Source organism: Paenibacillus sp. NPDC058898 (genome assembly GCF_049316025.1).
In the GTDB taxonomy this organism is placed as follows: Bacteria; Bacillota; Bacilli; order Paenibacillales; family Paenibacillaceae; genus Paenibacillus_AQ.
This window is the reverse complement of record NZ_JBMOSM010000024.1, coordinates 1-57,671: the sequence shown is the minus strand read 5'-3', so window position 1 is coordinate 57,671 and position 57,671 is coordinate 1. Positions and strand designations below refer to the sequence as shown.

Genomic DNA, 57,671 nt, shown 5'->3' with positions numbered 1-57,671 from the left:
GTACCAATGTCACGATCTTTGATTTGGGAGAAATTTTCTTCCGCCATGCTGGACCTCCTTCATTTTCCTATCAACCATGCCTTGATCTATGTGAAAAAAGCAGAATAGTGATCAGAAATCTAAAAACGCACTAACCTTTATTATATTACTTTCACAAACCGAGCACAATTAAACACGGGATGGATCAAGTGAAAGAATGATTCTTGCCCGGAAACCGGGATATACGCCCTGTCCTCCGTGCCCCTTTTCACATACAATGCATTGCACAGGACTTTTCGTATCATCACATCTTTATATTATACCACTGTTTGTCATACTTGTCCTATGTTTTCCGGGTATAAGCTCTCTTGCTGGAGACAACCCGATTCTTTCAAATCAACCGGATCGACACGAGTTTGTATTACGAGACAGGTCAAATCCTGTCACTCCCATCACACAGCTGGAAAGGATGAAGATGGTTGACTATCCAACGCGTTGCAAGCAAGTGGGCGAAAACGAAAATACTCTTAAAAAATAAAGGTCTAGCCTCTTATGTTCCCTCTACCCGCCAATATTCAATGGAGGCGCTTGGTGACATGCTGGGCACACATACGCTTGTGTATATCAAGCCTGACCAGGGGACCTACGGCATCGGCGTCATGTCAGTCGAGCAGCTCCAATCCCAAAACGCTGATGCCGACGAAACCCAGACTATTTCCTACAAACTTCGTTATGATCAGAAAACTGAAATATTTACCTCCCTGGAGAGTCTCGATAAAACACTGAGTGCTTTGTTTCAGGGAAAGGAGTATCTCATTCAGCAAGGCATCCATCTGCTTCGCCATAAAGGCCGCCCCTTTGATCTACGGGTACTAACTCAGAAGAGCCCTTCCGGTCAGTGGGTGAGCACAGGAATAATCGGGCGGGTGGCGGCCAAGAATAAAATCATTACCAACCACCATAGCGGTGGGACAATCCAGCACTATAAACCGCTGATGACCGAGCATATGACAGCAGAAGAGGCGGAGAACATCCGTAAGGAGCTGAACGTGCTTGGGGTGAATGTCGCGTCGCAGCTGCAGAAATCCTATCCCAAGCTAAAAGAAATCGGCCTTGATATAGCCATTGACGGTCGCTGGAACATCTGGATCTTAGAGGTTAATACCAAACCTGCACTGTTCCCGTTCAAGAAATTTTTCAAAGATCCGAGCATCTACAAACAAGTAAAAAAATATGCGACCGCTTATGGGCGTAACTTATCCAGCAAGAAAAAAGTCAAAAAGACCGGTTAGCATACGATATATTAATTAATCCCCCAAATTTGGTTATATGGCGAGTACACCAAATCCACATCCATCGTAAAAATAAAGGGGCAGCCCTGAGGCCTTCACAGACCTTGGGATGCCCCTTTTTGAATGAAAACCTTATACGTCCAAATTACGGACCGACTTCGCATGCTCCTGAATGAAATCCCGTCGCGGTTCAACGTTATCGCCCATCAGGGTATCAAACAATGTATCGGCCAAGATCGCATCTTCGATGGTCACCTGAAGCATGGTACGGCTCTCCGGATCCATCGTCGTCTCCCACAGCTGTCCGGCGTTCATCTCGCCGAGACCTTTGTAGCGCTGTACGTTAATTTTGACGTTCTCACCGAACTCCTTAATGATCTGGTCACGTTCTTTCTCACTGCCGGCATAGCGGATCACCTTATTGCGCTCGATCTTGAAGAGCGGCGGTTGGGCGATATAGATATAACCAGCTTCCACCAGCTTACGCATGTAACGGTAGAAGAACGTCAGCAGCAAGGTACGAATATGCGCACCGTCGACATCGGCATCAGTCATAATAATGATTTTGTGGTAACGGGCCTTGGACAGATCGAAATCTTCCGCAATCCCTGTGCCCAGCGCTGTAATGATCGCCCGGATCTCCGCATTGGAGAGGATACGGTCAAGCCGCGCCTTTTCCACGTTGAGAATTTTACCCCGAAGCGGCAAAATGGCTTGGAAATGTCGATCGCGTCCCTGCTTGGCGGATCCGCCGGCAGAGTCACCTTCGACGATGTACAGCTCACTGATGGAGGCATCCTTGGAAGAGCAGTCTGCCAGTTTACCTGGTAATGCGCTGACTTCAAGCGCACTCTTCCGGCGTGTCATCTCGCGGGCTTTACGCGCCGCTTCACGAGCACGTGATGCCTGAAGCGCCTTCTCCAAGATCCGGCGGGAAACCGATGGATTCTCCTGCAGGAACTCCTGCAGCTTCTCAGCGAACAAGGATTCCACAATACCGCGCACTTCACTGTTGCCGAGCTTGGTTTTGGTTTGTCCTTCGAACTGCGGTTCCGGTACTTTGACCGAGATGATTGCCGTCAATCCTTCACGCACATCGTCACCCGACAGGTTGTTGGTGTTATCTTTGATCAATCCCGTTTTGCGGGCATAGTCATTGATGATTCGAGTGAGCGCACTCTTAAAGCCGGATTCGTGCGTTCCGCCTTCGTGCGTGTTGATATTATTTGCAAAAGAGTAAATATTCTCGGTATAGCTATCGTTATACTGGAGCGACACTTCAACCTGAATATTATCCCGTGAACCCTCAACATAGATAGGGTCTTCGTGCAGCGCTTCCTTCTTCTCATTCAGGAACTTGACGTATTCAATGATTCCGCCCTCGTATTTAAAATAGTCGGAGGCACCTGTACGTTCGTCCGTCAGTGTAAGCGCAATGCCTTTGTTCAGGAACGCCAGCTCACGGATCCGTGTCAGCAGCGTGTTGTAATCATATTCCGTTGTTTCCGTGAAAATCTCCGAATCCGGCAGGAAGGTTACGGTTGTCCCGTGATCGTCGGAATCCCCGATGATCTTGATATCATATTGAGGTACGCCGCGATGATACTCCTGTTGGTAGATGTGCCCATCACGTTTGACCTGAACCACGACTTTCGAAGACAGTGCATTCACAACTGAGACACCAACACCATGCAGACCGCCGGATACTTTATATCCGCCGCCGCCAAACTTACCGCCGGCATGAAGGACGGTCATAACGACTTCCAGCGTCGACTTCTTCAGTTTGGCGTTCTCGCCGACCGGAATTCCGCGCCCGTTATCGACAACGGTAACACTGTTATCCTCATGGACAATGATTTCAATATGGTCGCATATTCCCGCCATTGCTTCGTCAATACTATTGTCCACAACTTCCCATACCAAATGATGCAAACCCTTGGCACTGGTGGACCCGATGTACATCCCCGGACGTTTACGAACGGCTTCTAATCCTTCCAGTACCTGAATCTGATTCTCATCATATGTCGGTTGATTCATAGACATGCCTTCACCTACTTCTACAGATTCTGTTATGCCTGAGCTACAAAATGATTGGCTCTCTTCTTAAGCGTTGCAGAGGAGATCGGAGAGTAATAGACGATCGATTTCGTCACCACAATGGATTTCGGATCTTCTTCGCCAATCATCTCCACGACTTTATGCTGCTGGGCATGCGTGACGAACTGCTTGGAGATTTTTGAGGATTTCTCGATCGAGATATCAAAAATTCCAACCAGCTCCGACGAACGGATAATCTTCTCTCCGCCCAAATGAATATACATATGGAATCACTCCTTAAGAGCCCACCTGTCCGTCATGGACATGAAAAATGCTGGCACCCTTCAATTTGTCGGTATTCAAACTCTCAATGCCCGTCGCCGTGATGAATGTCTGCACTTTGCTCTGGAATGTCTCGATCAATTGTGTCTGCCGGTACGGATCCAATTCAGAAAGCACATCATCCAGAAGCAGCACCGGATATTCACCGATCTCTTCCTGTATCAGCTCGATTTCAGCCAGTTTCAAAGATAGCGCCGTCGTCCGCTGCTGACCTTGAGATCCATACGTTTGGACTTCTTTGCCATTAATATAAAAAGCCAGATCATCTCGATGAGGACCTGCCAATGTCATACCACGCCGTATTTCTTGCTCTTTCATTTGTGATAATTTTATCATAAATGTCTCAAATAAGACAGCTTCATCTTCTTCCTCCGCGTCAGCAAAGGACGGAAGGTAGTGTAAAGAGAGCTCTTCCAGGCCGTTTGTAATTCCCTGATGGATGCTTTCAGCCCACTTTTGCAGCTTTTTTATAAATTGTTTCCTCTTCTTGACGATTTTAACACCATGTTCTGCCAATTGGCTGTTCCAAATGTCTAGCATCGCTTGTTCGGCGCTGCCCTTCCCCCATAATTGCTTCAGCAGATTGTTACGCTGCACGAGCACCTTCTGGTATTGCTGCAGATGAAACAAGTAGCTTGGTGCCACCTGGCCGATCTCCATGTCAAGAAACCGGCGGCGAACCCCCGGCGTGCCTTTGACAATCTCCAGATCCTCGGGAGCAAACATCACGACATTGAGCGAGCCGATGAAATCGCTAAGCTTCCGCTGCTCAAGTCCATTGATTTTTGCTTTCTTCCCCTGCTGGGATAAACTCAGCTCCAGCTTCAAAGCTCCGTACTTGCGGTCGATCTCGGCTGATATATGGGCACTGGATTGCTCGAATCCAATCAATTCGCGATCCTTGGAGGTACGGTGGCTCTTCGTTAAAGCAAGCACGAAGAGCGCCTCCATCAAATTCGTCTTTCCCTGAGCATTGCGTCCGATAATCAAATTAACGTCACCAAACGCCTCAAGCTGCAGCTTCTCGTAGTTTCGATAGTGCTGCAGGCTGACATTTTTGACAAACAAGCTTATCCTCTCCCTCGTCTTCCGCGCGTAGCGCCAAAGCGGCTGCGGGAGGCTGTCTATTGTGCTGCCACCTGAAACGTTCCGCAATCCTCCACCTTGACAATGTCGCCAGGTACCAGTTTGCGTCCGCGCCGCTCTTCCTTTTCGTCGTTGACCAGAACTGCTCCTTCCTGCAGCAGTGCCTTCGCCATCCCACCTGTGGATACGCAATCTGAAAGCTTCAAGAACTGATCCAGCTTGATATATTCACTGTGGATAAATATTTGTTTCATGACTTCGTCCTTTCATCCCTATCAACATGGGGATAACTTTAATTGGCCGTACGGTACGGCAGAATAATATATTGGCTCTTGCTGTCGTCGAGCGGTTTAAGAATGATCGGGCTCATAACTCCCATGAAAGCGATCATCAGCTGTTCACTTTCAACCACCTTGAGCACGTCCAGCATATATTTGGAGTTGAACGAGATGCGCAGCGGCTCCCCTTTGAAATCGACCAGATCCAATTCTTCACGCACTTTACCAAGCTCGGAAGAGCTGGAAGAGATCTCGATGCCGCCATGTTCCATCGTTTGCAGGAGAACAATGTTCGTTTTCTCCTCTTTGGAGAGCAGGTAAGCGCGGTCAATCGACTCGCTTAATTTTTTTGTGTCCAAAACGAGTTCTGTTTTATGCGATGTTGGAATAATTCTAGAAGTATCGGGATAAATGCCGTCCAGTATACGGGAATAGAACAGAACACGATCAATTTTAAATAATACCTGATTATCGGCTACAACGATATCAACCAGCGTATTTTGGTCCGGAATGATTTTGCTCAGCTCATTCAGCGTTTTACCCGCAATAACGACATTGTTGAACGAAATGTCCTGCGCATTGTCCAGCTGTGCGGAGCGAGTTGCCAATCTGTGACGGTCTGTAGCGGTAAATTTCAGCTCATTGTCGTTCAGACTCCATAATACCCCAGTCAAAATAGGCGTTGTTTCATGGGTGGAAATGGAGAATACCGTTTGCTTGATCATATTTTTCAGCAGATCTCCAGGCAAAGAAACGGTTTGGCTGTCTTCGATGTTAGGCAATACAGGGAATTCTTCCGGGTCCAAACCCACCATCTGAATTTCCGTAGCTCCCGAAGAGATAAAGGTGTGGAAGTTTTCTTTTACCTCCATTTGGATTTCTTGGGAAGGGAGTTTCTTGATGATTTCAACGAAAAATTTGGCTGGCAGCACAACACTACCAGGCTGTTCTACTTGGACAATGGTATGCTTCTCATCTTCCGCAGGAATAAACGATTGAATGGAAATATCAGTATCGCTAGCAGTTAGTGTGACACCCGAATAGGTGACATCCAGTTTAATGCCGCTGAGGATCGGAATTGTGGTTCGGCTGGAAATCGCCTTGGATACGTGTTGAATGGATTCGTTTAATACATTTTTTAATATGCTGATTTTCATCAATTTCACTCCTTACGGAAAAATGAGAGGGGTTTTTTCACTTGGCGAATGCCAAGAGGATTCCCCTCTTTATGGTTAAATTATTTATTAATTATTATTAGTAATAGTAATAGGGGCACTGAATATGTGGATAAGCCCCGGAAAAGGCATAAAATTAAGCCTATCCACATGTGTATAGATTGTGCATAGGCTTTGAACTTGTTCAGGTTGGATTTTTGATTTTCTCCGTAATATTATTGACCACTTTAAACAGCTCCTGGTCATTTTTCAGAGATTGGGTAATCTTCTCATGGGCATGTATGACAGTGGTATGATCCCGGCCTCCGAATGCTTCTCCGATCTTGGGAAGGGAATAGTCGGTTAATTCACGGGACAGGTACATGGCAATTTGCCGCGGAAACGCGACGGCTTTGGTCCGTTTGCGGGCTTTGAAGTCTTCCAGCCTCAGGTTGTAATATTCGCCGACCTTTTGCTGGATGTCCTGAATCGTAATCATTCGCGGCCGACTGGACGGAATAATATCCTTCAGGGCTTCGGCTGCCAGATGCGTGGTTACGTCCTGATTGGTTAGGGAGGAATAGGCAACGACACGGATCAGGGCACCTTCGAGCTCACGAATGTTCGTATCGATCTGATTGGCGATATACATCATGGCTTCGTTTGGAATATCCAGATTCTCGGCCTTCGCTTTCTTGCGAAGAATAGCGATCCGCGTCTCCAGATCCGGTGGTTGAATATCGGTGATCAATCCCCATTCGAACCGGGAACGGAGCCGTTCTTCCAGCGTCGGTATCTCCTTAGGCGGACGGTCACTGGATATGATAATCTGCTTCCGCTCTTCGTGCAGGGCGTTAAACGTGTGGAAAAATTCCTCCTGCGTCGATTCTTTGCCTGCCAAGAACTGAATATCGTCAATGAGCAGAATATCGACGCTACGGTACTTGTTGCGGAAGCTTTCAGCGCGGTTATCCCGAATGGAGTTGATGAACTCGTTGGTGAATTTCTCGGAGGAAATATATACGACTCTACTGCTGGGATTGTGCTCCAAAATATAGTGGCCGATCGCATGCATCAAGTGCGTTTTTCCAAGACCAACTCCACCATATAGGAATAATGGGTTATACGCCTTAGCCGGAGCTTCAGCAACAGCGAGCGAGGCAGCATGCGCGAACCGGTTGCCAGAACCGATGACAAAGGTATCAAACGTATACTTCGGATTCAGCATATGAGACTGAATTTCCTCCCCGGATATTTCAAGCGGCGGCGAGGGCTGCTGCGGCACAGGTTCGTGTCCTTTAGCCTCTTCAATGACAAAGCGGACATCCACCTGTTTGCCCACCACCTCCAGTACGGTTGCACTAACCAGCTTGGTGTATCGGCTCTCCAGCCATTCCACAGCAAACGTTGTCGGTGCTGAAATGACGACGGAGTGATCGTTAATGGTCAATGCCTTGGTCGCTTTAAACCAAGTGTCAAAACTCGGTTTACTCAGCTTGGTTTGTATGATCGATAATATTTCTTGCCATAATTCGGAAGTATGGCTTTCCAAAACTGTCACTCCTTTAAATCTTCCAAATGTGGCTAGAGCCATGTGTGGAATTGTCGAAAGAAAATGAATGATGTCTAATTATCCCCAGAACTAACTCCTGTGGAAACAAAAAAATATGGATAAATTGAAATTGTTCACAACTTTATCCACAGCCTGTTGATAATATTATAGCTTCATTCACATATTCACAACCAAAAGTAATATCATCATAGCAAAAGAAGGCCTTATTTTCAATGTATGTCGCTAATTTATCCACAAATTCAATACGTTGTGCATAATTTTTATTCACACCACTATATATTGTTTATAATTTGTTTAGCCTTCGACATCATTGGCCTCAAAACGCAAAAAATTATTCACAGGTTGTCCGATTCGCAAGCAGAATTTTCTTCTCTCACCATCTGTTCATAACTTATGGTTGAATGTTCTAGCAGCCAATCAATCGACCAAAGGTGAAAAATGGCTGTGGATAGTCTTCAAATGGAATCGCTAGATTTCCATTTGAGGGCTTTTTTTATAGAAAAATCTTGCTTAATCTGTACCCGTGAGCCTTTGAAAGGCCCCTTATTTAAGGTTTAAATCGCGATGGGTGTCGTATAACGGCAGTTTATTAGGGACTTAAGTTGGCAATAGGCAATCCTTTGGCTTTTGAAACCTTTTTTGTGAAGGGACCGTATGATTAGAAAAAATCGGAACGGGGAGTCAAGGATGCGGACGGAAGGGAAGGCCTTGAATTGGAGAAGAATAGGGTTATTACTCGCTCTGGCGGCCGCATTGGTTCTAATTACCGTGTGGGCCCAGGGCTATTATTCGAAGAAAGTGTTTCATATGGAAGGACTAAAGTACGCCAAATATGCCGATTCCGGAAGCGGGAGCATCGAATATAGGGCATCATTTGGCCGCGGTGAGCCAATTTATGTTCATACTTATGAAGAAGAGAAACGAGTTGAGATTGCGGGCGAGATATATGAAATCCGTGCATATGGCAAGGAATCGGACGATTCTGCGTCATATGAAGTGCTTTATCCCGGCGAAAAGGCCTACCGTGCGAAGCCGTTTGGAGATCGAAGCTTTCTTTCATACGACGAGAAGGGAGAAATGATCGTTCCAGGCATCAGGTTCAGCGATGGAACGGGGCAAGTCCACCGATCCGATCCGGAAGAGCCACGCTACTTCCCCTCAGAGCTTGTGAAGGCTTCCAACGAGCGATATCATGACCCTAACGGCAGCGTAGGATTCTTCATATTGGCGCTCGTGATGCTGATCTATGCCTGGTGCGGATTCCGTTATGAAGCCTTTCAACGCTTTATGTTTCATATGTCGCCCTCGAATTGGATGGTTGATAATCCGGAGCCCAGCGATTTCTACTTCTTTATGTGTAAGGCAGGGGGAATTTTCGGTATGGGATTCTCACTGTGGATATTTTTCACACAGGCATTATGACAAAAAAAGCCCGTTTTCGCCATGGATCGGATCCATCGAAAACGGGCTTTTACTTCAGATAAAGTATAAACTTCGAAACATGGCCTACCTGATATTGCAAGAAAAACAACATCTAATCGCGGTCTGTTTTCTCTAGAATGTACGTAGATAGACGTTTTCCTTACTAGTAAGCTTACGATTGCTCGAATCGGCGCTGAAATTGGCTAATGGCTTCATAATCTTCTTCCAGTTTCCGCGAAATGCGGATGAAGATTGGCAGCAGAGCCTTATAAACATCAGAACTTTCCTTCACAGGCTGGTGTTCATGGGTGCCGCCAACCATCGTCTCTACAATGTCGAGTGAATCCGCTCTTCCTGTAGCGTACAGACCAAGGACTACGGCGCCAAGGCATGAGCTCTCGTAGCTTTCCGGCACGATCACCTGCTGGTCAAAAATATCCGCCATCATCTGCCGCCAGATCGGTGAACGGGCGAAACCGCCGGTGGCATGGATTTTGGCCGGTCGGCCGATTTGTTCCTCCATCGCCAGCAGAACGGTATACATATTAAAGATCACGCCCTCCAGCACGGAGCGGATCATATGCTCTTTTTTATGATTCAGGGTTAAACCAAAGAACGATCCACGGGCATTGGGATCCCATAACGGCGCACGTTCTCCGGTCAGGTACGGGTGGAATAGCAGTCCGTTCGAGCCTGGCGGAATACGGTCCGCGATTTTGGTTAGTACATCATACGAATTGATGCCGAGCCGCTTGGCCGTTTCGACCTCGGAGGCGGCAAATTCATCGCGAACCCAGCGGAAAATCATGCCGCCGTTGTTAACCGCGCCGCCGATGACCCAGTGCTTCTCCGTTAATGCGTAGCAGAAAATACGACCCTTCGGATCAGTCATCGGTTTGTCGACAACCGTACGGATTGCACCGCTCGTACCGATGGTAGCGGCAACGACTCCCGGTTTAATGGCATTCACGCCGAGGTTCGACAGCACGCCGTCGGCAGCGCCAAGGACGAAGGGGGTAGAAGTGGAGAGCCCCATGGCTGCGGCATATTCGCTTTTCAGGCCTTCTATGATATGTGTCGTCGGTACTATCGTAGATAAATGGTCCTCCGTGATGCCAGCGAGCTCGAGCGCCTGCTGGTCCCATGCCAGTGCGTCGAGGTTCATCATTCCGGTACTGGAGGCAATGGAATGGTCTACAATATATTGGCCGAATAGTTTGAAATAAACATATTCTTTAATCGAAATGAATTTGGCTGTTTGATGAAAGATGGAAGGCAGCTCATGGCGCATCCACATCAGCTTGGTCACAGGCGACATCGGATGAATCGGAGTTCCGGTTCTAAGATACAGCTCCATCCCGCCGAGTTCTTTTTTGAGCTTTGCAGACCAGGCAGCACTGCGGTTGTCGGCCCAGGTAATGCAGCGAGTCAACGGGGTGCCTTGGCTATCTACGGCAATGACGCTGTGCATAGCCGCACTGAAAGATACGAACAGAACTTGAGCCGGATCAATCCCGCTCTGCGACATGACCCCTTGGACAGAGGAAATGACGGTCTGAAAGATTTGCTCCGGATCTTGTTCCGCCGTAGAGGGAGTAGGGGTGAGCAGCGGATATTCGCCGCCGGCTTTGGCTACAACCTCACCATTCTCCTTGAAAAGCACGGCTTTGGTGCTGGTTGTTCCGATATCGACACCGATCATATAGTTCTGAGTACTCAAGAGACATACCTTCTTTCTACGTAAGGGCACCCGGTTCGCTGTCAAAATATCAGCATTCCGGGAGCCCCCATGTGTCTTATTGCTTCATTATACAATTACATTGAGAACCAGAGCCAACACCAGTCCGGTCAGGGACAGAATTGTTTCCATCACGGTCCAGGATTTCAGCGTCTGGGCTACCGTCATGTTAAAGAATTCTTTTACCATCCAGAAGCCGGCATCGTTCACGTGAGACAGTACGATGGAGCCTGCCCCGGTAGCAAGCACCACAAGCTCTACGTTAGCCCCAGGCGTCATGGCAAGCACAGGAGCGACAATCCCAGCGGCAGTCGTCATGGCTACAGTGGCGGAACCGGTTGCAACTCGAATGAGTGCGGCTACAAGCCACGCGAATAGGATGATATTGATATTTGCACCGGTTGCAATTTCGGCAATGGCATTGCCGACGCCACTGTTGATCAGAACCTGCTTGAATGCACCGCCCGCACCGATGATCAGAATGATCGTAGCGATCGGAGCGAGACATTCGCTGGTGAAGCGGGACAGATCATGTTTATTAAAGCCGCGTGCGAATCCCAGCGAGAAGAAGGAGAAGACTGCAGCTATGAGCAGTGCAATGACTTCATGACCGATAAATTTGCAGAACACGGCTATAAAGCTGGTGGACTCCGGATCGATAATATCGGCTGCGGAACCGATAAGCATCAGAATGACCGGCAGCAAGATTGTAAACAAAGTGATGCCGAAGCCGGGTAATCCGCGTTCAGCTTTGCTTGAGAACTGCTCGGCAAGTTCCTCGGGTGGTTCGGTTCGGATCCGTTTGCCGATAAATTTGCCGAACACCGGACCGGCCAGTATCGCTGCAGGGATCCCGACCAGGAGCGAGTAGAGGATCGTCATGCCAAGGTTCGCATCATAAGCTTCAATAGCAATCATTGGAGCGGGATGCGGAGGTACCAAACCGTGAACGGTGGACAATCCGGCGAGAATCGGAATGCCGATGTGCAGCAGAGACATTTTCGTTTTGCGTGCAACCGTGAAGACAATAGGAATCAACAGGATAACGCCCACCTCGAAAAATACGGGAATACCGACGATAAAGCCGACAATCATCATGGACCAATGGACCCGCTTTTCGCCGAAGCGATCAACGAGGGTGGTCGCGATTTGCTCGGCGCCTCCGGATTCAGCCATCATTTTTCCGAGCATGGTACCAAGGGCGATAACGATGGCAATCGTTCCAAGCGTTCCCCCCAGGCCGCCTGTGATCGAGGTAATAACATCCGCAGGCTGCATGCCCGTTAATAGACCAAGGATTAGTGCGGAGATCAGTAGGGTCACGAAAGGGTTCCATTTATATTTGGAAATCAGCACGATCAGGAAGACGATCGTCAGCAGCGTCCAGATCATTAATGTAGCATTATGACTGAGACCGAATAGTGAATTCATATCTTGCTTCCTCCTATAGATTACCCATTTTGAATTGGGAAATGGTTCATATCGAGCTGTTCTGCGGTAGTATACCCAAAACAAAGCTGAATTCGATTGTATACTTGTCGACAACTTAGAGCGCATGCAGTGTTTCGTAAGACGGAGGAAGGGAGGATTAAGCTAACCCTCCGGAAAACTAAGATGAAGCGTTTGACGGGAATCATCGAAATAATGTTGAACCGCCGTTTGGATCCGTGCCGGATCCAGGGATTCCATCTCTGCAATAAGCTGAAGATGCTTGTCCATGACATACCGAATCTTGGTGCCTCCGCCACCGAACACCTGACGGGTCGTAATTAACATGACTGTGATCACGATAGGGCGAATGCTCTTCCACAGATGAAGAATCCGTTTATGGTTTGCTTCCGTAATGATCCGTTCATGAAAAGCCAAATCCTGATAGGAGAATTCAACCGGGTCCTCATGTTTCGCGGCAAGTTCCATCCGATCAACGATTTGTTTTAAATGTTGGATTAATTTCGGCTGGGGATTCGCAAATACTTTGCCTTGAACAAAGCTCTCAATAAGAAAACGGACATCGTATAATTCTTCTACTTCCTTAAGCGATAAGCCCATGACAACGGCGCCCATGCGCTCCAATTGTATCAATCCTTCGCTGGACAGCGTTTTCATTGCTTCCCGCACAGGAGATCGGCTGGTGCCGAATTCACCTGCAATCCGATTCTCGGACAGGATTTCTCCCCGCTTGATGGTACCGCTAATAATTTGTAATCTCAGTTCACTGGCGATGGCCTCTCCGAGAGAGGCTCCTTGAAGCCACGTTGAGGGAAATTTCATAGCATAATTCTCCAATCCGGTACTGATTCTAATTTTCTCTAGTGGTAATGATACCACATCGAAAGGAAAAGGGACCATAAAGAGACTATGACATGATGCCCTTAAGAAACAGCAGGTTATAGAAGAGAATTAATGCTATTCCGATTTTTCAACCGCATGGCCACCGAATTCATTACGCAGTGCTGCAACGACTTTGCCGTGGAACGTATCTTGGTCAAGGGAGCGATATCGCATGAACAGCGACATGGCAATGACTGGAGCGCTGGCTTGAACCTCAAGTGCCGTTTCAACGGTCCATCTTCCTTCACCGGATGATTTCATCACCCCTTTGATGCCATCCAGCTTCGGATCCTTGGAAAATGCGTTTTGCGTCAGCTCCATGAGCCAGCTCCGAATGACGGAACCATTGGACCATACCCGCGCGACATCCTCATAGTTGAAGTCGAACGCGCTTTTTTCCAACACTTCAAAGCCTTCCGCAATGGATTGCATCATGCCGTATTCGATTCCGTTATGGACCATTTTCAGAAAATGACCGCTGCCGCTTTCCCCGGCATACAAGTAACCGTTCTCAACAGCCATATCCTTAAATAGGGGTTCAATGCTGTTGAATACGTCGCGGTTGCCCCCAATCATAAAGCAGCCACCGTTATGAGCGCCTTCCATACCGCCGGAAGTGCCGGCATCAAAATAATAAATGCCTTGATCCGCCAGCCGCGCTGCACGGGCTTTGGAATCTTTATAATGTGAATTGCCACCGTCAATCAGAATATCACCGGACTCGAGGAGTGGGGTGAGGGAATCGATGACGGAATCCACGATATCTCCAGCTGGTACCATCATCCAAACGATGCGGGGTTTATCCAGTTTGGCAACAAGCAATTCAGTTGATGCTGCGGCCTCGGCACCACACTGGGCAGCTTGATCGACCAATTCCTTATTTAAGTCGTAAGCTACGACCTGATGCTGATGATGAATTAGATTCTGAACCAGATTGAGGCCCATTTTCCCCAGACCGATCATGCCTATTTTCATAAAACAAAGCAGCTCCTTCTTCGGTGTATACTTGTATACAACTTAAATTCAATTATTTATACTACTCTTTTATAGCGCCTGTGTAAATAAGGGACATTTTAGGGATGAAAGGCGTTATATGGATCGAAAAATGACATCCACAATCTATTTAAATAGGTTATCCCCATGTGGATAATTCAAAACTAGCAATAATGACTACTTGTGGAAAACTTAAGTGCTTGCTGAAGTTAACTAAGGTTTGACTTTTGGGCCTGAACGTGATTAAATGTATAAAGGCATTTTCTGTGAAGATGAGAACATTATCCGCTACCATTTAGCGGTCTGTTTACAAGAGATACGTCCATAGACGTCGGTTCAACAAATCGCGGTCTATTCTTCCGTGAAAGTGCGTCGATTGACGTTATGATCTTAAAATATGGGTACGACATATTCCTGTAAGGGGGTGCATTAATTCATGAGACCGACTTTCAAACCGAATGTAAGCAAACGTAAAAAGGTACACGGCTTCCGTAAAAGAATGAGCACGAAGAACGGACGCAAAGTATTGGCTAACCGCCGTCAAAAAGGCAGAAAAGTACTGAGCGCTTAATATTGTGCCACGAAGACCACCGAGGTGGTCTTTTTTTCGTAATATCTCCTGCAGTGTGAGGAGTTTCCTTTTGAAATCGGCAGGATATAGGCTATAGTGTGTCTTAAAGTATTCCAAGTGAGTGTTTATAGCGGTTTTGGCATGACTATACTATTATAATAGAAGAGATGCCAAAGAAACGTTTAATTCTTGAACTTGATTAACGGCAGGGCGGGAGAAACTTGTGCATAGAAAACTTCGTTTACGGAACCGCGCTGATTTCAGCCGGGTATATCGACACGGAAAGTCCTTCGCCAATCATCAATTTGTTGTATATTGGTCACGCAAAAAAGAGGTAGAGCAGTTTCGCGTTGGCGTTTCATGCAGCAAAAAGATCGGCAATGCGGTTGTCCGCAACCGGATGAGACGGCTGGTTAAAGAGATTGTCAGGCACCATCAGCATCAGATTATCGAGCATATTGACCTGATCTTTATCGTTCGAAAGGGAGCACTCGATAAGTCATATCAGGAGCTGGAAAAAAGCGTGCTTCATGTATTGAGGAAATCGTCCCTTCTGAAAGCGAAGAGGGGCTGAACCATGTGTTTATTTGTCCATATAAATATGTTATGATTTACCGTGGAATGGAATGGCGAAGAGAGGGGTTTTGAAGTGTCGTTCATGAAGACAAGACGAGGGAAATGGTTCCTCCTCACCGCTGTAATACTTGCAGTGGCCGTTATATCAGGTTGTGCGCCTGGTGGAGCTGACCAAACGCGTACCATTGAAGATTTGAAAAATGGAGGCTTTTGGCAGAGCAACGTTGTTTATTACTTTACATGGGCACTTGATACGTTTGCTACATGGTTTAACGGTGAATACGGATTGTCCGTACTCGTGATGGTGCTTATCGTCCGTACTTTGATTTTACCGCTGACTCTGAAACAGGTCAGAAGCTCGAAGGCAATGCAGGCCATTCAGCCTGAAATTCAGAAAATTCGCGAGAAATATAAAGATCAACCTGAAAAAGTTCAAATGGAAACGATGAAGCTCTTCCAGGAGAATAAGGTTAATCCGATGGCGGGATGTTTGCCGCTGATCGTACAAATGCCGATATTTATCGCACTCTATCATTCGATTTACTATAACAATCTCCTTCGTGATCACGAATTCCTGTGGCTGCAATTAGGTCAACCGGACAAGCTGTTTATTTTGCCGGTGCTTGCCGCTGTAACTACGTTTTTCCAAACGAAAATGATGATGAAGATGAACCCGTCTCAGCAAATGGGAATGATGCAGTTCATGCTGTTTGTTTATCCGATTCTGATCTTTGTAATGTCCTTCCAGTTCCCTTCGGCACTTCCGTTGTACTGGTTCTACAGTAACCTCTACACGATCGTGCAGAACTACTTCTTGTACCGCAACAATGACAAGGCTGCTATCGTGGCAAGCGTTGCCAGCGCAACCGACGGTCAGAAGAGCAATAAGAGCGGTAACAAGGGCGGGAAAAAGAGTGGCAGCAAAGGCGGGAAAAAAAGTTCGAAGGGAGCCAAGAAGTCGAGATGAGTAAAATCGTCGCAACAGGAAAAACCATTGAAGATGCTGTCGCACAAGGGCTGGCCCGATGGGGTGTAAGTCAAGACCGTGTATCGGTTCAAGTATTGAGTCAGCCATCAAGAGGATTCCTGGGCCTGTTCGGGGTCAAGGAAGCGAAAGTCGAACTAACGCTCCTGCCTGACGGTGCTGGCGGCGATTCATCTGTGAAGGAAGTACCACCTACGAACGCGCAAGCTGTTCCAGCCAAAGTGGTTCAGGTCTCTAATACCTCTGTAATGACGCAGGAACCTGCTGTCAGCATGGATACAGAGAGCCCTGACACAGCTTCGCTTGCAGGCAAGGATCCTTACCAGGAAGCCATCACCTTTCTGATTGAAACCGGACAAGCCATGGGGCTTGATATTTCGGTTGACGTCGAGAAGGGGAAAGACTTTACCACGCTTCAAATTTCCGGCGCCGGACTGGGACTGATGATCGGGCGAAGAGGTCAGACTCTGGATGCCCTTCAGTATCTGGCGAATATCGTAGCTAATCGTTACTCCGACAGTTATCTTCGCATCGTACTGGATGCTGAGAACTTCCGTGACCGTCGCAAGAAGACGCTGGAGGATCTGGCGGATCGGTTAGCGGGACGGGTTCTGAAGACCCGTAAAGAGATTGTGCTTGAGCCTATGCCTGCTGCTGAGCGGAAGGTGATTCACGCCAAACTCCAGTCGCATGGAGCCGTGAAGACGTACAGCAAGGGCGAAGAGCCGAACCGACGGGTTGTCATTACACCCAAGTCGTCCTAAATGAGTTGAAGAGTATATATAAACAATGACTCCTTAAGCTTCAAGAGGGAGTCATTGTTTTTTAAAAAGACCTATACAGGAAGACTCCATCAGGAGGTTTTCTTTAACGTTGATAGATGTAGCAGCCGAATTATATATGATATGGCTGTAATTCTGATGTTTTTTACGAAAGAAAGAGGTGAAGGAAACGATGTTTAGTGATACGATTGCAGCTATTTCAACAGCTGTCGGTGAAGGCGGCATTGCGATTATTCGCGTTAGCGGGCCGGATTCCGTTCAGGAAGTGGAGCGTATATTCAAAAGTAAAAACAAGTTAACGGAAGTGGACTCCCATACCGTTCATTACGGTCATATTGTAGATCCGAAAACGGGAGAAAACCTCGAAGAGGTGCTCGTGACGGTGATGCGTGCTCCTCGATCGTTCACGACCGAGGATGTCGTCGAGATCAGTGCCCATGGTGGGGTCATCTCCGTCAAGCGGGTGATGGATTTGTTGCTTCAATTAAACATCCGTTTGGCGGAACCCGGTGAATTTACGAAGCGGGCTTTCTTAAACGGGCGGATCGATCTATCCCAGGCGGAAGCCGTTATCGACCTGATTCGTTCGAAATCCGATCGCGCCTTTTCCGTTGCCCTCAAGCAGGTTGAAGGAACGTTATCCCGTAAGATTAACGAGCTTCGTCATACCTTGGTCGAAACGCTGGCCCATATTGAAGTGAATATCGATTATCCTGAGCATGACGTGGAGTCGCTTACTTCAGAATTCATTAAAGAGAAAAGCCAACTTGTCATGGGTGAAATTGATAAGCTGCTGAAGACTGCGCAAGAAGGGAAAATCCTACGTGAAGGGATTACGACAGCTATTATCGGTCGCCCTAATGTGGGCAAATCTTCGCTTCTAAACACGCTGGCCCAGGATAATCGGGCGATTGTCACGGATATACCGGGGACGACTCGCGATGTGATTGAGGAATTTGTGACCATTAACAATATTCCGTTGAAGCTGCTCGATACGGCGGGTATCCGGGAAACGATGGATGTGGTCGAGCAGATCGGCGTTGAACGATCCAAGCATGCGGTAAACGAAGCGGATCTCATTCTGCTCGTACTGAATGCCAGTGAACCGCTGCATCAGGACGAATTGGAATTGATGGAACAAATACGCGGTAGACAATGTATTGTCATTATGAATAAAATGGACTTACCGTCTAATCTCGATCTGGACATTCTGCATCGGTACTACCCCGATGAATTGATTGTTCCGATGTCGATGAAGGCACAAGAGGGAATTGACCGGTTGGAAGAGGCTATATCCAACTTGTTCTTCAGCGGCCAGATTGAAGGCGGAGATCTGACGTATGTAAGCAATGTGCGACATATCGCTTTGCTGAAGAAATCCAAGCAGTCGCTGCAGGATGCTTACGATGCGGCTGAACAGCTCATCCCGATTGATATGATCCAAATCGATGTGAGAATGGCTTGGGAGCAGTTAAGTGAGATATTGGGTGAAGCGGTTGGCGATTCGCTCATTGATCAGATTTTTTCACAGTTTTGCTTGGGTAAATAAGCTCCAAGGATTACTATATATAGTAGGAACAGCTCAGCAATTTCAGGGATATCCGAGGTGGATGCCCTTTGATTACGTATATAACACAATTAGAACAGGATGGTGAGCTATGAGCTATATGGGTGGCACTTATGACGTGATTGTAGTCGGTGCAGGACATGCCGGCTGCGAGGCTGCACTTGCATCTGCACGAATGGGTGCTGAAACGTTGATGGTTACCATCAACTTGGATATGGTTGCTTTTATGCCGTGTAACCCGTCCATTGGAGGGCCTGCCAAAGGCCATGTCGTGCGCGAAATCGACGCACTGGGCGGAGAAATGGGACGCAATATTGATAAAACTTTCATTCAAATGCGAATGTTGAATACAGGTAAAGGTCCGGCTGTCCATGCGCTGCGTGCTCAAGCCGATAAGTTTTCTTATCAGCATACCATGAAAGAGACGATGGAGAAGGAAGAGAAGCTTACCCTTCGTCAGGGTATGGTGGATCAGCTCATCGTAGAAGATGGTGTGTGCGTGGGGATCATAACGCAGACGGGTACGGAATATCGTGCGAAAGCCGTTGTGCTGACAACCGGTACGTATTTGCGCGGTAAAGTTATTATGGGTGAATTGATGTATGAGAGCGGTCCGAACAATCAACAGCCGTCGGTAAAACTTGCGCATAACCTGCGCGAGCTTGGATTTGACCTTGTTCGCTTCAAGACAGGTACACCCCCGCGGGTGCATAAGGATACGATTGATTTCTCCAAGACCGAAATTCAGCCTGGGGATGAGAAGCCTAAGTTCTTCTCTTATGAAACAAAGTCCTCCGACAATGAGCAGCTTTCTTGCTGGTTGACGTATACGTCGGTGGATACGCATCAGATCATCAATGACAACCTTCACCGCGCACCGATGTTCTCCGGCGTTATTGAAGGTACTGGGCCACGTTATTGCCCATCCATCGAGGACAAGATCGTTCGTTTTGCCGACAAACCGAAACATCAAATTTTCCTTGAGCCTGAAGGTAAAAATACGAAAGAATACTACGTGCAAGGGCTATCCACCAGCATGCCTGAGGATGTTCAGCTTGCGGTTCTTCGTTCCATCCCCGGAATGGAGAAGGTAGAAATGATGCGTAACGGATATGCTATCGAGTATGATGCAATGGTGCCAACACAGCTGTGGCCGTCTTTGGAAACGAAAAAACTGCCGGGTCTGTTCACAGCCGGACAGATCAATGGAACCTCGGGCTATGAAGAGGCAGCAGGACAAGGCATTATGGCGGGAATCAATGCAGCACGTAAAGTGCAGGGCAAAGAGCCAGTGATATTGGATCGTTCCCAGGGTTATATTGGAGTGCTGATCGATGATCTGGTGACTAAAGGGACAAATGAGCCTTATCGTTTGCTCACCTCCCGTGCAGAATATCGTCTGCTGCTTCGTCATGATAATGCCGATTTGCGTCTTACTGAAATCGGTCACGACATCGGCCTCATTTCGGAAGAGCGTTATGCTAAATTCATTCAGAAGAAGCAGTTGGTTGAGCAAGAGATCGAACGTCTTCGGCAAACGAAGGTGAAGCCGGTTGAAGTGAATGCGATGCTGGAAGCGGCCGATTCTGCACCGATTGTGGATGGAAGCAATATGCTGACGATCCTGCGTCGTCCGGAAATCACGTTTGCGATGATTGAGTCGCTCTCGCCGTCTCCTTACGAACTGGATGAGGAAATGAAGGAGCAAGTCGAAATTCAAATCAAATATGCGGGTTATATTGAGAAACAGCTGGGTCATGTGGAAAAGCTGCAGAAGATGGAGAAAAAACGCATTCCCGAAGATATCGTTTATGACGAAATCAACGGACTGGCCATGGAAGCTCGGCAGAAGCTGAACAAGATCCGTCCGATCTCCATCGGTCAGGCATCACGCATTGCAGGAGTAACGCCAGCGGATATTTCGATACTTCTCGTTTACCTGGAGCATTATAACCGGGTAACCGCAGCGAAAGGATAAGGAATGGACGACATTCAGAAGGCTTTTGTTGACCGGCTCGGTGAGCACGGGATTACGATCGATGAGATACAGCTTCACCAGTTCGAGATGTATTACGAGATACTGGTAGAGTGGAACGAGAAAATGAATTTAACCGGAATTACCGAACGGGAGCAAGTTTATACGAAGCATTTTTACGACTCGATTACGCTCGCTTTTTACGTGGATATGACTCAAATCGGCAATCTGGCGGATATCGGATCAGGCGCTGGCTTCCCAGGTATTCCTCTGAAAATATGTTTCCCGCATGTGAAACTGACGATTGTGGATTCGCTTAACAAACGAATTAACTTTCTGAAGCATGTTGTGGATACGATTGGCCTGAATGGGGTTGAACTGATTCACGGACGTGCGGAAGAGGTTGCTCGTAAGCAGGGGTACCGTGACGGGTTCGACCTGGTCACCGCAAGAGCGGTTGCTCGCATGGCTGTGTTGAACGAGTTCTGTCTACCTTTCACCAAGGTAGGGGGGCGTTTCGCCGCTATGAAGGGCAGTGACCCTACGGAAGAGGTGAAGGAGGCGGCTCGCAGCTTGAAGGAGCTGAGAGGGGCTTTGAACAAGGTTCATTCGTTCTCCTTACCCGTAGAGGAATCTGGCCGGCATATCGTGGTAATCGATAAAAAGGGAGCCACGCCTTCCAAGTACCCCCGCAAGGCGGGTACGGCCAGCAAGACGCCGATTGTGTAAGTATCTTGCAACTCCGATCTAAGGCACTATCAATGACTCCCTTGCAGAAGCAAGCTTGGCAAGGAGACAAGTAAACTAATCAAAGAGAAGGACTCTATGGAGTTCTTCTTTTTTTTAATTGGCTGTGTAAGATTTGTTGAGCGGGCAGATCGGTCGTTAATATCTTTTTCTATTCACATATGCAATACATAGAGACCGTTGTTTATTTTAGTTTCGTTGGTTAAGTCCATCAGTACGTTTATCTATTCTATAGATTGGGACGTGGGGTGAAATCACATAAGAAAATTCAACTCGGATCACCGAGTGGGAGGCAGTCTATACAGAAGCATCTTTAGGTTTTGATCATGCGCGCTCATCCTTTGCGCGGATTTATTAAACAGAGCCAAGGCTGACTTCTAAAGGGAGATTTTCAAGTTCAAGCTGAGTTTATAAATAAGAATGAAATCAACGCTGTGGATGCACCTGATAAATTTGCAATGTTTCACGTGAAACATTAGAAGTAAGTTGTCGGATATAAATAGATATCTCTTTGGAAGTGTTATTTCTTGTTTGTCGGATTATTTTGATATCAACTATGCTATCTAACTTGGATATTGAAGGATAGACCCACTAAGGAAAGGAAGTTTGAAGGTATCATAATCATGCGCCGGAGAACGCTAAGTGCGCAAAGGGAGCAGTGACGCACGATGTTACATAATTCGTTTTCATTCATCTACTAGCTTTTCAGATTCAGCTCGTCTTTGACTTGGATGATATTGGTCGTTGGAGAGATCTAATCTATTGGCAAATCCCACAATTATTCTGAATGCTAGGATCGTTAGAAAGGCTGCAGGATAGATAAAGGTGGCCTATTAACATGATATCGAGGCAAAAACTTTGGAACTGTGCACAAATCATGTATAAAGCAAGCGAGAAATGAAGGAAAAAAGGTGATATTGGAGAATAGAGTTATAGGACAAAAAGTGGTAGAATAGAATCGTAGTATCCATTTGGACAGAAGGGCCGGTTTGCCCGTTCTTTAATAGGATGAAAGAGTATAAATCCTGGTTTGGTCACTTTTCCATCCTTGCTTCGTGCAGTCAACAACCTTGATCGTTGTGGCTGCTGTTTTTTGGAAAGTGCCGTGCGATCCCAAGGGGATCATGGCCTTATGCGAAGTAGAAAACATATATACCACTTGTGAGATATCGATTGATAGTAAGCATCATGATAAAACCTCCTGTTATATCTCTCAAGAAGAAACCGCTTCATGCAGCGGTTTGGATCAGAGTAATACGTCTATGATCACCACAGGCGTCTTTTCTCTGATCAGCATGAAATCTGTTTTTGCAGGGAAATGCCTGGCACCACAGTGGATTCTAGCGCCAATGGATGGTGGAATCATCTGTGTATGGCTCCATATTGTGGTTGTCCAATCGTTTAACCGATTCCGGGATATTCGGAGGCTTATCCGTGCTATCATGAAATTAGGTGGTAATATACGGAATGAAAGAACAATTTTCGAGATTGTTTGGCTTAGCGGCAGAGCGTAACCAAGGGGATGAAGTGAAACAAATCCCGGTAAACGAGATTGTCAGCAGCCCATACCAGCCACGGACGATTTTTGATGATGAGAAGATTGATGAACTGCTCCAGACGATTAAAACTCATGGAGTCATTCAACCTATCGTTGTTCGCGTCCGTAATGGCATGTATGAGATCATTGCAGGGGAACGCCGCTGGCGTGCGGTTAAGAAGCTGGGTCTGGACACGATTCCGGCCATTGTTCGGGAGTTCAACGATTCACAGGCGGCATCGATTGCGTTAATCGAAAATTTGCAGCGTGAAGGACTGACATCCATTGAAGAGGCTGTTGCTTATCAGAAGCTGATTGATCTTCATCAACTGACACAAGAGAGCTTGGCACAGCGTTTAGGAAAAAGCCAGTCTACAATTGCAAACAAGATTCGCTTGCTGCAGCTGCCAGAAGCAGTCAAAGTGGCTTTGATGGAACGTAAAGTGACGGAACGCCATGCTCGTGCGCTGCTTTCTTTGGATAATGAAGAAACCCAGCTCAAGGTGCTGGATGAGATCATTACCAAGGAACTGAATGTGAAGCAGACGGAGGCACGAATCGCCTTTTATAAAGAAGTAACAACGATGAAGAAGTCTAAGCGTATATCTTATAGTAAGGATGTTCGCCTGGCTTTGAACACGATTCGTCAATCGATTGATATGGTATCCGGTTCCGGGATGGCAATTAAAACAACAGAGAATGATCATGAAGATCACTATGAAATCGTTATAAAAATACCTAAACGTTAAGATATGGTGTGAAGCGGTATGCATCGTACCGCTTTTTCTGTTGATCAAGAGATAGTGCTCTACACCAGACTGTATCGATTAACGAAGGGATTAGGTTTGTTGTTACAGATGAGAACCATGTAATTTATTATTACTCATTTTCATCCGCTAAATCCTGGGCATCCCGTAGTTACCGGGAACGTTCGCTTAATACACATATACAGCCTATCGCTGTATATCATCTATTGCGACTACTTAGAAGAGTCTTCCTACATTGAGGTGAAATGAGTGTCAAAGATAATTGCCATAGCAAATCAAAAGGGCGGTGTCGGCAAAACGACGACTTCCGTCAATCTGGGAGCTGGATTGGCTTCGCTAGGCAAACGGGTGCTTTTGGTGGATATAGACCCCCAAGGAAATACAACGAGTGGGGTTGGCATTAATAAAGCCGATGTTGCAAATTGCATATATGATATTATCATCAATGAAGTACACCCGAAGGACGCCATCTGTGGGACTAACATAGAAGGATTGGACATCATTCCGGCAACCATTCAATTGGCTGGTGCTGAGATTGAGCTTGTCCCTACGATTTCTCGTGAGGTACGATTGAAGAAATCACTACAATTAATCAAGCCTCAGTACGATTATATTTTGATTGATTGTCCTCCATCGCTTGGCATTTTAACGATCAATTCATTGACCGCGGCCGATTCAGTAATTATCCCGATTCAATGTGAGTATTACGCGCTGGAGGGTCTGAGTCAGCTGCTGAATACGGTTCGTCTTGTTCAGAAACACCTGAATACCTCTCTCAAGATTGAAGGCGTATTGCTGACGATGCTGGATGCGCGCACGAACCTGGGCATTCAAGTGATTGAAGAAGTGAAAAAGTATTTCCAGGAAAAAGTGTACAGAACGATTATTCCTAGAAACATTCGTTTGAGTGAGGCACCTTCTCATGGACAGTCGATCATTACATATGATCCACGTTCTAAGGGAGCGGAAGTATACTTGGAGCTGGCAAAGGAAGTGATCTCGTATGAGTAAACGATTGGGAAAAGGGCTGGATGCGCTTATTCCATCTTTGTCTATTCATGATGATGACAAGGTAGTGGAAATTCCGCTCAGTCAATTGCGAGCGAATCCGTATCAGCCGCGCAAGACATTTAACGATGAGGCAATCCAGGAATTGGCGGAATCGATCCGTCAGCATGGAGTTATACAACCGATTATCGTCCGCAGTGTGCTGAAAGGGTATGAGATTATTGCCGGGGAGCGCAGATTCCGGGCATCTCAATATTGCGGAAAAGCTACGATTCCGGCGGTGGTTCGATCTTTTAGCGATCAACAGGTTATGGAAATCGCCCTGATTGAGAACCTGCAGCGCGAGAACCTGAACGCCATGGAGATTGCTGTAGCTTATCAAGGTCTGATGGAACAATTTTCCTTAACCCAAGAAGAGCTTTCATTGAAGGTAGGTAAGTCTCGTTCTCACATCGCTAACTTTTTGCGGTTGCTTTCCCTACCAGAAGAAGTGAAGGACAATGTTTCACGTGGAACATTATCCATGGGACATGCCCGAGCGATCGTTGGAATAAAGGATCCAATTCTCGTTAAGCAGTTGGCAAAACAGTGTGTTGAGCAAGAGTGGAGTGTTCGTGAACTAGAGGAAGCTGTTAAGAATCTGGATCGTAAACCAACGGATAAAGCGAAGCCTAAGGTTAAGAATAGAGATCCTTATATCGATCATTTGGAAGAGGATCTGAGAGAACGGTTTAAAACAACTGTAAAAATTAAGCACAATAAGGATAAAGGGAAGATTGAGCTTAATTACTATAGCAGACAGGACCTGGAACGGTTGTTGGAACTTCTTCAATAAAGAGTCGTAGTTTTGTTGAAGAAGATACTATTGTGAGTGACGGGTTGAATAACAAATGGTTGAACAGCAAATGAGTGTGATTAAAAACCAAAGACATGTCGACGTTCCTGTAAGGGAATGAGATATGTCTTTATTTAACTAAACGTGAAGCCATAGCCTTGATGCTGGATTAAAGAGGTTTTTGGACATATCCTGTTAAGAGACACCAATACGGTAAAGATGAAGGGGAAACATCATGGACCCGATCGTTTATCTGGATCATGCAGCCACTTCGTGGCCAAAGCCTCCTGAAGTATTTGAGGCGATGAGAAAGGCGATGGAGGAGGAGGCTGCAAACCCGGGACGTGGGAGTCACCGGATGGCGGTGAAAGCTTCTCGTGTACTCTACGGAACGCGAAAGACGCTCGCGGATTTGTTTGGGGTGAAAAATCCTAATGATATTGCGCTGACATCGAATACAACAGAAGCGTTGAATTTAGCAATCAAAGGCTATTTGCGTGAAGGCGACCATGTGATTGCCACTATGATTGAACATAACTCAGTGCGAAGACCGTTAGAGTTTTTGAAACGCACCCGAGGGATACAAGTGGACTACGTTCCTGTCGATGAGGAAGGTCAGCTTGATGTGCAACTAATGGAGGGAGCTTTTCGTTCTAATACTAGGCTTGTTGTATGTAGTCACAGTTCCAATCTTCTTGGTTCGATTATTCCTCTCGTTGAAATAGGAGAACTGGTGAAGAGGAAAGGGGCCGTACTGCTCGTAGATGCTGCCCAGAGTGCCGGTATGCTGGATGTTCACGTGGAGGAGATGCATGTAGGCATGTTGGCTTTTCCGGGGCATAAAGGGCTTCTGGGGCCGCAGGGGACAGGCGGGTTGTATATCTCGCCTGATATTGATCTGGAACCATTACTGCACGGAGGCACAGGGAGTCAATCGGAGGCTATTGAACAGCCAACGGTACGTCCGGATCGATATGAGGCAGGGACGCCTAACACGATTGGATATGCGGGATTGCAAGCGGGTGTGAAGAAGGTGCTTGAATGGACACCCCAGCATATTTACCGGCATGAATGGGAGTTAACGCAATATATGATGGAGGGTCTACAAGAGGTAGGAGGCCTTCGAATACTAGGTCCTGCTCTTGGACAGGCGAGGACAGGTATTGTTGCATTTGTGTCGGAACGATTCAGTGCGTCTGAATTGGCTTTCCGACTGGACCGCGAATATGGAATTGCTGTGCGTGCCGGTTATCATTGTACACCGCTTGCCCATATGGTATCAGGCACGGAACAGACGGGTGCAATCAGAGCAAGCGTGGGGATATCTACTAGCCGTGACGAGGTAGAGTTCATGCGAAAAGCGATTGCAGAGATTCATAGTTAATCGAATAGATCAAGATGGAGAAGAGGAAGGAAGAAAGCATGTCTGAATTAAATGAATTGATCATGGAACAGCTTCATTGGTTTGTCGTCGGAATGGTCATGATCATCTTGATCTTATGGGTAACTTTAATTGTACAAGGGACAAAACTGCGTAAAATGAGGCGACGTTATGATGCGATGATGGAAGGCAGTGGGGTAGAAGACATCGAATCGCTGTTGGTCCAATTGAAAATCCAAATGGATGAGATTGAAGAGGGACATGCCCATCATCAAAAAATGCTGGATACGATCAGCGGCAGTTTGAAAGGGATGAAGTCCAAGGTTGGTATCGTACGATACAATGCGTTTGGCGAGCGGGGAAACGAAATGAGCTTCTCCCTGGCTATTCTCAGCGAACAAGAGGAAGGGATCGTGCTGACCGGTCTGCATAACCGGGAGAGCTCTTTTGTGTATGCTAAACCACTGAAGGATGGGCAGTCCAAATATCCATTGTCTCCGGAAGAAAAAGAGGCCGTCACTCTTGCGCTGCAAGAAGGGTAGAACGGTTCCACTCTTTGATGCCTGCAAATAGGCAGGTTGCAATAATATCAGACAACCGCATGACCAAGCTTAAGCGAGTGTTCTGCAATACAAAGTATTCCATAAAGCCGCCGACATTGACGATACCCGTTACATGGATATCGCCGACCGGCGGTAATTCTTTATGTACGCCGGCTCCAGGCTTTAGAGGACCATCGGATATCTGAATAGAGCCTACACTTGATGATTGCCCTAAACAAGCATCAATTCCGATTACAAAAGGGTTGTCGAATTTTTCGTATATGGCCGTTAGCGTATCCTTCAGATTCATGGCGTGGACAGGCTCGTCCAGCGTACCGTAGAGATGAAACATGGAACTGTTGTAGCGTGCAAGTGAGGTGCCGACAAGCGGCCCCAGGCAGTCGCCGGTAGACCGGTCGGTACCGATGCAGACAATGACAAGCGGACGATGCTGAATACGGGCGTCAGAGAGATGGAAGAGCAAGCGATGTATAATAGCAGAATGGATATTAGGGTCCGTGTGTGGTATTTTTAAGCTGGAAGCCTCCGGGCGAGACGTGATTTTAGATAGACGGTTCATAGAATCTTCCTTTCGTCTGCATTTGGTAGTATCAGTATATGGATGAAAGACTGTTTTTATACTTTGGGATTCGCTTAAAATGTGATTTATATTCATGTCAGACAGAAGTATGCTCTTAGAAAGAGGGTATGACCTGGACTGCATGAGGTATATGAATATGTTGATCTATGAAAAGGTTTATATAAAACTCTTAATCATTGGAAATGATGAAGAGAAGAACATACATACAAAATGATAGGAATGATGGAGGGGGACGGGGCAGTGGAAGGCGCGATGTTGATCGCATTCGATTCCACCCAGCAGGCACTGCGTGCGGAAATGCTGTTGGAGTACGCGGATATCGAAATTGATCTTTTTCCTACACCAAAAGAGATTACAGCAGGCTGTGCATTATCGATTCAATTCCCATCTGATGCGTTAAAAGATGTTCAAGAGATCATTCAGCAGGAGCATGTGGAGATCCGAGGCATCTTTGCGCTGGATAACAACAAGAGGTATATCAACATCGAAGAGTAAGGGGAGAACACCAGGATGAGGGGCTTTGGTTACTTATCAGCAGAAACGGATGACGGTGTAGATTTAAAAACTATAGCTCAGGAGGCTGATGGCTTGAAAGATAAAGTCTGGGGATGGTTATCGAATGAAGAGATGTGGATGAATATCCTGTCATCCGGCATTCGGGTTATCATCATTTTTATTCTGACGCGTCTTGTGATACGGGTTGTGTATAAAATGATTGATCAGTTTCTCCTTAGGCAGGAGAAGAGTCGAATACAAGTGAACTCAAGACGTTTTGTCACGGTAGGGGAGTTGTTAAAAAATGTAACCTCCGTTGTATGCAACTTTGTCATGATTTTGATCATTCTCTCGGAGTTCCACTTCGAGTTAGGACCGCTGTTAGCCGGTGCCGGAGTCCTTGGTCTTGCTATAGGTTTTGGTGCACAGAGTTTAGTGAAGGACGTTATTACCGGATTCTTCATTATATTCGAGGATCAGTTTGCGGTAGGTGATGTAATCAAAAGTGGTGAGTACCGGGGAACTGTCGAAATGATCGGGCTTCGCACCTCGCGTGTAAAAGGATTGAATGGGGAGACCTATATTATTCCGAACGGGATGATTACCAGCGTCACGAACTACTCCCTTTCCAACTCATTAGCCATTGTAGATCTACCGGTAAAGAACGACCAGCAGGTGAAGGACACGATTACACTGATTCAAGCGGCCCTTACGGGAATCATGGACCGTCGCCCAGAGGTACAGCGGATACCGGATGTATTAGGAATCCAGTCATTGAATACTTCCGAATATGTTGTTCGCATTGTAGCGGAATGCAATCCGAATGCAAGGGAAGATGTGGAGCGTCAGATTCTTACGGATATCAAACAGGCGATTGAAGCACGGGATTTGGGACAAGAACGCGTGCAGGGTTGATCTAATCGGTTAACCAATGATATATAATAGATAGAAGAAGTGATAGAAGTAAAAGGGAGCGGTAGCCATGGAGCGCAAGGTATTTCAGTTAGGGGATATCGTTCAGATGAAGAAGCCGCATCCTTGTGGGAATAATGAGATGGAGATTATTCGCATGGGGATGGATATTCGGATCAAATGTACCAAATGTCAGCATAGTGTGTTGATCCCCCGTTTAAAGTTTGAGAAGAATATGAAGAAGGTTTTGCGTTCGGCTCAAGAGACGGAAGGGGCAGGGGATACACCGTAATATCTCCTCCCCGAAGCGTTAAGACAGGCTATTGACCAGATAATGTTTCCATGATATAATCAATCTTGCTGTGGAAAGGTACCCAAGAGGCCCAAGGGGGCTGACTCGAAATCAGCTAGGCGTCGCAAGGCGTGCGTGGGTTCGAATCCCACCCTTTCCGCCACCAATCGTTTAAAGTTCCGCTGTTATGGTTATAAACGATGTTGATACATAAGTTAGGCGTTAAGCTGTAAAGCGCCTTTGAATAAAACACCCTCATGCAGACGACCTGCAGAGGGTGTTTTTCGTTGGAACAAACTTGAGTTTTTGGTCCCGAGTATTTTTGCACAAAAAAGAAGGGCCCGATTGGGCCCTTCCTTCTGGGTAGGCGGTGCTTGTGAATTGGAATCATTTTATCAGCACTTCTGCGAACCTTGTCAATAGCTTCACTTGTCCAAGAGGTCAAGCATTCGGCTCATTTCCTCAGCTTGCAATCCGTGTGACGATCAGAAACCTCATGCGTCGTTCTGCTGCAACGTTCAACGGAACCACACCTCTCTCATGCACCGCCTGATTATAATGTGCGCATAAAGGTGTCTTTGTATACACACAAAATTCACAGGATAAAAATTCCAGTATCAAATGTTTAGAATGCATGGCTTGGTCAACAGTGATTCAAGCCATGCCCTGACTTCGTACCGTGCGCAAAGGATGAGGTAGGCATAATGTAAAAAACTCCAGGCTGATGACTTCAGGTGGTTACTTAGGCTGCACTCTGCGCTTGTTTAACCATACACGATCGTCATTTTGGGTTTCAGGAAACGTATCACCTTTGTTCATTTGGATTTGACGAGGATTTTCGATCCCCATGATATGGTCTCTGACGCCCACTTCCATATAAATGCCGTTGTTTGGGGCTTTGTCACCTGCACGAAATTCGGACTGTTCTCCCATTGTGGAATTCCTCCTCATTATGATGGATGGACTGCATGTATTATCATGCGCCATTGGACTCTAAATCATCGCAGGGAAAGTGAGAAAAGCGCGGTAATAAAGGGAAGAGAGCATATTCAGCATTGAAAAGAAACTTGCATCCGATCACCCGTTCTGATATAGTATTATGGTGCGAGTTAGACTCGCTCCTTGCTCTCAACAGAGATTGAGGGCCGAAGTCCATAAGGAGGTGAAACATATGCGCAAATATGAAGTGATGTACATTATTCGTCCTGACATTGAACAAGAAGCTGTTCAAGCTGCAGTCGATAAATTCCAAGGCATCATCTCCAACGGCGGAGAAATTACAAAGCATGACGTAATGGGTAAACGCCGTCTTGCGTATGAGATCAAGAAATTCCGTGATGGCGTATTCGTTCTGGTAAACTTCAACGCAACACCTGAAGTTGTAGCTGAACTTGAGCGTCTCATGAAGATTTCTGACGAAGTTATTCGTTATCTCATCACGAACGACGTTGCTTAATACGTAAAAAAACTTTGTAATTGATTTCGTTCTAAGGAGGGGATTGGATTGTTGAACCGTGTCATTTTGATTGGCCGACTGACTAAGGATCCCGAGCTGCGATATACTCCTTCAGGTGTTGCTGTAACGCAATTTACACTTGCTGTTGATCGTCCGTTTACTGGACAAGGCGGGGAGCGCGAAGCGGATTTCATTCCGGTCGTGACCTGGAGACAGCTTGCGGAGACTTGTGCAAACTATCTGCGTAAAGGCCGTCTGACGGCTGTAGAAGGGCGTATTCAAGTGCGGAATTACGAGAATAACGAAGGTAAGCGTGTATACGTCACCGAAGTCATTGCCGATAATGTTCGCTTCTTGGAGTCAAACCGTGAAACAAGCGGTGGCGGAGGAAATCGTGAGGAATCATCGTTTAGCGGAGGAAGCAACAGCAATAGCAGTGGCGGAAACCGTGGGAACAATAACAACTCGCGAAACAACAATCAGGATCCTTTTTCCGATGAAGGAAAACCGATCGATATTTCGGATGATGATTTGCCATTTTAATACGGAAAGGACTGACAACACATGGCTTTTAAACAAAGAGAAGGCGGAGACAACGACAAAAGACCGGCACGCCGTGGCGGCCGCAACAAGCGTCGTAAAGTATGTTTCTTCACTGTGAACAAAATTACTCACATTGACTATAAAGATACAGACCTGCTCAAGAAATTCATCAGCGAGCGCGGAAAAATCTTGCCTCGTCGTGTAACAGGTACTAGCGCTAAATATCAGCGTGCCCTGACGATAGCGATCAAACGCTCCCGTCAAATCGCATTGCTTCCATACACAACTGAGTAATCATTTGTGTCAGAGCGGTCCAGCCTAACTTATAGGCTGGACCGCTTTTTATTATGGAAGAGTACAGGATGGTTTCGAGGAGGGATGTGATGAGAGTTGTTAAAGACGAAAGTCTTACAAGTTACAATCCAGGCTTACCTCACAGGTGTGAAAGCTCAGCACGTGATGCGGAAATTATTGATTTTGGGATGAATCAGGGTTATCCAAATGTTGGGATATACAATGTCTCCACAGAAGAACCGTGTCTCCCCAGAGTGTACACTAAGAAGGAAAAGCAGCTACCGAGAAACACAAGCCTAGTGTAAAGCTTTCCAGTTTTAAAGCCCTGAAACCATGTCTGCTTTAAATGGACAGTGTCTATTGTAAGCAATACATTTTATAAGATAACTGGAGTACTCTTGTAAGAATTAAAAATAGGATTATGAAGGCGAAAAAAAGAAATCTGAAAAAATTCCTTCTATTATATATAGGTATGTATCGGCTCATCAAATGAGAGCTGGGAAGATCACAAAATTGAAAATAAAGTACCACCAAAACAGTGCCTCACCAAAGAGAGGATTATAGGCAGATCCCAAGCTTACCTGATCGAAGATGATGTCTATCGTATACAAACATGATATCAGAACATTGGTACGACAGAGCGTAAAGAAAATTTAATAATGTGATTACATAAAACTTGCAGAAACCTTTCAATTATATAATGTCCACTCCAGGGATACAAGCGTACAAGTAGTGGAAGCTCCATGTTGTTAGTCTTATTATGCATATTCCGCCTCCATTATCCAAACGATAAAGGAAAAAGGAGGTAGTTGTATGTGCAGACGATTCTCGCTGTCCGCTGGGATCGATGAAGTGAATCAACGCTTTGGCATCAATCGGGTAATGTATTACTACAAAAGCCGATACAACATTAGCCCTACTCAAACCATGCCGGTCATTGTACAGGAACAGGGAGAGCGGGTGCTCGACGAGTATCGGTGGGGGCTAGTGCCCTATTGGGGTAAAGATGCGGTCAATGCTGATATTACAACGGTTGATCAAAATCCCACTTACCGTAGAGCGATTGATACAAGACGCTGTGTGATCCCTTGTAACGGTTTATATTACTGGAGAACGGTTGGCAAAAGGAGTTATGCGGTACGGACCGTTATCGGAGATCATGAAATATTTGGTATGGCCGGTCTATACGAGACATGGCGAGATGCAAGAGGAAATGAAATGAGAACATGTACGGTTCTAATGACAGAGGCTAATGAAGCGATTCGAGAGTTCGAAACCCGAATGCCGGCGATTTTGTCTGAGGAAAATATGGCAAAGTGGCTGGATCCGGAAATCCAAGGAAGACATGCTGTGCATCCGCTGCTGCATACTTATCGCGGACAGATGCGAATGTATCCGGTGACGCCGTTAGTGGCTGACGATACGCATGATCAACGGCAGTGCATTGAAGAGATGGATTTAAAACTCGCTTGGGTAAAGAATCTGTAGTTCGCAAGTATGAAAGAGCAAGGTTGATTTATCTGACATGAAATTCAACGTGAAAGCAATCCGGATCACAGTCCCGGATTGCTTTTTTTAAGCGTTAACGCTGTAGGAGGCTAAACTATGAATAAGTAGAACCACAAAATACGTCATCTAATAACGAATTGAAGCATATCGTAAGGATAATATATTACATAAAAATGGTTTCTAGTTATATTCAGGGTAGACCAACTCAAGTTGTGTTAAATTAAGTAACATACACATTACCTAATAGACCGAAAAATTAATGAACAGAATTCAATTCCGAAGTATATGTGATTTAATATTACATGATCGCTGCAAAACCATGAACGAATATAGTTATAAATTGTAAATAAATCTTGATATTACATACATTTTCAGTAAACTAAGGATATCCAACGGAGATAAACTTAATTATTAACCTCGAAAATGACGTTAAAAACATGATTTTTGAGAAAAATGAAAAAAAGTAATTGACGTTACCTAAATTTACACGTATCATAACATTAATTTTATAGGCAAGAAGATTTTGCTAGAGACTTTGGCACTAATTGACCAATGGTATATTTTCTGTAAAACTTTCAATTTATTTCACATCATGCAATGACATCAATACCGAAATTATTTAAGGATGATTTCAATATTCGTCCTGATAATTTATATTGCAACAACATTTTTTAAGAGGAGGATTCGCATGAAGAAAAGAATGTCACTCCTGCTTGCAATCATGCTTTTAGCCATGACGGTATTGGCAGCATGTGGAGGCGGAGGAACAGCAGAACAGCCAAGTCAAGGGGAGCAAACGGAGCAAACACCACCAGCTGAAGGCGACAAAGATACTACAGAACCGCCTGCTGAAACTGGAGACGAAAGCCAAGGTTACTTCGAAGCAACTGATCCATCTAAGAATCCAACAGCTGCTAAAAATCGTAAAGATACACTGATCGTTGGTATGACTTCACCAAAAGGTGTTTTCAACCCGTTCTTCTGGCAAACAGCATATGATAAATATGTTGTAGAAGCAATTTTCGATTCTTTCTTCACGTTGAACGGTGATGGAACGTATTCGAACCGTTTGGCAGAAAGCGTTGAAGTTTCCGAGGATAAATTAAAGTATACGTTTAAATTGAAACAGGGTGTAACTTATTCAGATGGCACACCTGTAACAGTAAAAGATTATGCATTTGCGATGAAAGTTCTTCATGATGCTAGCTATGACGGTCAATCTGATATCTTCTCGACACATGTAAAAGGTGGTCAAGAGTATCATGATGGTAAAGCAACGGACATCTCTGGTGTTAAAGTTATCGATGACCACACCATCGAGATTGAAGTAACTGAAGCAAACGCTATGACGAAGGATTCTCTAGGAGACATTTCTTTCGTACCAGAAGCATACTACGGTAAAGATTACAAACAAGGCAACCTGGAGTACATGAAGAACCTGCATACTAAACCAATCGGTAGCGGTCAGTATGTACTGAAGAGCTTCGCTCCTGGTCAAGAGGTTGTATTGGAAGCTAACCCGAACTACTTCCTGGGGGCTCCGAAAATCAAAAACGTAATTTACAAAACAACTACTGATGAAACTAAACTGGCCATGTTCCAATCCGGTGAAATCGATATGGATATGGTTACCGTTAACGAAGATACCGTAGAAGAGTTGAAATCCATGGGCTTCTTGGATATCAATATCTTCCCAACAAATGGGTACGGTTACGTTGCCATGAACCATAAAAATCCTAAGTTCCAAGATCCGAAAGTTCGTCAAGCATTATTATACGGTTTGAACCGTGCAGAAATCGTTGAAATTATCTATGGTCCTTATGCTAACGTAATCAACATTCCACAGTCGAATGTATCATGGGCATATACTACTGAAGGTATTGACCCACATGATTTCGACATCGAGAAAGCGAAGCAGCTTCTTGATGAAGCAGGCTGGGTTCCAGGTGCTGACGGCATCCGCGAGAAAGACGGCAAGAAATTTGAGCTTCACTTCTCTGCAACAGCTGATAACCCGGTTGTAGATGCTTTGATTCCGGTAATGAATCAGAACTACCAAGAGCTTGGCATTAAGATCATTGCAGAAACATTAGACTTCAATGCGATCATGGATAAGAAGGATAAAGGCGATTTCGAAATGTTCTTTGCTGCATGGGGCTTGACTCCAGATCCAGAATCTACTGTATACCGTACGGATGGACAGCAAAATGATATCGGATACTCCAATCCTGCTTATGATGCAGCAATGGATAAAGGTCTGAAAGCCTTCGATCTTGAAGAGCGTAAAGCAGCATATGCAGAAGCATATCAAGTGCTGAATCAAGACGTTCCGGATCTCCCGATTTACCAAAGACGTGATATGTGGGGTATCAACAGCCGAGTTAAAGGCATGGAAATCACTCCATACAAAAACTTCGTGCTTGATCTTTACAAAGTCGAACTTGAACAATAACAGCAGGAAACATATGCTCAGCTCGCAAGAGCTGGGCATATCCACTTATAAGCCGGGAGGAATATTATGAAGCAGTACATTATCCGGAGGCTGCTGCAGATTATCCCGACAATGATCGGGATCTCGATTCTCATATTTGCAATATCAGCAATGGTGCCAGGTGATTATATCACTGCAATGGATAACCCGACGATGACTGCTGAGAAAGCAGCTCAGCTTCGGGAAATTTATGGTTTGGATAAGCCGCCGGTGGAGCGTTACTTCACATGGGCTGGCAATATGTTAAAGGGTAATCTCGGAGATTCCCTTCAGCACAAACAACCGGTTACCACCGTTATGGGTAACTATGTATGGAACTCTGTTTTTATTGCTGTTTTTTCGTTGATATTTAGCTGGATAATCGCTATCTTTGCAGGGGTATTCTCGGCTAAATTTCAGTATTCATTGTTTGATAAGATCGTAACCTTATTTATCTTTTTGTGTATGTCACTGCCTTCCTTCTTTATCGGACTCCTTCTTATCAAGATTTTTGCCTTGGATTTAGGATGGTTTCCGGTTGGTGGTATGAAAACTTCAGGCTTGAATGGAAACACATGGCAGCAACTGATTGACATCGCATGGCATATGTTCTTGCCAGTGACTGTACTTACAATGCTAAGCACAGGCAGCTTGACACGGTATTTCCGTACAAGCATGCTGGAAGTTATCCGTCAGGATTATATCCGCACAGCCCGTGCAAAAGGATTGAAGGAACGTACGGTTATTTTCAAGCATGCTTTGCGTAATGCAATGCTTCCTGCGATCACTTTGATGGGTTTCGAGTTGCCAGGCTTATTTGGTGGAGCCATCATTTTGGAAAAGATATTCATTTGGCCTGGGGTTGGCCAGGTATATCTGGAATCGATCAATATGCGGGACTACCCGTTTATGCTCGGCTTCACGGTATTTATTTCCGTATTGACATTGCTAGGTAACTTGTTATCTGATGTCCTGTATGGCGCCGCTGACCCAAGAATTCGCTTAAAGTAGGAGGAGATTCATTTGTCCGCAGAGGCTGCACCATTAAAAACGAATCTACCAGTATCGAAGAAGCAGCCGGATTCTCCATGGAGAATGGCCATTCGCCGTTTTTCCAGAAACCGTCTTGCTGTCATCGGACTTTTCATAATTGTATTTATGTTTTTGCTGTGTTTTATTGGCCCGGTATTTTCACCATATTCCCTATTTGATTACAGTGTGGCTGATAAGAATTTGCCTCCAAGCTCGAAGTATTGGTTAGGAACCGATAAACTGGGGCGCGATATTCTCCTGCGCATGATGCTTGCAGGCAGGATTTCCCTCACAGTTGGACTGGTAGCGACAGGTATTTCCATTATTATCGGTTCTACCCTTGGAGCATTGGCAGGGTTTTACCGTAAATGGGTAGATACGCTGATTATGCGTATGGCCGACATCTTTATGGCATTGCCCACGCTCCCAATCCTCATCATCTTGGGTGCGGTATTGTCTGATTTGAAGGTAGATCCCTCCAAACGCATCTATTTCTTGATGCTTATCATTGGTATATTGGGTTGGAGCAGTATTTCCCGTCTCGTACGTGGTCAAATATTGGGGCTCCGTGAACAGGAATTTATGCAAGCAACGGAAGCCTTGGGACTTAAAGATCGTCGAAAAATCTTCCGTCATCTGCTTCCTAACACGATTCCAATCATCATTGTATCTGCAACGCTTGGTGTAGCGGGAGCTATCCTGTTTGAATCGGCATTGAGTTTCCTAGGGGTCGGGGTTGTTCCGCCAACACCATCGTGGGGGAATATGATTTCTGCGGCAAACAACTTGATTGATTTCCGGAAGAGACCATGGCTATGGATTCCGCCAGGCATGTGTATTCTTGTTACCGTAGTTGCGATTAACTTGATCGGTGACGGGCTTCGCGACGCACTTGACCCGAAAATGAAGAAGTAGGAGAGGCGAATATGGCAAAAGAATTAGTTGAATTCCGCAATTTAAAAACGCATTTTCAAACCTCCGCAGGCACCGTGAAAGCCGTCGACGATGTCAGCTTCAAAATCCGTGAAGGTGAAACACTGTGCGTGGTGGGCGAGTCGGGCTGTGGTAAAAGCGTAACAGCCATGTCTCTTATGCGTTTAATCGATACACCTCCAGTAGGAGGAGAAATTCTATATGAAGGCAAGGACTTGCTGAAGATGAGCAAGCGCGAGATGAGCTTGATTCGCGGCAACGATATCGCCATGATCTTCCAAGAGCCAATGACCTCACTGAACCCGGTATTAACGATTGGGGAGCAGATTGTAGAACCCATTGTGTTACACCAGCTCGTAAACCGTAAAGAGGCTAAACAACGTGCCATCGAACTCATCAATCTGGTAGGAATACCGCGTGCGGAGAAGATTTTTGACTCCTATCCGCATGAGCTCAGCGGTGGTATGCGCCAACGGATTATGATCGCGATAGCACTTAGCTGTAATCCTAAACTCCTGATTGCAGATGAGCCAACAACTGCGCTGGACGTTACGATCCAGGCCCAGATTTTGGATCTGATGCGTGACATCAAAGGGAAAATGAATACATCCATTATGCTGATTACGCATGACCTGGGTGTCGTAGCCGAAATGGCTGATTACGTTGTTGTTATGTATGCAGGAAAAGTCATTGAAGAAGCTCCGGTAATTGAGCTCTTCAAGCAGCCGAAGCATCCATATACCAAAGGGCTTTTGAAAGCTAAGCCCATCATTAACCAGACCCAAGAACGTCTGTATTCGATTCCGGGACAGGTACCCAATCCGGTAGATCTTGGAGACAACTGTCATTTCCATGATCGCTGTGAATCATGCATGCAGATTTGTAGAGAGAAGACACCTCCGCTCGGTACGGATCCTAACGGCCATAAGGTCGCTTGCTGGTTGTATGAAGAGGAGGGGAAAGCGTAATGAGTCAAGCATTGATCGAAATTGATGGTTTGAAGAAATACTTTCCCATCACCGGCGGCATACTGCAGCGGACTGTGGGTAATGTAAGAGCAGTTGACGGAGTCAGCTTCACCATCAACAAAGGGGAATCCTTTGGGCTTGTAGGTGAATCCGGCTGCGGCAAAAGCACCATTGGCCGAACCATTCTCCGTTTGTTGGAGAAAACGGAAGGTAAAGTTATCTTTAATGGTCAAGATATCCATACATTGTCCAAAGAGAAGATGCGTGCACTCCGTCCGAAGATGCAGATCGTGTTCCAGGATCCATTCAGTTCCCTGAACCCAAGAATCAAGGTTGGCGAAGCGATCGGCGAAGCACTCATTGACCATGGCTTAGTTAACCGTAGGGATCTTAAGGATCGCGTTATTGAAACACTTGAGATTTGCGGCCTTGCTGCCTATCATTATGATCGTTATCCGCATGAATTCTCCGGTGGACAGCGTCAACGGATCGGGATTGCCCGCGCGTTGATTCTGAATCCAGACTTTATCGTAGCGGATGAGCCGGTATCTGCACTGGACGTATCGATTCAAGCGCAAATCATCAACTTGCTTAGTGACTTGCAGCGCGAGAAACAGTTGACCTACTTGTTCATTTCTCATGATCTCAGTGTTGTAGAGCATCTGTGCAACCGAATTGGGGTAATGTATCTAGGATCGATGGTAGAAATGGCTAGCAAGGAAGAACTGTTCCGCAATCCTCTGCACCCTTATACGAAGGCATTGTTGTCGGCAGTTCCGGTACCGGATCCAACGCTGAAGCGCGAGCGGATTGTACTGCAAGGCGACATTCCGAGCCCGGCGAATCCGCCATCAGGCTGCAAGTTCCATACTCGCTGTCCACTGGCTTCAGAACTATGCAAGCAGGAGATTCCAGAGTATCGTGATATGGGTAATAACCACTTCGTTGCTTGTCACTACGCTTAATATGACTCTTCACATTTAAGTTTTCTGACAGCAATTAGAACATGTATTAGATAAACAGATTCATAGGGGGACTTCCTCCGTCTACGGACGGAAGGGGGTCTCTCTTTTATTTTCGAGTGACTAATCGACCGCATTTACAAAAATTTCTAAATAAAATTTCTGAAAAAAAGCAGACCAAAAGAGCCTTTCAACCGTCTATAACTATGGAGGGCTAATTCTATGAGAAAACGGTGGCTTTGGTTCGTCATGATGTTGTTAATTATCGTCCCGATTGGGGCGGTTGTCATAGGAAATATAGAACGAGCGGGGTTTAAACCGAAGGTGGACGCGCGAGCGGTTGTCTTGATGGATTTAAACACCGGGCGTATTTTGCTCAGCAAAAATGGCGATGTACCTTTACCGCCTGCAAGCATGTCCAAGTTGATGACCGAGTTGGTTATTCTTGATGATATCAAAACCGGGAACAGATCCTGGGACGATGAAGTCAAAATAAGCGATCTCGCAACGGACGTCAGAGGAGTTAAGATTGCCCTGAAATCGGGTGAAATTCTGACGGTGCGCGAATTGTTCCAGAGCATAACGGTTTATTCGGCGAATGATGCCGCCGTAGCACTTGCCGAGCATTTTGCGGGCTCTGAGGAAGCGTTTGTCCGAAAAATGAATGCCAAAGCAAAAGAGATTGGTTTATCCAGCGCGACACGATTCGTGAACGCGTCAGGAGTCGAGCGAGACACAGGTAGCGATCAAGCCTGGCCATTGGATGGAGAAACAGTGATGACCGCAGAGGATACGGCCAAACTGGCAGCGCATTTGATTCGCAGCCACCCGGATATTCTTAGCACCTCCAGCAAGACCCAAACCAAGATCAGTGGACGCAATTTATATTTAAGCAACACCAATTGGATGCTGCCATCGGTAGGAGGCCCTTATTCCTATGAAGGCACGGACGGCTTAAAAACAGGGTACACGGTCAATGCAGGATACTGCTTCACGGGTACCGCGGAGAAACAAGGCAGTCGGCTTGTTGCCGTTGTCATGGGTACCGAGTCTAAAGAAGCAAGATTCGAAGAGACACGCAAGCTGTTTGACTACGGATTTGCTAAAACGTTAACATGGAGAGAGCGACTGGATGACTGGTTTCAATATTCAGGAGTCACAGCCGCTCTTACGTATGATAAGAGACCCGTTTAGCGGATCGTTGAAGATTTGGTAGATTTATAGAACTGCCCGTGAAGGGTTCACATTTGACAATAATCTGGTTTACAATAGATGATGTGTTGAAACTGGCCTACTGATATGAAGTGAGTCAACGGGAAGAGTTCCCGTTTAATAAGGAGAGGAGGGTGAGCCAAGTAGCTTGGGGTGCAAGCAAGGACCTTTAACGATCTGACTTATCCATTAAATTATTTTATAATAAAGAAGGAATCGAACTCATGAAGAGGAAATCAATATATATTACTCTCGCTTTGGTCATACTGCTGGGCTCCACCGCGTTTCTGTTCAGAACGCAGCTTGCGGTTGTAGCATTTGATCTGTTTATGGCAAAAGATGTAGAGGAATCATTGCAGAAATCGTATAAACCGCTCCAGAGCGACAAGACCCCTGAACCTGTAGTACTCCAGAGCGAACCGTTCTCCGTTATGCTGCTTGGGAGTGACCAGCGGGAGGATGAACCTGCGCGTTCGGATACGTTGATCTATGCGGTTGTGCGTCCCATGGAGTCCAAAGTGCTCTTAATATCGGTTCCAAGGGACACGTATGTCGATATTATCGGTAAGGACAAGAAAGACAAGATTAACCACGCGTTTGCATTTGGCGGACATCAAATGGCCAAAGATACGATGGAGGCATTTTTCGAGGAAGAACTTAATTATTATGCTTCCATTAATTTTAAGGGCTTGAAGAATGTTGTTGATGCCATCGGGGGCGTGGAGCTGCCGATCGGCAAGGATATCGTCAATAAAGGCAGAGACCATGAGAAATTCACGATTGAAGCTAACAAACCGATTTATAACGGCGAGGAAGCTTTGAATTATGTCCGATATCGGGAAGATAGCGACTTTAATCGTGCGAAGAGACAACAAGTGTTTTTGGACGTAGCGGCCAAGCGGGTGATGAAGCTTGATCAGATCGGCAAGGTGCCTGAACTTATTGAGATCATGGGAGATAATTTCCAGACCGATATGCAGCCTAAATTCATTATTGACCTGGCGAAGCAGATGCTGACCGGGGGCAAAGTGGATATGACCAGCTTTACAATCATGGGGGAAGGCATGAAAATTGGCGGCGTCTATTACAACGAGCCCGACATGGATGATGTGCAGGAAGCTCGGGATTTAATTGACAACTGGATGAATCCGGATACACCGGCTGACCAGCTGCTGCAGCCCAAAGATGCAGAGAAGCAAAAGTTGAAATAAATATACACCGGTATACCCGGATGAATGTCATAGTACGTTGCTTCATCTCAATCAGCAGTCGGATGGCTGCTGATTTTGTGCCCTATACAAGGAATCAGAACGACGAAGTTAACGTATGTATGAGTATGGATAGGGGAAGGAGTAACCTGCATACCTAGGCTTTAAATCAGGAAGGTTACTTAACATGACTTCAGAAGTTGGAGTCATAAGGAGGATAATGCATTATGAATATCGCTTTTTTTCTATTACCGAAGCAGGAAGTGATCTGTTTAACACTGGATTCTACGCTCAGGCAGACGCTGGAACGGATGGAGTTTCACCGATACACGGCTGTGCCCGTACTGGATAAGAACGGACAGTACGCAGGGACTGTAACGGAAGGTGATCTGTTGTGGCATATGAAAAATTCGGATGGAAAAATCACTTTTGAGAATGCTTCGAAATTTTTATTGAAGGATGTTCCTTTTCGTATGGATATTAAACCGGTGTCGATTGACGCCCGGATGGAGGATCTGATTAATCTGGCCAAGGTGCAGAACTTTGTGCCTGTGGTGGACGATATGAACCGCTTTATCGGCATTGTACGCAGAAGCCTTATCATTGAGTATTGTGAACGGTTTGTCTCCAAGGAGACGATGGAGTCCCACGGGGCATCATAATCAAGTAGATTTGTGAATAAACAAGGGCGTGGGACCACGATGACAATGTGGGTAACACGTCCTATTTTTATAGAAGCGAGGCAGCAGTGAAAGAGCGGGGAGGAATAACCGGGGCCCGATTGGAGTACAAAGAGAAGGTAGGTTATCTCTATCCGCTGGTTCTAAGGATGGACAGGGTGCATGGGCCTTTGTGTGGGCGGCTTTTTTTTATGCTATAATGGAGAATAAAGCTGTTTTCAGGGAGAGATGGATATGCCAAATATGCCGAAGGACTTGGATGTAGCTAAACGCGCCAAAGTGATTGAATGGCTCAAAACCGAAGTAATTGACAATGTATCCCGGTTATTCAAAGCTCTATGGGAAGGCAGCACTACAAAGGTTGGAGACAGTTTGGCAAGCCTGATGATGAGCTCATACATACTGGGCCGAAGGCTCGGCTTGACCTATCGGGATTTGGACGATCTCTTGTTAGAGAAATTGAAAAAGCATAAGCAGGAAGGACATCAACTGGAAGATTGGTACCAGGATATTTCCGCGCTCGAAGAACATTTACGTAAGAGGTGAACATATTGAAACTGCGCTGGACTACGGCGGTATGGAGCGTTATTTATTTGCTTCTGCTGCTATCACTACTCACACCCTTTTCGATCGTAACGGCTTTCTTGTTAGTTCTGCCGGTTGCGATTCTGTTTACGGCTTTGAATACAAAATCATTTATCATGCATGTGGTGCCCGTGTGGCTGATCGCGCTTCTGATTCATCCCATATATGTGTTATTCGCGATCTATTTTGCCATTCCGGGGATCGTCATGGGGTATTTGTACCGGAAGCGGAAGGCTGCCATGCAGGTTTTGAAGTATGGCATGGCTGTCATGCTGGTGGAAATGCTCGTTCTGCTCATGATCAGCACGGCCTTCTTCCAATTAAATCTGTCGGAGTACGTGGATGAGATTGTAAAGATGACGACCGCTCCGCTCACTGAGATGGGTGTAGAAGGCGGCCTAGGCGGACAGTTCCTTGGCACTGAACTCGATACACAGTTCATTAAAGATCAAACGATGCGCTTGGTTCCATTTGCGATGATTATCAGCTCGTTCCTCATGACGGTGGTAACCCATGCTTTGGCTCGTCCTACACTGGGCAGCATGGGCTTGTCCGTGCCGCGGCTGAAGCCAGCTAGAGAATGGATGCTGCCGCGTTCCCTGATCTGGTACTACTTGCTCATTTTCTTCATCAACATAGCAACCGTCGATTCGGACAATACCTTCATGAAGATGATTGTGGCTAACGCTACACCTTTGCTGCAGATCTGCTTCATGATCCAAGCGCTGGGGTTCTTCTACTATCTCGCTCACGAACGGAAGTGGCATCCGATTGTACCGCTTTTGACGGCTATACCGATTGTGCTGTTCCCGCCGGCTATGATTATCGGAATCCTGGACTTGGCGTTCCCACTTCGTCAGGCGTTTAGTAAAACCAAAAGATAGGGTGATGAGTCATGCCTAAATTTCTGCAGAAGCGCTGGCACGGCTATCATACTGTCTGGGCGTTTGCGCTGGTGCTTCTGCTTGTTATTTTTCTGTCGTTCTACAATACCATTCTGGGGCTGGTCGGATTGCTGCTTGCGGTGGTAGGCGGCTATGCGATGCTGAAGACGGAGATGCAATTCCGCCGCGAGCTGGTGGATTATATTGGGGATCTGTCATTTCGGATTCAGCGGGTCGAGGGCGAAGCGGTAAGCGTACTGCCATTTGGCATTGTGCTGTACAGCGAAGACAAGACTGTGGAGTGGCATAACCAATTCGTAGTCAATATGTTTCCGCATCAATCGTTGGTCGGGGTATCCTTGCAGGAATTGTTTCCTCAGCTGGTTAACGCGATGAAGGAAGCCCAAGAGAAGAAGGATAACAAGGAGAAGCTGCCGAAAGAAATTCGTCTGGAGATCTCCCACGAGGATAAGTTCTATGGAGCAACCGTCATTCCGGATGAGCGACTCATTTATCTGGATGAGATTACCGAGCTGGCCGTGCTAAGGCAGCGGTATGAGGATGAGCGATTGGCTTTGGGCATTATCATGATGGATAACATCGATGAGGCCTCGCAGGGGATGGATGATCAACAGCGTACGGCATTGATTGCGAAGGTAACCAGTGAGATCACCGATTGGGCGCGTGAATTTAACGTCTATTTGCGGAGACTTTCCTCGGACCGCTATTTGATGATGCTTAACCACCGGTCGCTGGATGCGCTGGAGAACAGCCGTTTTCTCATCTTGGATGAAGTCCGGGAGATGACCGCCGATCTGAAGGTACCGCTGACGCTAAGCGTTGGCCTTGCCTTCGGTTCAGAGGACATTACGGAGCTGGGGCAGCTGGCACAATCCAGTTTGGATATGGCGCTGGGCCGCGGCGGAGATCAAGCTGCCGTCAAAGCGGGTCAAAGGCTTTCCTTCTATGGCGGTAAATCCAATGCAGTGGAGAAACGGACGCGCGTAAGGGCACGTGTCATCTCCCATGCGCTGCGTGATTTGATGCAGGAGAGCGACAAAGTGATCATCATGGGCCATAAGCTGCCGGATATGGACGTGGTCGGCGCTGCAATCGGCATACTGAAAGCAGCCCAGATGTATAAAGTGGAGGCTTATATCGTGATGGAGGGAATGAATCCGTCGATTTCGAGGCTTATGGAAGAGGTCCGCAAGGACGAGACCTTGATGAACCGATTCGTCTCCACCGAACAAGCGATGCAGATGATGACAGAGCATACATTGCTCGTTGTGGTTGATACGCATAAAGCCTCCATGACGATGGAGCCGCGGCTGGTTCATCGCGCAAGCCGGGTTGTGGTGATGGATCATCACCGGCGCGGAGAAGAGTTTATTAATGACGCAGTGCTGATCTATCTTGAACCGTATGCCTCCTCGACCTGTGAGCTGGTTACCGAGGTGCTGCAATATATTCACGAGCGGGTATCCCTTACTCCGGTTGAGGCGACGGCCCTATTGGCGGGGATCACGGTAGATACCAAGCATTTTGCCCTCCACACGGGATCGAGAACGTTCGAGGCTGCCGGTTTCCTACGGCGTCACGGAGCTGATACGATGATGATTCAGCGGGTGCTCAAGGAAGATCTGACAGAATTTATAGCGAAGGCAGAAATCGTGAAACATGCTAAAATGGTATATGACCATATCGCCATTGCGGTATCGACGAGCGGGGAGCCTATGCCGCAGCTGCTGATCGCTCAAGTAGCGGATATGCTGCTGAATATGACGGATGTGCAGGCATCGTTTGTCATTAGCGAACGCACAGACGGCAAGATTGGTATTAGCGCCCGCTCCATGGGCAAGATGAATGTTCAGATGATTATGGAACGTCTCGGGGGAGGCGGACATTTAACGAACGCCGCAGTACAACTGGATACGACGCCTGAGAAAGCCGAGGAGAAGTTGATGGAGGTACTGAAGGACATCGAAGCGAAAGAGGGGTTATTTGAATGAAAGTCATTTTCATAAAAGATATGAAGGGTCAAGGCAAGAAAGGTGAAGTGAAGGAAGTTTCGGAAGGGTACGCAACAAACTTCCTGATTCCGCGGGGAGTCGCTCGTCCGGCAACCGACGGCAACATGAAGACGCTGGAGCAGCAGCAGGCTTCCGAGGAGAAGCGCAAAGCCCAGGAGAAGGAAGAGGCGCAGGCGCTTGGCAAGAAGCTGGAAGAGATGACGGTTGTCCTGAAAGCTAAAGCTGGAGAGGGCGGCCGTTTGTTCGGTGCCATTACCAGTAAACAAATTGCTGAAGCTCTGGCAGGACAGAAGATTAAAATCGACAAACGCAAAATTGAACTTAGCGATCCGATCCGCAGTCTGGGTGTTACCCAGATTCCAGTGAAGCTGCACCCTGACGTCAAGGCGACGCTCAAGGTTCAAATTACGGAGGAGTAATATGGGAGGAGAACTCTATTTCGATCGGGTTCCCCCGCAGAACCTTGAGGCAGAGCAGGCGGTGCTGGGTGCCATTCTGCTGCAAAGTGAAGCGCTGATTACAGCGATGGAGCGGGTGCAGGCCGAGGACTTCTACGACAAAACGCATCAGATGATCTATGAAGTTATGGTGCAGCTCGGGGAAGGCAATCAACCGATCGATCTGGTGACCCTTACATCTCTCCTGCAAGATAAAGGGCAGCTGGAAGAGGTCGGAGGCGTCAGCTATTTAGCCAAGCTGGCACATGCGGTTCCGACGGCTGCAAACGTGGATTATTACGCCCAGATCATCGAAGAGAAATCGATGCTGCGGCGGTTGATTCGAACCGCAACACAGATTGTCAGTGAAGGATATACCGGAGGGGAAGACGTATCCGGTATGCTCAGTGAGGCGGAGCGCCGCATTCTCGAGATTTCCAATCGACGCACAGGCAGCGGATTTATTGCGATCCGCGACGTGCTGATGGAAGTGTTCGAGAAGGTGGAGGTTCTCCATCAGAACCGGGGGAATACAACGGGCATTCCATCCGGCTTCGTGGACTTGGACAAAATGACAAGCGGATTCCAGCGCAACGATTTGATCATCGTAGCTGCCCGTCCTTCCGTAGGTAAAACCGCCTTTGCCTTGAATATCGCCCAGAACGTGGCAATTCGAGCCAAAGAAACTGTCGCGATCTTCAGTCTGGAGATGTCAGCGCCGCAGCTCGTACAGCGTATGATCTGTGCGGAGGCTAACCTGGACGCCGGGGTCATGCGTAACGGTGATTTCAAGGGTGATGAGGATTGGTCCAAACTCACGATGGGCATTGCAGCTCTGTCGGAAGCCGAGATCTACATTGATGATACACCGGGCGTTACGGTTGCCGATATACGTGCGAAGTGCCGCCGTCTGAAGAAGGAGAAGGGGCTCGGCATGATCCTGATCGATTACCTCCAACTCATTCATGGACGCGGCAAGGCCGGGGAGAACCGGCAGCAGGAGGTATCCGAGATCTCGCGTACGCTTAAACAAATCGCCCGTGAGCTCGAAGTGCCGGTTATTGCGCTGTCACAGCTCAGCCGGGGAGTGGAGCAGCGTCAGGATAAGCGTCCGATGATGAGTGACCTTCGGGAATCCGGTTCGATTGAGCAGGATGCCGATATCGTTGCGTTCTTGTACCGGGATGATTATTACAATCAGGAGACGGAGAAGAAGAACATCATCGAGATCATCATTGCCAAACAGCGTAATGGTCCTGTAGGCACGGTGGAACTGGTCTTCCTGAAGAACTTTAATAAATTCGTCAATTACGAGCGAACCCATGCCGATGCCTTCGCCGCCGGATAACGGCGGTATTCAACCTTAGTCTAGCCAGACAGATACTTGCCGCTGGCTGTAAGTTAGGGGCATTTCTTAAGATATCAAGTATAAACTTCGAAGCTTGGGCCTTCCTGATATCGCAAGAAAAACTTCCTCTAACCGCGGTCTGTCTTCAGAGAAAGTACGTCGACAGTCGTTTTTCTTATGGCGGTTCCCCGAATAATGAGGCAATCATTGTATAATCTCGTCCTAATTCCGAACAATCGTACACACTAATGTGCGATTGTTCGTTTTTGTATTTGACTTTAAAAATGGGGACTGTTACACTGGTATTGCTGCTTTAGTGCAGTGAGGTTGAATTTTAATCATCATGTAGAGGTTATTTCATCAGTGTTACGTGAAATATTAAGGGTGTAACAGCCCGGGCGGAGGAATGAATATGTCAACGGTAGTCGTTGTGGGAACACAATGGGGAGATGAAGGGAAAGGGAAAATCACGGATTATTTGGCGGAAAGCGCTGACGTGGTAGCCCGTTACCAAGGCGGCAACAATGCCGGCCACACCATTCTGATTGACGGTAAAAAATTCAAGCTTAGTTTGATTCCATCCGGAGTATTCTATAAAGATAAAACCTGTGTGATCGGAAACGGTATGGTCGTTAACCCGGCTGCACTTATTGAAGAGATTAATTATATTCATGATAACGGGTTCAGCACGGATAATCTGGTAATCAGTGATCGTGCTCATGTTATCATGCCTTATCATATGGTATTGGATGCTCTGGAAGAGGACCGCAAAGGTCCGAACAAAATCGGTACGACCCGCAAGGGAATCGGCCCTTGCTACATGGATAAAGCGGCACGTAACGGCATCCGGATCGCAGATTTGATGGATGCGGAAGAGTTCGAGCTGAAGCTTCGCCATCTGGTGAAGGAGAAGAATCAAGTCATTACCCAGGTGTATGGCGGGGAAGAACTCAATGTCGAAGAGATTCTGACGCAATACCTGGAATACGCCGAAATCATTCGTAAATATGTGCGTGATACTTCCGTCATCCTGAATGATGCAATCGATGCGAATCAAAAAGTATTGTTCGAAGGCGCGCAAGGCGTTATGCTGGACATCGACCAAGGCACGTACCCGTTCGTTACGTCTTCGAATCCTTCTGCCGGCGGTGTATGTATCGGCTCCGGTGTAGGGCCATCGAAGATTCAACAGGTGATCGGTGTGGCTAAATCCTATACGACGCGTGTAGGGGATGGACCTTTCCCAACGGAGCTGGACAATGAGATCGGTGAGTACATTCGTGAAAAAGGACATGAATACGGCACGGTGACCGGACGTGCTCGCCGCGTAGGCTGGTTCGATAGCGTAGTTGTACGCCATGCCCGCCGTGTGAGCGGAATTACCGGCTTGTCCCTGAACTCGCTTGATGTGCTGAGTGGTCTTGAGACCGTTAAGATCTGTACGGCATATAAATTCCGCGGTGAAGAAATCACACACTATCCAGCAAGCCTGAAAATGCTTGCTGAATGCGAAGCAATCTATGAAGAGCTGCCAGGCTGGAACGAAGACATTACCGGAGCAAAAACGCTGGAGGATCTGCCGGAGAACACCCGTCGCTATGTCGAGCGCGTATCCGAGCTGACCGGCATTCCGATTGCCATCTTCTCCGTTGGCCGCAACCGGGAGCAGACGAATCAAGTGCTTCCGATTTACGAGAAATAATCTAGCGTTGGACGAAGAACAGAGAGACTAGAAGTTCAATTTCAACAATAAGATAGGTCCATGATCCTGCCGATGATATTGTCGGCGGGTTTTTCTTTTGGGCAATGAAGTGAAATCAAGTAAATACCTCGAGATAACATCGATACCCAAAATGTGGAAGAATTTGTCCCTTCATTTGAATAATATTATCCCTTAGTCGGTTGTCCATCCACCCTATAATGGAGAGAGACATAGAGGACAGCACGCTGATAATTTGGAATTGGGGCTAAAGGCAGCGGGTATATGCAGTCAGAACAATGTAGGGGGGACAGAAGCCATACGAATTCAATGAGGCGTATGGCTTTCTTGAGAGCTGGACAAGGTACACGATCCAGCATAATAAAAACCGGATTCATCTACTAGGTTACTAGGGATGAATCCGGTTTTTTCATACTATAGCAGAGTGGGCGGTCGCTGTTCGGTTAACTTGCCGTCCTCGATATAGACGATTCGGTCACATAGATCGAGCATGCGCTTGTCATGCGTGACCATGACGGCGGCTTTCTGGCGCAACTTGACCTCATCGGCGAGCATCTGAACAACGGTTCGACCGCGCTCCGAATCCAGGCTTGCAGTCGGCTCGTCTGCAAGAATGAGCTCCGGATTGTTCATCCATGCCCGGGCAATGGCAACGCGCTGCCGTTCGCCGCCGGATAAGCTCTCAGGGTAATGAAACTTACGGTGCGATAAACCCAGCCGATGAAGCAGCTCATCCGCCCGCTGCTGCGGCTCCTGGCCGTGCTGACCTGCCAGCTTGGCAATCAGGAGGAGCTGATCGCGAACAGTTAGATAAGGAATCAGATTGGAGGATTGAAAGACAAATCCGATATGGTTCAGCCGCAGCTGATTCAATTTTTTTGCAGATAGCCTTGTAACCTCCTGATCGCCCATCCATATTCGTCCCTGGGTAGGGGACAGCAGTGCCCCTGCAATGGAGAGAAAGGTACTTTTGCCGGAGCCGGAAGGCCCAACAACCGCGACAAATTCCCCGCTTTTGATGTCCAGTGATATGTTGTTAAGTACGTTAACTGTGGTATCCCCATCGCCGAATTGTTTGCCCACCTGATCCAATAACAGTTTGGATGATTTCATTATGCAGCCCTCCCGATAGCTTCGATGGCATCGATCTTGATGACGCGATACAGTGACAATAGCGATCCCATCAGGGATACCGCGAGGAATAGCAACGAACAGAGCAGGACGACCGAAGGGGGTAATGAAAACGGTACGATGCCGGACAGTAGGAGCGATACTCCATAAGTCAGGCCAATGCTGATCGCAAGACTGACGATGGTAAGGGTCAGGACTTGAAAAATGAGATTCCTCACCAGATAGCCGGTTCCAGCTCCAATGGCCTTCAAGACACCGAACTGATTCATTTTCTGAATCGTGATGACGTAAAAGAACACAGCCAGGACAAAAGCCGCGATCACAAACAAGAATACAATCATCATGATAAGAGAGCCTTGCTCCTCCTTAAATCCGGGGATGCCCTGCAGCGCTTCGTCTTTCGTCATGATCTCAATGCCGGATACCTCCCGGGCCAAGGCTTCTATCTGCTCCGGACTGCCATTTAAAGCGACCGCACTATAGATGGGTACTTGCTTCGCACTACTTGGAAGAAGAGCCTTCCATTCCTCAAAATTTATATGAATGACCGGGGCATGACTGAAGGATTGACCTTCCGTAAACGCCGCAATCGTAAAAGCGGCGCCTGTAGCCTGATCTACGATCCGGTCGCCCAGCCGGTACCCGTCGTCCTTCAGGGATCTGTCGGCCATCACATGGTCTGTATCCGTATTGCTAATCATGGTGCCTTCAACAACTTTGGGGGCCAACATGCTCTGCACATCGATGGCAAAAAAAGCCGCGTCGAATTTGGCCGTGGAGCCTTCCTTGGTCAACGTGTTCATGTGCACCCCTAGCGGCGTGGCATCGTTTCCACCAGGGTGTCGCTGTACTTCGTTCCAGAGTTCTTCGGTAAGAATGGAACGATTGATCCGATGATCGGACTCTTCCTGAAGCACCAAATAGTCGGCCTTCATATTTTGTATGGAAGAGGCGTTATCGGAGGAGAGCCCTTGAGCCAATCCCGTCACGAATAGGACGAGCCAGGCAATCAGTACCATAATGAAACCAATCAGCAGATAGCGCAGCTTCGCATGTCGAAGTTCACGCAGTGCAAGAAACATGTGTTTCTCATCTCCATTCCTGTAATTGAGTAGCGCATCATCCCTTTTATCGATCTCTGAGGGATATGCCTCAAGTATAGGAATGGAATATGAACGGAGCATGAACTCACGATAAGGTTGCATTACACGATGGAGAGAATGACGGTGAAGGTGGTTCCTTTTCCAGGCTCACTCGTTACTTCAATACGCCCGCCATGGAGCTCAACAATCTTCTGAGTAATGGATAAGCCCAATCCGCTGCTGCCCTCTGAACGATCCCGAGCCTCATCCACACGGTAGAACCTGTTAAAGATGTGGGGGAGATGCTCTTGCGGAATGCCAATGCCCGTATCCGAGATCTCGATGCTGCATTGTTTGTTGTTTTGTTCGGTGACACGCAGCGAGATGACGCCCTCTGGAGCCGTAAATTTAATGCTGTTGGTGATGAGGTTGGTCCATACTTGATGCAGCAGGTGTTGATCACCATAGATATAGGTTGAAGGCAGCGACATATCGATGGTCAAGTCCTTGCTGCGCCAGCTCCATTCGGTGTGAAACAATACCTGCCTGATTTGCTCGGCAACGTCGAAGGTGGATTTCTCCAGAATGTTCTCTTCCTTATCCAAGGAAGCCAGCATAAGCAGCTGTTTGCTAAGTTGGGATATTCGGCGGCTCTCCGCTTCAATGATCGACAAGTAACGCTGCCGCTGTTCTTCGGACAAGCGCTTGGTTTGCAGCGTCTGCGAAAAGCCCTGAATGGAGGCAAGCGGTGACTGGATTTCATGCGATACATTGGATACAAACTCCTGACGCATCTGCTCCAGCTGCGCCAAACCTTTGGCCATCTGGGAAAAATGATTTGCGAGCTGTCCCAGCTCATCCCGCCGGGCGACATTCAGCTCAATGTTATATTGGCCCTGCGCCACGCTCTGGGTAGCCTCAGTTAACTTCACAATCGGCTTCACGATATATCGCGTAATGATGCCTACAAGCAGAATGCTCAGCAGGATGGCGATGGCCATAATGATCGAGAAGAAGATCCGCATTTCGCCGAACTGAACGGTAATATCGGGCCTGATGAAGAGCGCGTGAGGGCTGCCGTCTACCTGTAATGGAATGCCGATGGAATTGCTTAGGACATTGTCAAAAAAGCCGGTAATGAACAGCTCCGATGGGAACTCCGCGATGCCATGGTATACCTTACCGTCCAGCACCTGCTGCACCGTTTCGGGCGAGAGGTCCCGCTCACGGAAAATGCCGCCATAGAGCCACGCCTTGCCTTGATCGTTCACCAGATAGAATTGATAGCCGAGCTGTCCGATGTGGTGGAGATATTCATGAATATCAATCTCCGGGTGGCTGTCATAGAAATCCCCGATATCCTTGGCCATGGTGGTGACCTTCTGATCATTGAAGGGCTTGAGATTGTACTGGTAGTAGAGATTAGACAACACAAAAGCAATCAGGCTGCTGATAACCATAATGGCGATGGTAGTGAGGACGATTCGCGAATAGAGGGTTTTCACTGCGGCATCGCCTCCAATTTATACCCCACACCCCGAATGGTCCGTATTTGGAAATCTCCGCTTCGGTCCGCGAAGCGTTCCCGCAGCCGTTTGATATGGACGTCAACGGTCCGGTCATCTCCGTCAAAATCCGTTCCCCAGATGAGCTGAATCAATTCCTCGCGCGAGAACGTCCGGTCCGGGAAGCTCGCAAGCTGGGAGAGAAGTTCAAATTCCTTCATCGGCAGCATCAGTACCTTCCCGTGCCCCTGGACTTCATAGCTTTTGCGGTCGATGATGGTTTCGTTCAGATGGATCTTATCCGCGCTGACCATCTGATACCGCCGCAAAAGCGCTTTGATTCGAAACAGCAGCTCCCTTGGTTCAAATGGTTTGGTTAAGTAGTCATCCGTTCCAACAGCAAAGCCTTTCTCCTTATCCACGAGCTGATCCTTGGCCGTCAGCAGAATAACGGGAAAATCATAATAACGCCGAATTTCTTCGCAGAGCTGATAACCGTCCTTGTTCGGCATCATGACATCCACGACAGCCAGGTGAACCTGTTCCTCCGCTAAACAAGCAGAAGCTTCCTCCCCATCAGCAGCAGTAAAGACCGTGTACCCTTCGGATTGAAGATGATATTGCAGCAGTTCCCGAATATGCGCGTCGTCATCCGCGATTAATATATGAATCATTACTAGAATGAACCTCCTTCGTGTGCAGTTCTGATGACTATATATGTATCATAAATACCCCTGTGCGGTCGATTGCGGCCTTCATAGCACGGAAGTAGTGTGGCCTAAAAACACCTGAATCATGAAATATATCAAATGGAAGTAGAAAAAATGGATGATATGGGATTGAAGCGATTCCGAGCCGTCAATACTGGAAAAAGAAAGCAATTATGGCCATGTCATTTCAGAGCATGCATGAGCGAAGGAGGAATACGGATGAAGTGGATGAAATGGCTGCTGAAAGTCAGCCTGACTGCCATCCTGGTGAGCACGCTCACGATTGTGACAACAGGCATCGTGGTCAATGCCTATATTCAATCGGTGTTGTCCAGCTTTAACATTCAGCTGGAGACAGAGTCGATGGGGGTTGGAGGTATTATGAAGGCGATGCTGGGCATGGGCTCCGGCACAAAGTCGGATGTTGGCAGCGTCAACGCCGTGAAGGATAACGAATCGGCAGAAGATAAAGGTACCGAGTCCAAAGAACCGGCATCAGGAGCCGGATCAGAGACGAAAGGTGAGGCAAAAGAGGACGAGGAGACCAGTTCGGAATCATCGGGAACGTCAGGGGGGCCGCCGAATGAAGAAGAGGCACCGGATAATTCTTTGCCAGTGATGGGCACAAACACGACAGAGCAGCCTGACGATTCCTCGCTGGAAGATCAGGAGATTGTAATGACACCGGGGGAAATTGTGGATCGGAAGGACAGTCTGCCAACAGAGGAGAAGGAAGAGATTTTTACCATGCTGATGAATAAGCTGCCTCAATCGGAAATGCAGAAGATCTCCGAGGCGATGGAGGATGGTCTGACCGCAGCGGAACTTGCGGACATCGAACAGGGCATATCCAAATATTTGAATGCAGAGGAATTCGATAAACTGATTACCATGCTCAAAGAATAACGGTATGACGGCGTTCAGGCCTGTTCTGTCACTGTTTTGTCACTGACTTGCTAAGGATATATATTAGGAAAAATGAGGAAACCCGCGCTGGGCGCGGGTTTTTCGCTGTTTTTGTAAACTTGAAATGATTGTAAAGGCTATGTTAAAGTATACGAAGATCGAAAAGGTTAAAATTTTGATACCTTTTGACAGGTTGTGTCACATTCAATGCTAAGTCAGCATGTTCAGATGAATGGATTCTTACATATGAACAAGGCTTAAAGGAGAGAGACATGAAAGGTTCTAAGGGGAAACGGTGGATAGACAGCCTCTTGCGTAAGCAAGCAGCCGATCATTCTGCCCACAACAACAACTCGAATCGTGAGCCCTCGGAGCCGTCGAATCCACAAAAACGGGGATGGACCTCACCGCGTAGGTGGATTTGGATTTCGGCAGGGGCAATGCTCATAGCAGGATCGATATATACGGGCGGAAAAGCGTATGTGAACGCGAATACGATTCCGTTCTATCATGTGTATGTAGATGGAAAAGCAATCGGTACCATTCAAGATGATGCCCAGCTTGACCAGCTGCTCAAAGAGAAGCAGAAGGAATATCAGGAAGAGTACCCAGATGTGCTTATGGTGCTCAATACCAACGGCATTACAACCAAAGCCGACCGTTCTTATAAACCAGAGGTGAACAGCGAGGAGACACTCCATAAGCTGGATAACATCCTGAAGGCATATGCCCGCGGCGTGGAGCTGAAGGTGAACGGCAAGACCGTGGCGATCGTGAAGGATCAGCAGACGGCCAAAGCTGCCGTCGAAGCAGCCAAGCTGAAGTTCGCGCCGGCGGCTGCCCAGAAAGAGAAGACGCAGAAGGTCGCTTTCACGAAGACGTCCGCATCGGCATCGGGCAAGAAGAGTGGTGACGGAAGTGGGCTCCAGTCCGTGGATATCAAGGAGAAGATCTCGCTTGCTAATACGAAGGCCGACCCGAACAAGGTGCTGGACGTGGAAGAAGCGGTCAAGGTGCTGACCGGCACGAAGGACAAGCCGGTGGTGTACACGGTGAAAGAGGGGGATACGATCTCCTCAATTGCACAGCATTTCGGTATGAAGTCTGCGGACGTCATGGCGCTGAATCCCGGACTGGAGGAGAAATATGTTCAGATCGGGGCCGAGCTGCAGGTGACGAAGCCGGAAGCGCCGCTGACGGTAAGAACGGTGGAGACGGTGTCGTTGAAGCAGCCGAGCAAACCGGAAACGATTGTCCGCAAGAGCAGCGAGCTTCCACTTGGGAAACGAAAGGTCGTTCGGCCCGGACGGGATGGCGTCAAAACGGTGGATTATATCGTGACCAAAGAGAATGGCAAGGTTGTCTCCAAGCAATGGACAGGCCAACAAGTGGTTCAGGAATCGCTGCCGGAAGTCGTGTATAAAGGCACCAAGGTAGCACCTAAGAAAAAAGCGGTGACAGTGAGCCAAAAGTCCGATGGCAGCATGTTCGCATGGCCGGTCAGCGGGGCACGCATTACGAGTGCCTACGGTCATCGCTGGGGAAGAAGCCATGAGGGTGTCGATATGGTTGGCGGAAGCACGATTATGGCAGCCGCCTCGGGAACCGTGGTCTTCGCTGGTCAGCAGAGCGGTTACGGCAATGTCGTCATTGTCGATCATGGCAATGGATACCGCACCCTATATGGGCATATGAGCAGGATTTCCGTGAGCAGCGGACAATCCGTTGGACAAGGCTCCAAGCTGGGCGTCATGGGCAATACGGGCCGTTCTACTGGAACTCATCTCCATTTCGAAGTGCAAAAAAATGGAGTTGCCCAAAATCCGATGAATTATCTGTAGTTCTGTGTTATACTAGGTAAACCAATGCGACATAAGCCATTATTGGTTCATATATCATAATAGTGAAGATGGCCGCTCCTTAACGGGGGCGGCCATCTTTGCGTCTTGCCAGTCGGAGTGGGGATGTGGGGCAGAACGGGAAATATCTTTCCAGCCGCTGTTGTCCGCCCTTTGTCTGAATTGAATTTTATGAGGGGACAAAGGGCTCCCAAAGGCGTCTTCCAAGATATTTTCCCTTATCTGTCGAATCCATCCCCGTGCCTTCCTGCTAAGCTGCGAAGCGGGTGGCCGCTCCCTAAATCGAGCGGCCGTAGGGAGGCGGTGTGGGCGGGGCAGAACGGGAAATATCTTTCCAGCCGCTGTTGTCCGCCCTTTGTCTGAATTGAATTTTATGAGGGGACAAAGGGCTCCCAAAGGCGTCTTC

General features: G+C 47.2%; 55 protein-coding genes and 1 tRNA gene (1 of these 56 running past the window's edge). 38 read left to right on the top strand and 18 right to left on the bottom strand.

Annotation, left to right across the window (positions count from 1 at the left end):
* On the bottom strand, window positions 1-47 hold the start of the coding sequence (gene gyrA / locus ACOZB4_RS32530; protein WP_076326309.1) for a DNA gyrase subunit A. It extends 2,449 nt beyond the left edge of the window; only the first 47 of its 2,496 coding nucleotides appear in the window; the start codon lies at window positions 45-47; its stop codon lies off the left edge, out of view.
* Window positions 48-458: 411 nt separating this feature from the next.
* Here gyrA and ACOZB4_RS32525 point away from each other — a divergent pair, with 411 nt between their 5' ends.
* The gene (locus ACOZB4_RS32525; RefSeq protein WP_379412107.1) at window positions 459-1,271 is read left to right on the top strand and encodes a YheC/YheD family protein; all 813 of its coding nucleotides are present in this window, start codon (window positions 459-461) and stop codon (window positions 1,269-1,271) included.
* A 132-nt stretch (window positions 1,272-1,403) separates the two neighbouring features.
* Here the strand turns inward: ACOZB4_RS32525 and gyrB are convergent, their stop codons facing one another.
* From gyrB to ACOZB4_RS32490, 7 genes are all read right to left on the bottom strand, one after another.
* Complete coding sequence (gene gyrB, locus ACOZB4_RS32520; protein ID WP_076326307.1) at window positions 1,404-3,314, bottom strand: DNA topoisomerase (ATP-hydrolyzing) subunit B; 1,911 nt, start codon at window positions 3,312-3,314, stop codon at window positions 1,404-1,406.
* Between the two features lie 26 nt (window positions 3,315-3,340).
* Window positions 3,341-3,592 carry an extracellular matrix regulator RemB gene (gene remB / locus ACOZB4_RS32515; RefSeq protein ID WP_071219299.1) on the bottom strand — a complete coding sequence of 84 codons (252 nt, stop codon included), beginning with the start codon at window positions 3,590-3,592 and terminating at the stop codon, window positions 3,341-3,343.
* Between the two features lie 13 nt (window positions 3,593-3,605).
* Window positions 3,606-4,718: a DNA replication/repair protein RecF gene (gene recF / locus ACOZB4_RS32510; protein WP_076326306.1), complete on the bottom strand. Its 1,113-nt coding sequence runs from the start codon at window positions 4,716-4,718 to the stop codon at window positions 3,606-3,608.
* Window positions 4,719-4,774: 56 nt separating this feature from the next.
* Window positions 4,775-4,990: a S4 domain-containing protein YaaA gene (gene yaaA / locus ACOZB4_RS32505; RefSeq protein ID WP_076326305.1), complete on the bottom strand. Its 216-nt coding sequence runs from the start codon at window positions 4,988-4,990 to the stop codon at window positions 4,775-4,777.
* Window positions 4,991-5,028: 38 nt separating this feature from the next.
* Window positions 5,029-6,171: a DNA polymerase III subunit beta gene (gene dnaN / locus ACOZB4_RS32500; RefSeq protein ID WP_098749608.1), complete on the bottom strand. Its 1,143-nt coding sequence runs from the start codon at window positions 6,169-6,171 to the stop codon at window positions 5,029-5,031.
* 202 nt (window positions 6,172-6,373) lie between these two features.
* A complete protein-coding gene (dnaA, locus tag ACOZB4_RS32495; RefSeq protein WP_076326303.1) occupies window positions 6,374-7,720 on the bottom strand; it encodes a chromosomal replication initiator protein DnaA in 1,347 nt (448 codons plus the stop codon).
* A 142-nt stretch (window positions 7,721-7,862) separates the two neighbouring features.
* Window positions 7,863-8,009 (bottom strand): hypothetical protein, encoded by a 147-nt coding sequence (locus tag ACOZB4_RS32490; RefSeq protein WP_379412076.1) that lies wholly within the window; start codon window positions 8,007-8,009, stop codon window positions 7,863-7,865.
* Window positions 8,010-8,449: 440 nt separating this feature from the next.
* On the opposite strand from ACOZB4_RS32490, the gene ACOZB4_RS32485 reads away from it, so the two are divergent.
* On the top strand, window positions 8,450-9,163 hold the full coding sequence (locus ACOZB4_RS32485) for a hypothetical protein (RefSeq protein ID WP_422759727.1): 714 nt from the start codon (window positions 8,450-8,452) through the stop codon (window positions 9,161-9,163).
* A gap of 172 nt (window positions 9,164-9,335) precedes the next feature.
* Here ACOZB4_RS32485 and gntK read toward each other — a convergent pair whose 3' ends face one another.
* The 4 genes from gntK to gnd all read right to left on the bottom strand — a co-directional run bounded on the left by gntK (window position 9,336) and on the right by gnd (window position 14,207).
* Entirely contained in the window at window positions 9,336-10,883 is a 1,548-nt protein-coding gene (gene gntK, locus ACOZB4_RS32480; protein ID WP_379412071.1) for a gluconokinase, read from the bottom strand.
* Between the two features lie 87 nt (window positions 10,884-10,970).
* Complete coding sequence (locus ACOZB4_RS32475; RefSeq protein WP_076326301.1) at window positions 10,971-12,332, bottom strand: GntP family permease; 1,362 nt, start codon at window positions 12,330-12,332, stop codon at window positions 10,971-10,973.
* 162 nt (window positions 12,333-12,494) lie between these two features.
* Window positions 12,495-13,172 (bottom strand): GntR family transcriptional regulator, encoded by a 678-nt coding sequence (locus ACOZB4_RS32470; protein ID WP_379412067.1) that lies wholly within the window; start codon window positions 13,170-13,172, stop codon window positions 12,495-12,497.
* A 135-nt stretch (window positions 13,173-13,307) separates the two neighbouring features.
* The gene (gene gnd, locus ACOZB4_RS32465; RefSeq protein WP_339269160.1) at window positions 13,308-14,207 is read right to left on the bottom strand and encodes a phosphogluconate dehydrogenase (NAD(+)-dependent, decarboxylating); all 900 of its coding nucleotides are present in this window, start codon (window positions 14,205-14,207) and stop codon (window positions 13,308-13,310) included.
* Between the two features lie 454 nt (window positions 14,208-14,661).
* Here gnd and rpmH point away from each other — a divergent pair, with 454 nt between their 5' ends.
* The 12 genes from rpmH to ACOZB4_RS32405 all read left to right on the top strand — a co-directional run bounded on the left by rpmH (window position 14,662) and on the right by ACOZB4_RS32405 (window position 27,498).
* Window positions 14,662-14,796, top strand: coding sequence for a 50S ribosomal protein L34 (gene rpmH, locus ACOZB4_RS32460; RefSeq protein ID WP_006207379.1), 135 nt, complete (start codon window positions 14,662-14,664; stop codon window positions 14,794-14,796).
* A 223-nt stretch (window positions 14,797-15,019) separates the two neighbouring features.
* The gene (rnpA, locus tag ACOZB4_RS32455; RefSeq protein WP_009591465.1) at window positions 15,020-15,370 is read left to right on the top strand and encodes a ribonuclease P protein component; all 351 of its coding nucleotides are present in this window, start codon (window positions 15,020-15,022) and stop codon (window positions 15,368-15,370) included.
* A 75-nt stretch (window positions 15,371-15,445) separates the two neighbouring features.
* Window positions 15,446-16,339: a YidC/Oxa1 family membrane protein insertase gene (locus tag ACOZB4_RS32450; RefSeq protein ID WP_379412044.1), complete on the top strand. Its 894-nt coding sequence runs from the start codon at window positions 15,446-15,448 to the stop codon at window positions 16,337-16,339.
* The gene (gene jag / locus ACOZB4_RS32445) at window positions 16,336-17,121 is read left to right on the top strand and encodes an RNA-binding cell elongation regulator Jag/EloR (protein WP_339269157.1); all 786 of its coding nucleotides are present in this window, start codon (window positions 16,336-16,338) and stop codon (window positions 17,119-17,121) included. The genes ACOZB4_RS32450 and jag overlap by 4 nt, the downstream gene beginning before the upstream one ends.
* Before the next feature lie 190 nt (window positions 17,122-17,311).
* Window positions 17,312-18,688 carry a tRNA uridine-5-carboxymethylaminomethyl(34) synthesis GTPase MnmE gene (mnmE, locus tag ACOZB4_RS32440; RefSeq protein ID WP_098749638.1) on the top strand — a complete coding sequence of 459 codons (1,377 nt, stop codon included), beginning with the start codon at window positions 17,312-17,314 and terminating at the stop codon, window positions 18,686-18,688.
* A gap of 109 nt (window positions 18,689-18,797) precedes the next feature.
* A complete protein-coding gene (mnmG, locus tag ACOZB4_RS32435) occupies window positions 18,798-20,684 on the top strand; it encodes a tRNA uridine-5-carboxymethylaminomethyl(34) synthesis enzyme MnmG (protein WP_379412024.1) in 1,887 nt (628 codons plus the stop codon).
* Window positions 20,685-20,687: 3 nt separating this feature from the next.
* Complete coding sequence (gene rsmG / locus ACOZB4_RS32430) at window positions 20,688-21,410, top strand: 16S rRNA (guanine(527)-N(7))-methyltransferase RsmG (RefSeq protein WP_076326294.1); 723 nt, start codon at window positions 20,688-20,690, stop codon at window positions 21,408-21,410.
* A 1,485-nt stretch (window positions 21,411-22,895) separates the two neighbouring features.
* Window positions 22,896-23,714, top strand: coding sequence for a nucleoid occlusion protein (noc, locus tag ACOZB4_RS32425; RefSeq protein ID WP_076326293.1), 819 nt, complete (start codon window positions 22,896-22,898; stop codon window positions 23,712-23,714).
* A gap of 267 nt (window positions 23,715-23,981) precedes the next feature.
* Complete coding sequence (locus ACOZB4_RS32420) at window positions 23,982-24,743, top strand: ParA family protein (RefSeq protein WP_076326292.1); 762 nt, start codon at window positions 23,982-23,984, stop codon at window positions 24,741-24,743.
* Window positions 24,736-25,575, top strand: coding sequence for a ParB/RepB/Spo0J family partition protein (locus ACOZB4_RS32415; RefSeq protein ID WP_076326291.1), 840 nt, complete (start codon window positions 24,736-24,738; stop codon window positions 25,573-25,575). Before ACOZB4_RS32420 ends, ACOZB4_RS32415 begins: the two co-directional genes overlap by 8 nt.
* 235 nt (window positions 25,576-25,810) lie before the next feature.
* On the top strand, window positions 25,811-26,959 hold the full coding sequence (locus ACOZB4_RS32410) for an aminotransferase class V-fold PLP-dependent enzyme (protein ID WP_339269151.1): 1,149 nt from the start codon (window positions 25,811-25,813) through the stop codon (window positions 26,957-26,959).
* A 38-nt stretch (window positions 26,960-26,997) separates the two neighbouring features.
* Window positions 26,998-27,498, top strand: coding sequence for a DUF4446 family protein (locus ACOZB4_RS32405; protein ID WP_339269150.1), 501 nt, complete (start codon window positions 26,998-27,000; stop codon window positions 27,496-27,498).
* On the opposite strand, the gene yyaC is transcribed toward ACOZB4_RS32405, so the two are convergent.
* Window positions 27,473-28,078 (bottom strand): spore protease YyaC, encoded by a 606-nt coding sequence (yyaC, locus tag ACOZB4_RS32400; RefSeq protein ID WP_076326288.1) that lies wholly within the window; start codon window positions 28,076-28,078, stop codon window positions 27,473-27,475. The two genes, ACOZB4_RS32405 and yyaC, sit on opposite strands and share 26 nt — an antisense overlap.
* A gap of 231 nt (window positions 28,079-28,309) precedes the next feature.
* Here yyaC and ACOZB4_RS32395 point away from each other — a divergent pair, with 231 nt between their 5' ends.
* The 4 genes from ACOZB4_RS32395 to ACOZB4_RS32380 all read left to right on the top strand — a co-directional run bounded on the left by ACOZB4_RS32395 (window position 28,310) and on the right by ACOZB4_RS32380 (window position 29,961).
* Window positions 28,310-28,594 carry a DUF3343 domain-containing protein gene (locus ACOZB4_RS32395; protein ID WP_379411945.1) on the top strand — a complete coding sequence of 95 codons (285 nt, stop codon included), beginning with the start codon at window positions 28,310-28,312 and terminating at the stop codon, window positions 28,592-28,594.
* 15 nt (window positions 28,595-28,609) lie between these two features.
* On the top strand, window positions 28,610-29,509 hold the full coding sequence (locus ACOZB4_RS32390; protein ID WP_379411942.1) for a mechanosensitive ion channel family protein: 900 nt from the start codon (window positions 28,610-28,612) through the stop codon (window positions 29,507-29,509).
* Between the two features lie 67 nt (window positions 29,510-29,576).
* Window positions 29,577-29,798, top strand: coding sequence for a DUF951 domain-containing protein (locus tag ACOZB4_RS32385; protein WP_076326286.1), 222 nt, complete (start codon window positions 29,577-29,579; stop codon window positions 29,796-29,798).
* A 72-nt stretch (window positions 29,799-29,870) separates the two neighbouring features.
* A tRNA-Ser gene (locus ACOZB4_RS32380) sits at window positions 29,871-29,961 on the top strand.
* A gap of 575 nt (window positions 29,962-30,536) precedes the next feature.
* Here ACOZB4_RS32380 and ACOZB4_RS32375 read toward each other — a convergent pair.
* Window positions 30,537-30,731 carry a YjzC family protein gene (locus ACOZB4_RS32375; protein WP_053490757.1) on the bottom strand — a complete coding sequence of 65 codons (195 nt, stop codon included), beginning with the start codon at window positions 30,729-30,731 and terminating at the stop codon, window positions 30,537-30,539.
* 238 nt (window positions 30,732-30,969) lie between these two features.
* Here ACOZB4_RS32375 and rpsF point away from each other — a divergent pair, with 238 nt between their 5' ends.
* The 18 genes from rpsF (at window position 30,970) to ACOZB4_RS32285 (ending at window position 50,054) form a co-directional block, all read left to right on the top strand.
* Complete coding sequence (rpsF, locus tag ACOZB4_RS32370; RefSeq protein WP_036640509.1) at window positions 30,970-31,254, top strand: 30S ribosomal protein S6; 285 nt, start codon at window positions 30,970-30,972, stop codon at window positions 31,252-31,254.
* 48 nt (window positions 31,255-31,302) lie between these two features.
* A complete protein-coding gene (ssb, locus tag ACOZB4_RS32365; RefSeq protein WP_076326285.1) occupies window positions 31,303-31,797 on the top strand; it encodes a single-stranded DNA-binding protein in 495 nt (164 codons plus the stop codon).
* Window positions 31,798-31,818: 21 nt separating this feature from the next.
* Entirely contained in the window at window positions 31,819-32,091 is a 273-nt protein-coding gene (gene rpsR, locus ACOZB4_RS32360; RefSeq protein ID WP_006207333.1) for a 30S ribosomal protein S18, read from the top strand.
* An 813-nt stretch (window positions 32,092-32,904) separates the two neighbouring features.
* Window positions 32,905-33,579 (top strand): SOS response-associated peptidase, encoded by a 675-nt coding sequence (locus ACOZB4_RS32355; protein WP_379411920.1) that lies wholly within the window; start codon window positions 32,905-32,907, stop codon window positions 33,577-33,579.
* A 709-nt stretch (window positions 33,580-34,288) separates the two neighbouring features.
* On the top strand, window positions 34,289-36,052 hold the full coding sequence (locus tag ACOZB4_RS32350; protein ID WP_379411908.1) for an ABC transporter substrate-binding protein: 1,764 nt from the start codon (window positions 34,289-34,291) through the stop codon (window positions 36,050-36,052).
* A gap of 66 nt (window positions 36,053-36,118) precedes the next feature.
* Entirely contained in the window at window positions 36,119-37,081 is a 963-nt protein-coding gene (locus ACOZB4_RS32345) for an ABC transporter permease (RefSeq protein ID WP_339269139.1), read from the top strand.
* 12 nt (window positions 37,082-37,093) lie between these two features.
* Window positions 37,094-38,017: an oligopeptide ABC transporter permease gene (gene opp4C / locus ACOZB4_RS32340; protein ID WP_379411898.1), complete on the top strand. Its 924-nt coding sequence runs from the start codon at window positions 37,094-37,096 to the stop codon at window positions 38,015-38,017.
* Between the two features lie 11 nt (window positions 38,018-38,028).
* On the top strand, window positions 38,029-39,003 hold the full coding sequence (locus tag ACOZB4_RS32335; protein WP_098749590.1) for an ABC transporter ATP-binding protein: 975 nt from the start codon (window positions 38,029-38,031) through the stop codon (window positions 39,001-39,003).
* On the top strand, window positions 39,003-39,968 hold the full coding sequence (locus ACOZB4_RS32330) for an ABC transporter ATP-binding protein (RefSeq protein ID WP_076326277.1): 966 nt from the start codon (window positions 39,003-39,005) through the stop codon (window positions 39,966-39,968). Before ACOZB4_RS32335 ends, ACOZB4_RS32330 begins: the two co-directional genes overlap by 1 nt.
* 219 nt (window positions 39,969-40,187) lie before the next feature.
* Window positions 40,188-41,159, top strand: coding sequence for a D-alanyl-D-alanine carboxypeptidase family protein (locus tag ACOZB4_RS32325; RefSeq protein ID WP_098749588.1), 972 nt, complete (start codon window positions 40,188-40,190; stop codon window positions 41,157-41,159).
* 242 nt (window positions 41,160-41,401) lie between these two features.
* Window positions 41,402-42,388, top strand: a complete 987-nt coding sequence (locus ACOZB4_RS32320; RefSeq protein WP_076326275.1) for an LCP family protein — start codon at window positions 41,402-41,404, stop codon at window positions 42,386-42,388.
* A 224-nt stretch (window positions 42,389-42,612) separates the two neighbouring features.
* On the top strand, window positions 42,613-43,047 hold the full coding sequence (locus tag ACOZB4_RS32315) for a CBS domain-containing protein (protein WP_076326274.1): 435 nt from the start codon (window positions 42,613-42,615) through the stop codon (window positions 43,045-43,047).
* 261 nt (window positions 43,048-43,308) lie between these two features.
* The gene (locus ACOZB4_RS32310; RefSeq protein WP_179090743.1) at window positions 43,309-43,611 is read left to right on the top strand and encodes a MazG-like family protein; all 303 of its coding nucleotides are present in this window, start codon (window positions 43,309-43,311) and stop codon (window positions 43,609-43,611) included.
* 5 nt (window positions 43,612-43,616) lie between these two features.
* Window positions 43,617-44,534 (top strand): DUF2232 domain-containing protein, encoded by a 918-nt coding sequence (locus ACOZB4_RS32305; protein ID WP_076326272.1) that lies wholly within the window; start codon window positions 43,617-43,619, stop codon window positions 44,532-44,534.
* 11 nt (window positions 44,535-44,545) lie between these two features.
* Window positions 44,546-46,546 (top strand): DHH family phosphoesterase, encoded by a 2,001-nt coding sequence (locus ACOZB4_RS32300; RefSeq protein ID WP_379411889.1) that lies wholly within the window; start codon window positions 44,546-44,548, stop codon window positions 46,544-46,546.
* A complete protein-coding gene (gene rplI, locus ACOZB4_RS32295) occupies window positions 46,543-46,986 on the top strand; it encodes a 50S ribosomal protein L9 (RefSeq protein WP_071219349.1) in 444 nt (147 codons plus the stop codon). Before ACOZB4_RS32300 ends, rplI begins: the two co-directional genes overlap by 4 nt.
* 1 nt (window position 46,987) lies before the next feature.
* On the top strand, window positions 46,988-48,352 hold the full coding sequence (gene dnaB / locus ACOZB4_RS32290) for a replicative DNA helicase (protein WP_071219350.1): 1,365 nt from the start codon (window positions 46,988-46,990) through the stop codon (window positions 48,350-48,352).
* Between the two features lie 412 nt (window positions 48,353-48,764).
* A complete protein-coding gene (locus tag ACOZB4_RS32285) occupies window positions 48,765-50,054 on the top strand; it encodes an adenylosuccinate synthase (protein ID WP_098749584.1) in 1,290 nt (429 codons plus the stop codon).
* A gap of 432 nt (window positions 50,055-50,486) precedes the next feature.
* Here the strand turns inward: ACOZB4_RS32285 and ACOZB4_RS32280 are convergent, their stop codons facing one another.
* The 4 genes from ACOZB4_RS32280 to ACOZB4_RS32265 form a co-directional block, all read right to left on the bottom strand.
* Window positions 50,487-51,185, bottom strand: coding sequence for an ABC transporter ATP-binding protein (locus tag ACOZB4_RS32280; RefSeq protein WP_379411884.1), 699 nt, complete (start codon window positions 51,183-51,185; stop codon window positions 50,487-50,489).
* Window positions 51,185-52,285, bottom strand: coding sequence for an ABC transporter permease (locus ACOZB4_RS32275; RefSeq protein WP_379411881.1), 1,101 nt, complete (start codon window positions 52,283-52,285; stop codon window positions 51,185-51,187). The genes ACOZB4_RS32280 and ACOZB4_RS32275 overlap by 1 nt, the downstream gene beginning before the upstream one ends.
* Window positions 52,286-52,407: 122 nt before the next feature.
* Window positions 52,408-53,790, bottom strand: a complete 1,383-nt coding sequence (locus ACOZB4_RS32270) for a sensor histidine kinase (RefSeq protein ID WP_379411879.1) — start codon at window positions 53,788-53,790, stop codon at window positions 52,408-52,410.
* Complete coding sequence (locus ACOZB4_RS32265) at window positions 53,787-54,464, bottom strand: response regulator transcription factor (RefSeq protein WP_379411876.1); 678 nt, start codon at window positions 54,462-54,464, stop codon at window positions 53,787-53,789. The genes ACOZB4_RS32270 and ACOZB4_RS32265 overlap by 4 nt, the downstream gene beginning before the upstream one ends.
* Window positions 54,465-54,719: 255 nt before the next feature.
* On the opposite strand from ACOZB4_RS32265, the gene ACOZB4_RS32260 reads away from it, so the two are divergent.
* Both ACOZB4_RS32260 and ACOZB4_RS32255 read left to right on the top strand, forming a co-directional pair.
* Entirely contained in the window at window positions 54,720-55,406 is a 687-nt protein-coding gene (locus ACOZB4_RS32260) for a hypothetical protein (RefSeq protein WP_379411873.1), read from the top strand.
* Between the two features lie 272 nt (window positions 55,407-55,678).
* On the top strand, window positions 55,679-57,247 hold the full coding sequence (locus tag ACOZB4_RS32255; protein WP_379411870.1) for a peptidoglycan DD-metalloendopeptidase family protein: 1,569 nt from the start codon (window positions 55,679-55,681) through the stop codon (window positions 57,245-57,247).
* Window positions 57,248-57,671 lie beyond the last annotated feature (424 nt).

What these genes read in the sequence shown, in the direction of transcription:
- jag (WP_339269157.1), top strand. Translation starts at nt 16,336, where the DNA reads ATGAGTAAAATCGTCGCAACAGGAAAAACCATTGAAGATGCTGTCGCA.
- ACOZB4_RS32310 (WP_179090743.1), top strand. Translation starts at nt 43,309, where the DNA reads ATGCCGAAGGACTTGGATGTAGCTAAACGCGCCAAAGTGATTGAATGG.
- ACOZB4_RS32260 (WP_379411873.1), top strand. Translation starts at nt 54,720, where the DNA reads ATGAAGTGGATGAAATGGCTGCTGAAAGTCAGCCTGACTGCCATCCTG.
- dnaB (WP_071219350.1), top strand. Translation starts at nt 46,988, where the DNA reads ATGGGAGGAGAACTCTATTTCGATCGGGTTCCCCCGCAGAACCTTGAG.
- noc (WP_076326293.1), top strand. Translation starts at nt 22,896, where the DNA reads ATGAAAGAACAATTTTCGAGATTGTTTGGCTTAGCGGCAGAGCGTAAC.
- ACOZB4_RS32355 (WP_379411920.1), top strand. Translation starts at nt 32,905, where the DNA reads ATGTGCAGACGATTCTCGCTGTCCGCTGGGATCGATGAAGTGAATCAA.
- ACOZB4_RS32300 (WP_379411889.1), top strand. Translation starts at nt 44,546, where the DNA reads ATGCCTAAATTTCTGCAGAAGCGCTGGCACGGCTATCATACTGTCTGG.
- yyaC (WP_076326288.1), bottom strand. Translation starts at nt 28,078, where the DNA reads ATGAACCGTCTATCTAAAATCACGTCTCGCCCGGAGGCTTCCAGCTTA.
- ACOZB4_RS32345 (WP_339269139.1), top strand. Translation starts at nt 36,119, where the DNA reads ATGAAGCAGTACATTATCCGGAGGCTGCTGCAGATTATCCCGACAATG.
- gnd (WP_339269160.1), bottom strand. Translation starts at nt 14,207, where the DNA reads ATGAAAATAGGCATGATCGGTCTGGGGAAAATGGGCCTCAATCTGGTT.
- ACOZB4_RS32275 (WP_379411881.1), bottom strand. Translation starts at nt 52,285, where the DNA reads ATGTTTCTTGCACTGCGTGAACTTCGACATGCGAAGCTGCGCTATCTG.
- ACOZB4_RS32410 (WP_339269151.1), top strand. Translation starts at nt 25,811, where the DNA reads ATGGACCCGATCGTTTATCTGGATCATGCAGCCACTTCGTGGCCAAAG.
- ACOZB4_RS32405 (WP_339269150.1), top strand. Translation starts at nt 26,998, where the DNA reads ATGTCTGAATTAAATGAATTGATCATGGAACAGCTTCATTGGTTTGTC.
- ACOZB4_RS32315 (WP_076326274.1), top strand. Translation starts at nt 42,613, where the DNA reads ATGAATATCGCTTTTTTTCTATTACCGAAGCAGGAAGTGATCTGTTTA.
- ACOZB4_RS32395 (WP_379411945.1), top strand. Translation starts at nt 28,310, where the DNA reads ATGATAGGAATGATGGAGGGGGACGGGGCAGTGGAAGGCGCGATGTTG.
- ACOZB4_RS32285 (WP_098749584.1), top strand. Translation starts at nt 48,765, where the DNA reads ATGTCAACGGTAGTCGTTGTGGGAACACAATGGGGAGATGAAGGGAAA.
- ACOZB4_RS32265 (WP_379411876.1), bottom strand. Translation starts at nt 54,464, where the DNA reads ATGATTCATATATTAATCGCGGATGACGACGCGCATATTCGGGAACTG.
- rpsF (WP_036640509.1), top strand. Translation starts at nt 30,970, where the DNA reads ATGCGCAAATATGAAGTGATGTACATTATTCGTCCTGACATTGAACAA.
- ACOZB4_RS32475 (WP_076326301.1), bottom strand. Translation starts at nt 12,332, where the DNA reads ATGAATTCACTATTCGGTCTCAGTCATAATGCTACATTAATGATCTGG.
- ACOZB4_RS32325 (WP_098749588.1), top strand. Translation starts at nt 40,188, where the DNA reads ATGAGAAAACGGTGGCTTTGGTTCGTCATGATGTTGTTAATTATCGTC.
- ACOZB4_RS32320 (WP_076326275.1), top strand. Translation starts at nt 41,402, where the DNA reads ATGAAGAGGAAATCAATATATATTACTCTCGCTTTGGTCATACTGCTG.
- rsmG (WP_076326294.1), top strand. Translation starts at nt 20,688, where the DNA reads ATGGACGACATTCAGAAGGCTTTTGTTGACCGGCTCGGTGAGCACGGG.
- ACOZB4_RS32335 (WP_098749590.1), top strand. Translation starts at nt 38,029, where the DNA reads ATGGCAAAAGAATTAGTTGAATTCCGCAATTTAAAAACGCATTTTCAA.
- mnmG (WP_379412024.1), top strand. Translation starts at nt 18,798, where the DNA reads ATGAGCTATATGGGTGGCACTTATGACGTGATTGTAGTCGGTGCAGGA.
- ACOZB4_RS32280 (WP_379411884.1), bottom strand. Translation starts at nt 51,185, where the DNA reads ATGAAATCATCCAAACTGTTATTGGATCAGGTGGGCAAACAATTCGGC.
- ACOZB4_RS32375 (WP_053490757.1), bottom strand. Translation starts at nt 30,731, where the DNA reads ATGGGAGAACAGTCCGAATTTCGTGCAGGTGACAAAGCCCCAAACAAC.
- dnaN (WP_098749608.1), bottom strand. Translation starts at nt 6,171, where the DNA reads ATGAAAATCAGCATATTAAAAAATGTATTAAACGAATCCATTCAACAC.
- gyrB (WP_076326307.1), bottom strand. Translation starts at nt 3,314, where the DNA reads ATGTCTATGAATCAACCGACATATGATGAGAATCAGATTCAGGTACTG.
- ACOZB4_RS32385 (WP_076326286.1), top strand. Translation starts at nt 29,577, where the DNA reads ATGGAGCGCAAGGTATTTCAGTTAGGGGATATCGTTCAGATGAAGAAG.
- rpmH (WP_006207379.1), top strand. Translation starts at nt 14,662, where the DNA reads ATGAGACCGACTTTCAAACCGAATGTAAGCAAACGTAAAAAGGTACAC.
- ACOZB4_RS32350 (WP_379411908.1), top strand. Translation starts at nt 34,289, where the DNA reads ATGAAGAAAAGAATGTCACTCCTGCTTGCAATCATGCTTTTAGCCATG.
- ACOZB4_RS32415 (WP_076326291.1), top strand. Translation starts at nt 24,736, where the DNA reads ATGAGTAAACGATTGGGAAAAGGGCTGGATGCGCTTATTCCATCTTTG.
- remB (WP_071219299.1), bottom strand. Translation starts at nt 3,592, where the DNA reads ATGTATATTCATTTGGGCGGAGAGAAGATTATCCGTTCGTCGGAGCTG.
- yaaA (WP_076326305.1), bottom strand. Translation starts at nt 4,990, where the DNA reads ATGAAACAAATATTTATCCACAGTGAATATATCAAGCTGGATCAGTTC.
- ACOZB4_RS32390 (WP_379411942.1), top strand. Translation starts at nt 28,610, where the DNA reads ATGAGGGGCTTTGGTTACTTATCAGCAGAAACGGATGACGGTGTAGAT.
- ACOZB4_RS32470 (WP_379412067.1), bottom strand. Translation starts at nt 13,172, where the DNA reads ATGAAATTTCCCTCAACGTGGCTTCAAGGAGCCTCTCTCGGAGAGGCC.
- mnmE (WP_098749638.1), top strand. Translation starts at nt 17,312, where the DNA reads ATGTTTAGTGATACGATTGCAGCTATTTCAACAGCTGTCGGTGAAGGC.
- ACOZB4_RS32255 (WP_379411870.1), top strand. Translation starts at nt 55,679, where the DNA reads ATGAAAGGTTCTAAGGGGAAACGGTGGATAGACAGCCTCTTGCGTAAG.
- ACOZB4_RS32330 (WP_076326277.1), top strand. Translation starts at nt 39,003, where the DNA reads ATGAGTCAAGCATTGATCGAAATTGATGGTTTGAAGAAATACTTTCCC.
- rplI (WP_071219349.1), top strand. Translation starts at nt 46,543, where the DNA reads ATGAAAGTCATTTTCATAAAAGATATGAAGGGTCAAGGCAAGAAAGGT.
- rpsR (WP_006207333.1), top strand. Translation starts at nt 31,819, where the DNA reads ATGGCTTTTAAACAAAGAGAAGGCGGAGACAACGACAAAAGACCGGCA.